The 57671-nt window shown below is 70.2% G+C and carries 40 protein-coding genes (2 of these 40 cut by a window edge); 15 read left to right on the top strand and 25 right to left on the bottom strand.

The window, feature by feature from the left end; genetic code table 11:
- The 3 genes from FMQ63_RS00460 to FMQ63_RS00470 all read right to left on the bottom strand — a co-directional run.
- Positions 1-168, bottom strand: partial view of a sigma 54-interacting transcriptional regulator gene (locus FMQ63_RS00460; RefSeq protein ID WP_011556358.1) — the 5' portion only. The gene continues 1455 nt to the left of window position 1, outside the view; the window shows 168 of its 1623 coding nt (coding positions 1-168); its start codon is at positions 166-168; its stop codon lies beyond the left edge, outside the window.
- A gap of 539 nt (positions 169-707) precedes the next feature.
- A complete protein-coding gene (gene nth / locus FMQ63_RS00465; protein WP_011556357.1) occupies positions 708-1430 on the bottom strand; it encodes an endonuclease III in 723 nt (240 codons plus the stop codon).
- Positions 1431-1559: 129 nt separating this feature from the next.
- The gene (locus tag FMQ63_RS00470; RefSeq protein WP_011556356.1) at positions 1560-2066 is read right to left on the bottom strand and encodes a GNAT family N-acetyltransferase; all 507 of its coding nucleotides are present in this window, start codon (positions 2064-2066) and stop codon (positions 1560-1562) included.
- A 202-nt stretch (positions 2067-2268) separates the two neighbouring features.
- Here FMQ63_RS00470 and FMQ63_RS00475 point away from each other — a divergent pair, with 202 nt between their 5' ends.
- The 3 genes from FMQ63_RS00475 (at position 2269) to FMQ63_RS00485 (ending at position 9145) form a co-directional block, all read left to right on the top strand.
- Positions 2269-7785: a hypothetical protein gene (locus FMQ63_RS00475; RefSeq protein ID WP_216608563.1), complete on the top strand. Its 5517-nt coding sequence runs from the start codon at positions 2269-2271 to the stop codon at positions 7783-7785.
- 41 nt (positions 7786-7826) lie between these two features.
- Positions 7827-8681 carry an NlpC/P60 family protein gene (locus tag FMQ63_RS00480; RefSeq protein ID WP_011556354.1) on the top strand — a complete coding sequence of 285 codons (855 nt, stop codon included), beginning with the start codon at positions 7827-7829 and terminating at the stop codon, positions 8679-8681.
- A 68-nt stretch (positions 8682-8749) separates the two neighbouring features.
- Positions 8750-9145 (top strand): hypothetical protein, encoded by a 396-nt coding sequence (locus FMQ63_RS00485; RefSeq protein ID WP_225909552.1) that lies wholly within the window; start codon positions 8750-8752, stop codon positions 9143-9145.
- 1 nt (position 9146) lies between these two features.
- On the opposite strand, the gene FMQ63_RS00490 is transcribed toward FMQ63_RS00485, so the two are convergent.
- The gene (locus FMQ63_RS00490) at positions 9147-11570 is read right to left on the bottom strand and encodes a protein kinase (RefSeq protein ID WP_026113848.1); all 2424 of its coding nucleotides are present in this window, start codon (positions 11568-11570) and stop codon (positions 9147-9149) included.
- 223 nt (positions 11571-11793) lie between these two features.
- Here FMQ63_RS00490 and FMQ63_RS00495 point away from each other — a divergent pair, with 223 nt between their 5' ends.
- From FMQ63_RS00495 to FMQ63_RS00525, 7 genes are all read left to right on the top strand, one after another.
- Complete coding sequence (locus FMQ63_RS00495) at positions 11794-21342, top strand: flagellar hook-length control protein FliK (protein ID WP_011556351.1); 9549 nt, start codon at positions 11794-11796, stop codon at positions 21340-21342.
- 20 nt (positions 21343-21362) lie between these two features.
- The gene (locus FMQ63_RS00500; RefSeq protein ID WP_011556350.1) at positions 21363-21968 is read left to right on the top strand and encodes a hypothetical protein; all 606 of its coding nucleotides are present in this window, start codon (positions 21363-21365) and stop codon (positions 21966-21968) included.
- Positions 21968-22660 carry a 7-cyano-7-deazaguanine synthase QueC gene (gene queC / locus FMQ63_RS00505; protein ID WP_011556349.1) on the top strand — a complete coding sequence of 231 codons (693 nt, stop codon included), beginning with the start codon at positions 21968-21970 and terminating at the stop codon, positions 22658-22660. The genes FMQ63_RS00500 and queC overlap by 1 nt, the downstream gene beginning before the upstream one ends.
- Positions 22657-23313, top strand: a complete 657-nt coding sequence (ddpX, locus tag FMQ63_RS00510) for a D-alanyl-D-alanine dipeptidase (RefSeq protein ID WP_011556348.1) — start codon at positions 22657-22659, stop codon at positions 23311-23313. The genes queC and ddpX overlap by 4 nt, the downstream gene beginning before the upstream one ends.
- 98 nt (positions 23314-23411) lie before the next feature.
- Entirely contained in the window at positions 23412-24743 is a 1332-nt protein-coding gene (locus tag FMQ63_RS00515) for a von Willebrand factor type A domain-containing protein (protein ID WP_225909551.1), read from the top strand.
- 9 nt (positions 24744-24752) lie between these two features.
- Positions 24753-26576, top strand: coding sequence for a HAMP domain-containing sensor histidine kinase (locus tag FMQ63_RS00520; protein WP_011556346.1), 1824 nt, complete (start codon positions 24753-24755; stop codon positions 26574-26576).
- Positions 26573-27274 carry a response regulator transcription factor gene (locus FMQ63_RS00525; RefSeq protein WP_011556345.1) on the top strand — a complete coding sequence of 234 codons (702 nt, stop codon included), beginning with the start codon at positions 26573-26575 and terminating at the stop codon, positions 27272-27274. Before FMQ63_RS00520 ends, FMQ63_RS00525 begins: the two co-directional genes overlap by 4 nt.
- Positions 27275-27276: 2 nt before the next feature.
- Here the strand turns inward: FMQ63_RS00525 and FMQ63_RS00530 are convergent, their stop codons facing one another.
- Both FMQ63_RS00530 and FMQ63_RS00535 read right to left on the bottom strand, forming a co-directional pair.
- The gene (locus FMQ63_RS00530; RefSeq protein ID WP_020480679.1) at positions 27277-28200 is read right to left on the bottom strand and encodes a HEAT repeat domain-containing protein; all 924 of its coding nucleotides are present in this window, start codon (positions 28198-28200) and stop codon (positions 27277-27279) included.
- Complete coding sequence (locus FMQ63_RS00535) at positions 28197-30059, bottom strand: protein-arginine deiminase family protein (protein ID WP_020478013.1); 1863 nt, start codon at positions 30057-30059, stop codon at positions 28197-28199. Before FMQ63_RS00535 ends, FMQ63_RS00530 begins: the two co-directional genes overlap by 4 nt.
- A gap of 177 nt (positions 30060-30236) precedes the next feature.
- Between FMQ63_RS00535 and FMQ63_RS00540 the strand changes: the two genes are divergently transcribed.
- On the top strand, positions 30237-31823 hold the full coding sequence (locus tag FMQ63_RS00540; RefSeq protein ID WP_225909550.1) for a DUF1800 domain-containing protein: 1587 nt from the start codon (positions 30237-30239) through the stop codon (positions 31821-31823).
- 102 nt (positions 31824-31925) lie between these two features.
- Positions 31926-33500: a serine hydrolase gene (locus FMQ63_RS00545; RefSeq protein ID WP_011556341.1), complete on the top strand. Its 1575-nt coding sequence runs from the start codon at positions 31926-31928 to the stop codon at positions 33498-33500.
- Positions 33501-33506: 6 nt separating this feature from the next.
- Here the strand turns inward: FMQ63_RS00545 and FMQ63_RS00550 are convergent, their stop codons facing one another.
- The 17 genes from FMQ63_RS00550 to FMQ63_RS00630 all read right to left on the bottom strand — a co-directional run bounded on the left by FMQ63_RS00550 (position 33507) and on the right by FMQ63_RS00630 (position 51599).
- On the bottom strand, positions 33507-37469 hold the full coding sequence (locus FMQ63_RS00550) for an IPT/TIG domain-containing protein (protein ID WP_074960090.1): 3963 nt from the start codon (positions 37467-37469) through the stop codon (positions 33507-33509).
- 98 nt (positions 37470-37567) lie between these two features.
- A complete protein-coding gene (locus FMQ63_RS00555) occupies positions 37568-38713 on the bottom strand; it encodes a peptidoglycan-binding protein (protein ID WP_011556339.1) in 1146 nt (381 codons plus the stop codon).
- Positions 38710-39108 (bottom strand): hypothetical protein, encoded by a 399-nt coding sequence (locus FMQ63_RS00560; RefSeq protein WP_011556338.1) that lies wholly within the window; start codon positions 39106-39108, stop codon positions 38710-38712. Before FMQ63_RS00560 ends, FMQ63_RS00555 begins: the two co-directional genes overlap by 4 nt.
- Before the next feature lie 115 nt (positions 39109-39223).
- On the bottom strand, positions 39224-40555 hold the full coding sequence (locus FMQ63_RS00565; RefSeq protein ID WP_011556337.1) for a hypothetical protein: 1332 nt from the start codon (positions 40553-40555) through the stop codon (positions 39224-39226).
- 5 nt (positions 40556-40560) lie between these two features.
- On the bottom strand, positions 40561-41304 hold the full coding sequence (locus FMQ63_RS00570; protein WP_020478016.1) for an outer membrane lipoprotein-sorting protein: 744 nt from the start codon (positions 41302-41304) through the stop codon (positions 40561-40563).
- Between the two features lie 19 nt (positions 41305-41323).
- Positions 41324-42550, bottom strand: a complete 1227-nt coding sequence (locus FMQ63_RS00575) for an ABC transporter permease (protein ID WP_011556335.1) — start codon at positions 42548-42550, stop codon at positions 41324-41326.
- The gene (locus FMQ63_RS00580; protein WP_020478017.1) at positions 42547-43275 is read right to left on the bottom strand and encodes an ABC transporter ATP-binding protein; all 729 of its coding nucleotides are present in this window, start codon (positions 43273-43275) and stop codon (positions 42547-42549) included. The genes FMQ63_RS00575 and FMQ63_RS00580 overlap by 4 nt, the downstream gene beginning before the upstream one ends.
- 17 nt (positions 43276-43292) lie before the next feature.
- Positions 43293-44528 (bottom strand): beta-ketoacyl synthase, encoded by a 1236-nt coding sequence (locus FMQ63_RS00585; protein WP_011556333.1) that lies wholly within the window; start codon positions 44526-44528, stop codon positions 43293-43295.
- A gap of 20 nt (positions 44529-44548) precedes the next feature.
- Positions 44549-45784, bottom strand: coding sequence for a beta-ketoacyl synthase (locus FMQ63_RS00590; RefSeq protein WP_011556332.1), 1236 nt, complete (start codon positions 45782-45784; stop codon positions 44549-44551).
- Between the two features lie 62 nt (positions 45785-45846).
- Entirely contained in the window at positions 45847-46620 is a 774-nt protein-coding gene (locus tag FMQ63_RS00595) for an SDR family NAD(P)-dependent oxidoreductase (protein WP_225909549.1), read from the bottom strand.
- Positions 46617-47366 carry an SDR family oxidoreductase gene (locus FMQ63_RS00600; RefSeq protein ID WP_011556330.1) on the bottom strand — a complete coding sequence of 250 codons (750 nt, stop codon included), beginning with the start codon at positions 47364-47366 and terminating at the stop codon, positions 46617-46619. Before FMQ63_RS00600 ends, FMQ63_RS00595 begins: the two co-directional genes overlap by 4 nt.
- Entirely contained in the window at positions 47353-47787 is a 435-nt protein-coding gene (locus tag FMQ63_RS00605; protein ID WP_020480678.1) for a 3-hydroxyacyl-ACP dehydratase FabZ family protein, read from the bottom strand. Before FMQ63_RS00605 ends, FMQ63_RS00600 begins: the two co-directional genes overlap by 14 nt.
- A 7-nt stretch (positions 47788-47794) precedes the next feature.
- The gene (locus tag FMQ63_RS00610) at positions 47795-48817 is read right to left on the bottom strand and encodes a beta-ketoacyl synthase N-terminal-like domain-containing protein (RefSeq protein ID WP_011556328.1); all 1023 of its coding nucleotides are present in this window, start codon (positions 48815-48817) and stop codon (positions 47795-47797) included.
- Complete coding sequence (locus FMQ63_RS00615; RefSeq protein ID WP_011556327.1) at positions 48814-50025, bottom strand: beta-ketoacyl synthase; 1212 nt, start codon at positions 50023-50025, stop codon at positions 48814-48816. The genes FMQ63_RS00610 and FMQ63_RS00615 overlap by 4 nt, the downstream gene beginning before the upstream one ends.
- Entirely contained in the window at positions 50022-50792 is a 771-nt protein-coding gene (locus tag FMQ63_RS00620; protein WP_011556326.1) for an MBL fold metallo-hydrolase, read from the bottom strand. The genes FMQ63_RS00615 and FMQ63_RS00620 overlap by 4 nt, the downstream gene beginning before the upstream one ends.
- A 20-nt stretch (positions 50793-50812) precedes the next feature.
- Positions 50813-51385, bottom strand: a complete 573-nt coding sequence (gene fabZ / locus FMQ63_RS00625) for a 3-hydroxyacyl-ACP dehydratase FabZ (protein WP_225909548.1) — start codon at positions 51383-51385, stop codon at positions 50813-50815.
- Entirely contained in the window at positions 51288-51599 is a 312-nt protein-coding gene (locus FMQ63_RS00630) for an acyl carrier protein (protein WP_011556324.1), read from the bottom strand. Before FMQ63_RS00630 ends, fabZ begins: the two co-directional genes overlap by 98 nt.
- Positions 51600-51787: 188 nt before the next feature.
- Between FMQ63_RS00630 and FMQ63_RS00635 the strand changes: the two genes are divergently transcribed.
- Entirely contained in the window at positions 51788-52012 is a 225-nt protein-coding gene (locus FMQ63_RS00635; protein WP_020478022.1) for a hypothetical protein, read from the top strand.
- Positions 52009-53244, top strand: a complete 1236-nt coding sequence (locus FMQ63_RS00640) for a DUF1501 domain-containing protein (protein ID WP_011556322.1) — start codon at positions 52009-52011, stop codon at positions 53242-53244. The genes FMQ63_RS00635 and FMQ63_RS00640 overlap by 4 nt, the downstream gene beginning before the upstream one ends.
- A gap of 128 nt (positions 53245-53372) precedes the next feature.
- On the opposite strand, the gene FMQ63_RS00645 is transcribed toward FMQ63_RS00640, so the two are convergent.
- Together FMQ63_RS00645 and FMQ63_RS00650 are read right to left on the bottom strand one after the other, a co-directional pair.
- Positions 53373-53615, bottom strand: a complete 243-nt coding sequence (locus tag FMQ63_RS00645) for a mersacidin/lichenicidin family type 2 lantibiotic (RefSeq protein ID WP_044276571.1) — start codon at positions 53613-53615, stop codon at positions 53373-53375.
- 85 nt (positions 53616-53700) lie between these two features.
- The gene (locus tag FMQ63_RS00650; RefSeq protein ID WP_225909547.1) at positions 53701-56898 is read right to left on the bottom strand and encodes a type 2 lanthipeptide synthetase LanM family protein; all 3198 of its coding nucleotides are present in this window, start codon (positions 56896-56898) and stop codon (positions 53701-53703) included.
- Between the two features lie 208 nt (positions 56899-57106).
- On the opposite strand from FMQ63_RS00650, the gene FMQ63_RS00655 reads away from it, so the two are divergent.
- A protein-coding gene (locus FMQ63_RS00655; protein ID WP_011556319.1) for an alpha/beta hydrolase crosses the window boundary here: on the top strand, positions 57107-57671 show its 5' portion. It continues 245 nt past the right edge of the window; 565 of the gene's 810 nt are visible here — the first part of the coding sequence; it begins with the start codon at positions 57107-57109; the stop codon falls past the right edge of the window.

The following is a 57671-nucleotide window of genomic DNA, read 5'->3' on the forward strand; positions in this document are numbered from 1 at the left end:
CAGCAGCAGCCTCTCCCCGAGGCGGGTGACGGTGGTGTGCGAGCTGAGCGTCAACGCTGGAATCGGGCGCGCGGACGGGCGCTGCCCGTACGGAACCGACTCGGAGGCCGTGGACACGTCCGAGGTCCTCGCGGCCACATGGGGAGGGGGGACGCTGGGACGTGACATCCGTGCGAATTTATCTCAATGCTCAATGAATTGCACCCGCAGGGGCTCAAGTACTGAGGTCGTCCAATACCCTTTCACCCCTTGGTTTACTTAAAGGGTGCGCTGGGACCTGCCCCCTCCCATCGCGGCGGGCACTGCAACCAGGACCAAGCCCTCCTCCTGGCGGGTGAGCGATGGAGGGCTGGACGGGTAGGTGTGCCTATCCCAAATTCGATCGCTGCGTCATGAGCGCGTCGAGGCGAGTAAGCGAGCCGTGCACGAGGCCAGAAGTCTCCAAGCCATCCGGGGTAAATCTTTGTCTATTACGGCCACAACCACCGTCGAGGTGGCGCACTCCAGCGCCTTGGCTGCGGCGCGACACGTGGAACCTGTCAACGCGAGTGAGACAGTGAGTTCGAGATTGGCGGTGTCTTCGGCATGGGGGCACCGCGGGGGAATCGCTCAGGGTGAGCGGCGTAGGCAGCGGCGAGCACCGCAGCGCGGGCCGCTCAGCGGCTGGCCCGCCGGGCGACGCAGCTCGTGGGGCAGGACCGGTAGCGTCAGCGCGCGTCCCTTACGCCGACCTGCCGGCAGAAGCTCAGCACCGGGCACGTGGAGCACTTCGGCCGCGTGCCCGTGCAGACGTGCTTGCCGAAGGGCACCAGCAGCCGGTTGAGCTCCACCCACCAGGCGCGCGGGAGCACGGCCTCCAGCGCCTCCATGGTGGCCTCCGGCGTGCGCGCCTGCACATAGCCCCAGCGGTTCGTCACCCGATGGACGTGGATGTCCACGCTGATGGCTTCGTGCCCGCAGGCGATGCCCAGCGCCAGGTGCGCGCACTTGGGTCCCACGCCCTTGAAGGACTGGAGCACCTGGGCATCACACGGCAGCGCGCCTCCGAATTCATCCCGCGTCCGCGTGGCGATGGCGTGAAGCTGCCACGCCTTCGCTTCATGGAAGGTGACGGGCTGGATGAGGGCGTCGATGTCTTCCGGCGACATGCGCGCCAGGGCCTCCGGCGTGGAGGCGCGCTGGAGCAGGGCGAGCGAGACGGGCAGACTCACCTCGTCGCGTGTGCGGATGGAGAGGATGCAGGCGACGAGCTGCTCGAAGAGCGTGTCATGTCCTCGGGCCGCGAGCGCGAACATCGCCGCGTCCGCGAAGTGGCGCACCGCCTCTCGGATGCGGCCGAGCACCTCGTCGATGTCGAATGGCTTCTTGTCCGGCCGGGGCGGTGGTTCCACGACGCGGCCGGGCTTCGTGGGCGCCTGCCGGCTAGGCATGGCGCGTTCCTCCCGCGGGATGGATGCTCGTCATGTGCTGCCTCCCGCCCCAAACCTGGGGACGCGGGCGCGACGAGGCCCTGGGCCGTACGAAGGGCCGGCGGCAGGGCAGGGGGCCGTCCGTCTTCGTCAGTCGAGCGGCTTTGACAAGTCCCGGGCGTACCAGTGGTCGCAGCCGAAGTGGCCCGTGCTGCCCATGGGCGCGCACAGTGGCTCGAAGCCCATGCGGCGGTAGAGCTTCTGGGCCTGCTGCATTCCGGCCAGCGTCTCCAGGTAGCAGCGCTGGAAGCCCGCTTCACGTGCGAACTCCAGGCAGCGTCGGAGCAGGCGCTCGCCCTGGCCGAGGCCTCGGGCTTCGGGGAGGAAGTACATCTTCCGCAGCTCGCAGACGCCCGCGTCTCCTCCTTCAAGTGGGGCGATTCCACCGCCACCGATGACACGCCCCGCCCGCTCCACGACGAAGTAGACGTGCCGGGGCCGGGCGTAGGCGGCGCTCATCGCTGACACCTCGGGGTCGTGGATGGCGAAGCCAGGGCCGTCCGCGCCGAACTCCGGCATCACCGTCCGGATGATGCCGGCCACCGCGGCGTCATCCCTCGATTCGATGCGTCGCAGCGTCAGCTCTTCCGTGCTCATGCGCGCAACGTTTCACAGCCGGGGCCGAGGTGCCAGCGGCGGAAAGGGGGGCGCCCGCTGCGTTGACGCTCACGCACGGGTTGTGCAACCGGGTGCACAGGTGTCACGGGTGTGATGCAGCGTGTACGCGTTCCCCTTCGTCAGGGGGTGTCTGTACGCGACGGCCTCTTGAGTGGCATGTTCGTTGTATCGAGGGGGATGCATGTACTGCGCTGACTGCCGCGAAGAGCGGCGTGGCAAGGACTCGTGGTGTGCGCTGTGTGGCGCTCGGATGACGGCGCGCTCGCGTGAGGTCATCGAAGCAGAGCTCACGCACGTTCAATTCCTGCTCGATGAGCTGACGCGGTGGGAGTCGTCCGAGGTTCCTCCCAACGTCCGGCGCTTCATCTCGGAGCGGTATGAGCGTCAGGCACGCATCCTCCTCGCGGTTTTGACGGAGCTGCCTCCAGCGGGCTCAGCGGAGGCGGCCACCGTCGTGGCTCCGGCGCATGCGGATGCCGCGACGTCCGTTCCCGCCGCGTTGATGCAGGAGCCTCCCGCGCCGCAGGAGGCGGCTTCGGTACAACCGGAGGTCGAGGTGACTCCGGCCGTGGAGGCTCCGGGACTCACCGAGGAGCCGCGCCGGGCCGAGGCATCGGCTCCATCGGAGCCGGAAGACGTCGCGGCGCCGTCGCACCCGTCCGAGCCGGAGGCCGATGCCGGAGTGGACGCTGCGCCCGAGGCTGTGCAGTCGGATGATTCGCGCCCCGAGGCCCCGCCTGTCTGGCTGCCGCTGCCCGCGAATCCCGCGGAGCCCTATGCGGAGCCGCCGCCGGCGCGAAGCCTCACCGCGCGCCTCGTCGAGGAGACCTCCACCTGGAACCGCGTGTGGAGGCCGTTCCTCTACGAAAGCCTCATGTGGTTCGTCGGGGCCTTCCTCATCCTCTCCAGTGCCCTCTACCTCGTGTTCGAGAGTTGGGTGGGGATGTCGTCCGGCTTCCGCTCGCTCACGGTGTTCGGGCTGACGGCGAGCTGCTCCGCGGGCTTCACCGGTTGGGGCGCATACCTCGCCAGGCGCGAGGCGTTACGCAAGCCTGGGTACATCCTGGGGCTCATCGGTACAGCCGTGGCTCCGCTCGCTGGTATCGCACTGGGGCCCATGGGCTTGGGGGACGTCTTCCAACTGGGAGGCGTCGGCACGGTGTGGCTCATCCCCGCGCTGCTGGCATGGGCGGCAGTTGCGGCCTTCCTGGCGCGCAAGCCGCTGGAGGCCTTCGATTCCACGTCCCGTCCCTTCATCCAACTGGCGCTCGTGGCCAGTACCTTGATGATGGGGTTGGCGCCGCTCGCCGCGGGGCAGGGCGGCCTGGCGCTGTGGCTCAACGTCCTGCCGTGCGCGCTCTTCTTCCTCTTGTCCTCGCGTCCGCCACCAGCGCCGCGTGAGGGCACCGCGCTCGCTTTCGTCCTCGCCGCGCCGCTGTACCTGCTGCTGCTCTATTTCGCGCGCCTGCACGTCGCGCTGGCAGGCGCGGACGTGGCGGTCTCCGTTGGCACCTATGCCCCGTTCGGCGCCTTTCTCCTGGCCACCGCGTTGCGCTTCCGCACGCTGGATGCCGAGCGGGGCGCGGATTCGCTGTCCATTGGCGCGGTGTCACTCCAGGCCACCTGCCTCATCGCCGCGGCACTGGCTCCGGCGCCGGCGCTCTTCGTCACAGCGGCGGTCATCTCGTGGACGTTGCTGTCGCTGTCGCGCGGCGGCGTCGCTCGCATCCGGTGGGTCTACGCGGCCTATGCGAGCACGTACTTCGCCTATGCCTCCTTCTCCCAGCTCATCCCCGGGCCGGTGCGGCGCATCATCAATGCGGTGAAGGCCTGGTTCGGTTACACCACCGAGCCGCTGCCCCTTCAGTTCGGAGCGCTGTCCGCGTTGCCCTTCATCCTCGCGGGCGCGTTGTTCGCCGTGTCGCGGCTGTGGCGAGGTCAGCGTACGGGCAATGCACGGGACCTCGCGCTGGCGGAGGTGCTGCTGCGCGCCACCGCGGTGGCGAGCCCGCTCTTCGTCTTCTTTGGCCTGTCGGGACCGGACGCTCGGCCCTCCTTCTGGAGCGCGCTGGCGCTGGCGGTGCTGTGTCTCGTCCTGGGCCTGCTGGTGGAGCGTTTCTTCCTGACGGTGGTGGGGGCGGGGCTGTCGCTGTTCCTTCCCTTCCAGGCCTACGCCGTCCTGGGGGCGTCCGGCGGCGCGGTCGCGTCGGGGGCGCTGGCCCTCGTGCTCGCCGCGGTGAGCATGCTGTGCACCGCGCGCACACGCGGGTTGCTGGGCGCTGTCGTGGGCGTGGTGGCCACGGTGGGGTTCCTCATGGGCCTGACTGCCGGTGACGGCTTCACGGCCGTGACGGGCATGGCCCTGTGTGGCGCCGCCGCGGTGCTTGTCGCCTGGGTGCTTCAGCGTGCCTCCCTCATGGCGTTGGCGTCCGTGCTGGCGGCGGCCGCGCTTCCGCGCCTGGCGGGAGAGCTCTCGCCCACGGCGGTGGCGCCCACGCTCGCGGCGGTGGCGCTCGGGCTCTCGTTGCTGGGGATGCGGGGTGGGCTGGCGCGGTGGCTGGGCCTGCCGGGCGTCTTCTACGCGATGCTCGCGATTCCCTGGGGCGTGCTGGCCCAGGCGCCGGGGCTGGCCGGCATCATCCTGGTGTCCGCGGGCGCGGTGGCCGTGGCGTCACGGACCTTCCCGGTGGTGCGTCCCCTCGCGGTGCTCATGTCGGCCCTGGCGCTGGTGCACGACATCCCGGGGCTCTATTCGCCATGGGGGGGATGGATGTCACCGGGCCTGTCCGTGGCGCTGTTCTGCTGCTGGGCCCTGGGGGCTTCCGTCGCGGCGGCGCGGTGGGGTCGAGGCATCAGCGCGACGGTCGCCGGGCTCATCGCGCTCGTCTTCCCGCTGACGGCCCTGCTGGGCGCGCGTTCGTCGGAGCAGGCGCCCCTGTTGCTGGGGGCGGCGCTCGCGGCGCTGCTCACCGCGCGCGTACTGCCCGCGGGGCTGAGTGTCGCCGTGGCCGCGCTCTATGCGCTCACCGCGACGTTCAGTTTCGGCGCCGTGCCGTTGTTGTGCCTCGCCGGGGTGTTGAGTCTCCTGGCCGTGCTGGAGGAGGTCCCCGCGGTCTTGCGCGTGGGGGCGGGCGGTCACCGCTTCGCCCTGGCGGCGACGTTGTCCTCCGTCGTGGTGCTGGGCGTCGCGGTGGTGAAGTGGGACGACGCGGGGCTGCCGTTGCTGCTCGTGGGCACCTGTGTGCTGCCCCTGCTCTGGGCGCGAGCCAATCGCCAGCCGTTCTTCGCGTCGCTCGCTGTCCCGTATTCCTTCGTGGGCATCGTGGTGGTGGGGGGCGATGTGCCCTCGTGGGTTCGGGCGCTTCCGCTGCTGAGCCTGGCGCTGGTGCGTGTCGTGGCGCACGTCCCCGCCGCGGCATCGCTGCTGCTGCGCTCGCGTGAGGAGGCGCCTCGCCAGGCGCTGTCATCGTGGATGCAGGGATGGCTCGCCGTGGTGGCCCTGCCCGTGCTCCTCGTCGCGCTCAGGCCGTACCATGTCCCCACATCGCTCTATGTGCTGTTGGCGTCCCTGGCGCTGATGCCCGGACCGCGTCCCGTCTTGCGCGTGTGCGGCTCCGCGCTGGCCCTCCTCTTCTTCCTGGAGGCACGTCCCATCGTCATTGGCCTGCTGCTCGCGCTGGCCATCGCGGAGAGTCATCGGCCCGCTCGCGTGTGGGCGTTCTTCCGGAGCGCGCCGGACACAGCACTGCGGCCCGGCGCCGTCATCACGGCGCTCATCCTCGCGACGCTGCCCACCCTCTATTCGCCCACGCCGTCTCATCTGGCCACGCTGGCGGGCGTGTTGGCGCTGGCCGCGTTCCTGCTGTCTCAGCGGTGGCTGCTGACTCCCGCCATCTGGGCGTTGGCGTTGGCGCCCATGGGCGCGGTCAGAGTGAACGAGCTGTTCGAGCGGGGGCTCGACGCGGGCCTGTCCGTCATCGCCGTGGTGTTGGGCGCGGCCGTGGCGTCCGCCGTGTTCCAGTCCGGACGCCTCCAACGCGCGCTCACCCAGGCCTTCGCGAAGGTGTTGCCTCCGCTGGAAGACACCTGGAGCGAGCCGCTGTGGGTGGGCAGCGCCGGTGCGTTGGGCGCGCTGCTGCTGGAGCGCCTGCTCCTGTCAGGCCCTGGCTCGCTGCCTCTGCCGGTGGCGGTGGGCGCCGCGGTGACGGCGTGTGTGTTGATGGTGGCGAGGGAGCGGTGGATGGCCAACGTGGCCACCGCGTTGCTGGGGGCCTCGCTCGTCGCCGCCGTGGACCCGCTGTGGGTGCCCGCTGTCGTCAGTGGAACAGGGCTGGCGCTATGCCTCATCGGGTCGCTCGTGGACGCTCGCGGTGTGCGCGTGGGCGCCTCGTTGCACCATGGCGGCTGGGTGCTGGCGCTGCTGTCGCTCGCGGGCTTGCGCGAACTGGAGCACGTGGGCACCCCGCTGACGTTCCTCTTCGGCGTGGGCGCGGCGTGGGCTGTGGTGTGGCGGCGTCGCGAGCGCGAGGTGGTGGGGTGGCTGGCCTCGCTCGCCGCCGTGCACGGATGGCTGCTGTACCTGGGCGCGGTGTACTCCAGCGGCCGGGGCGCGGCGTTCATCCTGCCGTACCTCGGAGCGGCCAGCGCGCTGTTGGCGGCCCTCTCGCTCTTCGTGGCCAGCAAGTCGCGGCGCCGGAGCGTGGGGCACGGCTTCGCCGGGGTGGCGCTCTTCGAGGTGATGGCGGGGTTGGCGCTCGTCGACACGTCGCTGGGCGCGCTCCGCGAGGGACTGGTGGCGAGCGTGGCGCTGGGCGTGCTGCTCTTCGCCCTGGTCCGCCGCGCGGCCACGGAGAAGGAAGAGGCGTCCGCCTACATGGCGCAGGTGGTGCTCGCGCTGGGCTATCTCTCCGTCCGCATGCTGGGAATGGGGGCGCACCCGGGCCCCGGCGACAGCCTGGCGGCCCTGGTGGGCGGTGCGCTGTTCACCGGCCTCTACTTCTTCGTGCAGCGCGAGGGTTCCTCCCTGGCGTGTTTCCGACGCCCCGCCTTGTTGGGCGCATATCTCTTCCCGCTGGCGGGGTTGCTCTCCGCTCCATGGAGCGACCCCCTTCACGTGGCGGCGTTGATGGTGGGGTATGCCGCTCACTTCGCCGCGCTGGCCACGCACCCGCGGCATCGGGGCATGGCGTCGCTGACGTCGGTGGTGGCGTTCAACGCGGCGCTGCTGCTTGTGTGGCAGGGGACGGGCGCGGGAGAGGCGCAGTTCTATGTCATCCCCGCGGGGCTCTCCCTGCTCGCGTTGCTGCGCGTGTTCCGCGAGGCCATCGAGGTGGAGACCTATGCCCGGTTGCGTGCGCTGGCCGTCACCGCCATCTACGTTGCGGGTGCCTGGAAGCCGCTCATGTTCAATGATGGCGGTTCGATGCTCCTGTGCGTCACGCTCTGTGTGGTGGGCGTGGCGTGTGGCATCGCGCTGCGCATCCGCTCCTATATGTATCTGGGCACGGCGTTCCTGGTGACGTGCATCGTCGCCAACCTGGTGCGCTTCGGCATGCGGGACCACCGGATTGCCGCGGCCTCACTGTTCGTTCTGGGACTGATGGTCATTGGTTCCATGGTGATGCTCAGTGCGCACCGCGCGGCGCTGCTCCAGAGGTATGCACGGGTGCGAGCCATGCTCGCGACCTGGGAGGGCTGACACCGGGAGTTCTTGGCGGACGGCCTGGGAGGTGGTTTTGAATGCGGCCCCTCATGTCGCTCCGCCTTCCACTCCTTGCCGTCTTCCCCCTCAGCGTGCTCGTGGGGTGTGCCACTGTGAAGCCGCGCCCCTCGGAGCCCGTCGCCACGACGGAGGCGGTGACGGTGGCCGCGCCAGGAGGCCTCGCGGAGCCGGTGCCAGTGCCAGTCACTGCGGTGGAACTGGGGACCACCGAAGTCGCGCCCACGGTGGTGGCGACGCAGTGGGTGAGCGCGGGCGTGCTGGAGGCCACGCTGCGGGCGGCCGAGCAGGTGACGGGGCCCGCCAGCACCACCGGCCGATTTTGGGACGTGGTGCTCGCGCCTACGCAGATGTCGCGCTCCATCGTCCAGCGCTCCCTCCAGCTCGTGGGCATGCGCAGCCTGCGCCGAGTCAGCCGCGGCGTTCCGGATGACTGCTCCGGCTTCGTGCGCCTGGCGTACCGCTCCGCCGGCATCGACCTGGTGGCGCACGGCTTCCGCGCGGGAGAGAACGCCGTCTCCGCCATCTTCCGCCGTGCGGTGGATGTCGGCTCCGTCCACCACCAGCCGCCGCGTCCCGGAGACCTCGTCTTCTTCCGTGAGACGTATGACCGCAACCGCGATGGCCGCCGCAATGACGGCATGACACACATTGGCGTGGTGGAGGCCGTGGATGCGCATGGCACCGTCACCTTCATCCACCGGGGCGGCAAGGGCGTCGCGCGAAGCCGGTTGAACCTGTCCTTCCCGTCGAGGCACCAGTTGGAGCAGGGCGGGCCCGTGGTCAATGACTACATCCGCCCCGCCGCGAAGGGCTCGCGGGCCTATCTCGCCGGTGAGCTGTTCGCGGCGTTCGCGTCGCCTGAAGGGCTGTAACTTTCCAGTGCCTGGCTCATACCCTGCGTGGCTTTGAAGATGTGCCGCGCTGATGCGTCATGGGTGGCATGCGACTCGCCCTTGTCATTGGCTGTCTGATGCTCGCTTCGGGTTGTGTCCTGCACACCCGCTCACCTTCTCCGCATCCACCGCCTCCTCCGCATCGTCCGGTGGCGATGACGTACCGGGAAGCGGTGAACCTGGGCTTCAACCAATGTCGCTCGCGTGGCTATGAGTGCCGCCTGAAGGACGCGGACCGCAAGGGGCGGGACGTGTGGCGGGTGAAGTTCCATGCCTCCACGCGGAGGGCGAAGGGCCACCTGCACCTGGACTTCGATGCGTACTCGCGCAGCCTCCTGCGGGTGGATGACAAGGTGAAGGCCCGCCGACATGACTGGGACGACGATGACCGGCGCGGGCGCGGGCGCGGCAAGAAGAAGGGGCACGCCCGGCGGGATGACTGAGTCAGTCGCTCTTCTGCTTGAGTGACTTGATGGCGGTCGCCGCTGCTTCGTGGCCGCAGTCCTTGCTGCCCAGGAGGCCCTTCGCCTTGGGGAGCGAGGTGACGCGCTCCATCGCGGGGATGGCATCCGCGTCACCCAGGCCCGCGAGACGGTTGGCGGCCTGGGTGCGGATGTCGCAGTCCGGGGAGTTCAGCGCCTCGCTATAGGCGCGAACCAGGTTCACCCCGTCCGCGGCCTTCACAAACTCCAGGTAGCGCAGCGCGCCCCACTGGCGCAGGGAGTACGCCTCCTCGGCCAGGTCCTCGTAGTGGGCGCGCAAGCGGTCCTTCGGGAACCGGGCCAGGGCATTCCCCAGGACGGTGAGAGGCTCCTTGCCGTAGTCCTCCGCCAGGCCGTCGAGGATGAGCGGCTCCACGTCCTCGAGCTCCTCCTCCTTCAGGTGGCTGAGCGCAGTCCGTTCGCTGATGTGGTGCCCCTTGGCATGGTTCGCCGCCACGCGCGCGCGCCTCAGCGAGGGCAGTTCCTTCTCCTCGTCGGTGGCGGCGTCCATCAGCGCCAGGGCTTCGTTCAGCTTCCCATCCTCCAGCAGCGCGAAGGCCCGGGTGCCAGCGTCGTTGCGCTGGCTCAGCCACGCGGCGCCAGCGCCCAGGAGCACCACCGCGCCGGCGACCAGCGCCGCCTCGCGCCTCCGCTGACGCAGCAGCTCCCCCAGTCCGGTGGGCAGCTTCACGGCCTGGAGCTTCGCCAGCAGGGGCGCGAGCGCGTTGCCCCGGCTGCCTTGCGAGGCGAAGCGGTCTCCAAAGGGCGGGCCCTCCGCGGCGCGCTGGCAGCGGTAGAGCTGGAGTTGCTCGTTGCGGCCGGGGAGGGTGATGGCGCCGCAGGGCTCGGCGGTGGCCTCCGCGCGGTTGCGCGCCAGGTTCACCGCTTCAGTGAAGGTGACCTCACCCGCGCTGGCGACATGCTCCACGGCCTCGATGACCTCCATGGGCTCGCCCAGCACGGAGTCCGGCGTGGCGAGCACCTCGCCCGCGTGCAGGCAGACGCGCACGTTGAGGCGGTCCACTTCCGGCACCGTCTGGTTGTGGCGCCACAGCCGGTCCTGCATGGCCATGCCACACAGCACGCCCGCGGTGGGGGAGCGGAACACCACCAGCAACGCGTCCCCACGCTTCTGGACCAGTCGCCCGTCGTGCTCCTTCACCAGGGGCATCAGCAGCTTGTCGTGCGTCTCCAGCATCCGCGCGTTCTCTTCGTGCGTCTGCCGGCTGGTGCGCTCGGTGAAGCCCTGGATGTCGGTGAGCATCACCGTGAGGTTCTGCGGCTTCACCACCGACGCGTTGCCGCCCGTCACTGCGGCCACGCCGCCGGAGGACTTCAGTCCGAAGGACGCCGTCCCCGTGTGCGGGGAGGCCGCCGGCAGGGCGCCCGAGGCCGAGCCGCTGCTGGAGGCCACGCCGAACGCGGCGGTACCACTGCTCGCCTGCGGCGCCGGAGCGACTCCCGCGAAGGCCGCCGTGCCCGTGGGGCCCGAACTGCTCCCCGAGGCACTCCCGGTGCCGAACACCGACGTGCCCGAGGAGGGCGTGGCGCCACTCCCGGGCTGCGGGACGTAGGCAGGGGTGCCCAGGCCGGGCGTGAAGGCGGAGAGGGCGGAGTGCGCCGCGGCCAGCGCGTCGGCCAGTTCGTGCGCGCTCTGGGGACGCTTGCTCGCGTCCTTCTCCAGCAGGCGCATCACCAGCGACAGCAGGCCCACATAGCGCGACAGCGTGGGGGCCGCGCGGTCCAGGGGCAGCGGCGCGGCGGAGGCGTGCTGCGACAGGAAGTTTCGCGGCAGGGGCCCGTCGAAGGGGAGCCGCCCGGACAGCACGCGGTAGGTCAGCACGCCGAACGAGTACAGGTCGCTGCGCGTGTCCACCTTCGCGCCCACGGCCTGCTCCGGCGACAGGTACTCCGGCGTGCCCAGCACCACGCCAATCTGGCTGACGCTGCTGGCGGCGTCTGGCTCGACCAACCGGGCGATGCCGAAGTCCAGGAGCCGGGCCTGCTCGCCCCGGGCGCTCTTGGAGATGAAGACGTTCTCCGGCTTCAGGTCGCGGTGGATGATGCCCTTGTCGTGGATGGCGGCCAGGCCCTCCGCCAACTGCTGGAGCAGGGGCAGCGCGCGGCCCGGGGGCATGGGGCCCGGCGTGAGCACGTCGTACAGGCTCTCACCTTCGACGAACTCCATGACCAGGCAGGCGTGGTCGCCGGATTCGCCGAAGTCGACGATGCGCACCACGGCCGGGTGCTCCACGGCGGAGAGGAGGCGCGCCTCGCGCTTGAAGCGCTCCGCCATGCCGGCCTGGGCGTGGAGGTCATGGTGCAGGACCTTGATGGCCACCTTGCGGCCCAGGGAGACCTGTTCGCCAAGGTAGACCTCACCCATTCCGCCCGAGCCCAGCGGACGGAGAACCCGGAAGCGACCGTCGAGGACAAGGGAGTCAGGGGCCAGCACGCGGGGCGCATCTTGTCCGACTTCGGCCCAGCGCGCAGCCCGTTCCTTCACCCTGGATTCAGGGAGCCATCACGCCTCGTTGCTTGCCCCACAAGCTGGGGTTTGCCAGAAATTTCGAGGGCTTGGAGCCCGTGCTAACGTCCCTGCTCCCGCGATGGCTACCGAAAGCGATTCTCCCAAGCCCGCCACGGCGCTGGATGCGCGCGCCGCCGCCCCCGAATTGCGCCTGCTGGACCGCAGGGCGTTCGTGGGCTTCCCGGCGCTGGAGGTCCTGCCGGGACTGCGCATCTCCGACTTCGCACTCCAGATTCCGGACGTCAGCTTCCCCTTCAACGTCAGCGCCGGCGCCACGCGCTACCAGCGCAAGAAGCTGCACTTCGGCTTCCTCGAGCTGTCCGTCGACGCGGACCTGGTGACGCGCCGGGTGGCGGAGCTGGCCGGGCGTCTGGCCGGCATCGAGGACCTGCGCCTGCACTTCCGGCCCGGCTACCTCGAAGGCCAGGGACGGTTGCCGGCGCCGGAGCACACGCCCTTCACCTTCAAGGTGGCGTTCGACGCGGATGGGGAGCGGCTCGCCGTCTACCTCTACGACGTGCGCCTCTATGGCTTCTCCTCCACGCCGTCCGTGCAGGTGCCGGGGCTCTTGTCCGCGGCCATGGGCGCGCTGGCGCTGGTGCCGGATGTCGAGGTCCGCGGGGCCACGGGATTCTCCACGCGCGTGCTGCCCGCGCTGTGCCAACTGGCGGCGGTCAGCCGCGGCTACAAGATGCCGACGCTGGACACCGCGCGCCTGTCGGCTGCGGAGGTCTCCAGCACGGGCCTGCGCCTGCGCTTCTCCGCGGGAGGACTGCCGCCGCCGTCGCCCCCGGACGAGGAGCTGCTGCTCGCACTGGAAGGCGCGCGCGCCTTCGCGGACGCCGAAGGCCTCATCGCGCAGGGCCGGCTGGCCGACGCGCGTCAGGCGTATCTCCAGGCCGGTGACGCGCAGGACGCGCACCCCTTCGCCGCCGAGCGGCTGCTGTCGCTGATGGTGGCGGACCCGCAGGCGCATGACCTGGCGCTGGACGTGGCGGCGACGCTGCAACGCCGCAGGGACCGCAGCCCCGCTTCGCTCTGGGGCGAGGCCGTGGTGCGCGAGCGCCGGGGCGAAGGTGCCCGCGCCGCCGAGCGCTACCTGGCGCTGTGCGCGCTCGCGCGCCGGACCTCGGAGGAGGCCGCGGCCTTCTTCGCCGCCGAGGCCGCCGCCCGCTGCTCGCGCGACACCGCGCCCCAGGTGGCGGTGAAGGCGCTGCACGAACTGCTGGGGCTCAAGCCCGACCACCTGCCTTCGCTCAAGGCGCTGGCGCGTGCGTCCGACCAGGCCCGCGACAGGGCGGGCGCGGTGCGTGCCTATCGCCGGTTGGCGGCGCTCGCTCGCGACCCGGCCGAGGCCGCCGATGCGCACGTGCACCTGGCCCGGCTGTGCGCGCAGACGGAAGACGACATCGCCGGCGCGCGCCTGCACTGCGAGGCCGCGCTGCGGCTGGCGCCGGACCATCCGGACGCGCTGCTGCTGTTGGGCGAGCTGTGCCATCGCGGTGGTGAGCACCTGCGCGCGCTGAAGGCCCTGGACCGTCTGCGTGAGGTGGCCATGGGCCGCCACGAACTGGACCGGGTGGGCCATGCCGACCTGATGGCCGGCCGCGTGTGGGACGAAGGCCTGAAGCAGCCGGAGAACGCGCTGCTGCGCTTCCGGGAGGCGGTGTCGCTGCTGCCCGGTGAGCCGGAGCCGCTGTTCGCCGCCGCCCGTGTGGCGGAAGGGCTGGGCCGGTTGCAGGAGGCGCTCGCGGGCTACCAGCAGGCGCTGGAGCTGGCGGGGCCGGCGCCGCGCTCGGAAGGGGTGCGGCACGCCGCGCACGCCAGCCACCACGCCCTGGCGCGGCTGTACCGCACGCGGCTGGGTGACCCTGCGCGCGCGCGGGAGCACCTGGAGTCCGCGCTGGCGTTGGATCCGCGCGACGCGGTGGCGCTGGAGGAGCTGATTCCGTACTTCCGCGCCACCGGCCGCTCGCAGGAGCTGGCGGAGGCGTTGGAGAAGGCCGCGGCGCTCCAGGACGCGCCCGGCAAGCGCGCGGCGGCCTGGGCCGAGGCGGGCGAGCTGTACCGGGGCAAGCTGCAACAGCCGGAGAAGGCGGAGCGGCTGCTCCTGCTGGCGCTGGAGGCGGATGGCGACCACCGGCCCGCGCTGGAGTCGTTGCTGGCGCTGGCCGAGGCCCGGCGTGACGGCGCGCTGCTGACGCGGTGCCTGTCTTCGCTGGCGCGGCTCGCCACGGACCTGAAGGAGCGCGCGCAGAAGTACCGCCGGCTCGCGGTGGCCGCGCGCGACCTCGCCTTCGATTTGGACCTGGCCGTCCACGCGCTCCAGGAAGTGCTGCGCGCCGAGCCGGATGACCTGCCCGCGCTGGGCGAGCTGTGCGCGTTGCAGCGCAAGCGCGCCGACATGGCGGGGCTCGCCGACGCGCTGGAGGTGCGCGCGCGGGTGGCCGAGGCGCAGGGCGACAAGCGGCTGGCCGCGGCGGCGCTGCGTGAGCTGGCCGGAGTGCTGGAGGCCCGGCTGGGCCGCGTGGGTGACGCGCTGGTGGCGCTGGAGAAGGCCGCGCGGCTGGCGCCGGACGCCGCGGTGCTGCTGGACCTGGCGGACCTGTCGCTGCGCTGCGAGCGCCCCGAGCATGCGCGGCGCGCACTGGAGAGCTTGCTGTCCACGCTGCCTCGCACGGCGGCGCCGGAGAAGCTGGCGGACGTGCGTTCCCGGTTGGGTCGCGCGTGCGAGATGCTGGGGGACCGCGAAGGCGCCATCGCCGCCTACGCGCAGGCCTTCCCGCTGCGCCGGCTGGATGATGCCCTGGCCGCGCGCCTGGAAGCGCTCTACACGGAGGCCGGGGAGTCGCAGGCGCTGGCCGAGCTGTGGGCCAACCGCGCCCAGGCGCTGATGGGCGCCGACCGCGCCGAGGAGGCCGCGCCGCTGTTCCTCCAGAGCGCTCGTACGCTGCTCGAGCGAGGCGAGAACGCCGCGGCGCTGATGCGTCTGACGGCCGCGCTGGAGGCGAACCCCGAGGGCCCGCTGGCCGCCGAGGTGTTGGAGTCGCTGGCCGAGTTGGAGCTGGAGCGAGGCGAGAAGCTGGAGGCCGCGCGCCTGTACGCGCGCCGCGCCGCGCTGATGCCCGAGGCCCGCGCTGGCGCGAAGCTGCTGTTCCGCGCCTCGCTGCTCGCCGCGGGGACCAGCCGCGAGGAGGCCTTCCTCGCGGACGCCCTGGAGCGTGACGCGAGCTACGCGCCCGCGCGCCAGCGCCGGGGCGAGCTGCGTCTGCCCACGGATGCCCGCGCCGCTTTGGAGGACTTCGAGGCCGTGCTGGCGCTGCCGCCCGCGGACGGCGATGCGCCTCGCGAGAGTGAGCGCGTAGCCCTGACGCGCAAGGCCGCCACCGCGGCGGTGCGCGCGAGCCGCACGGATGCCGCCCGCCGCCTGCTGGCCGAGTACAGCGCCCGCGCGCCGGAAGATCTGGACGCCCGGGTGGAGCTGGCGTCGCTGCACCGCAAGGCGGGTGCGCGCGAGGCCCTGGCGGACCTGCTGGTGGAGCTGTGGCCGCGCCTGTCCGGCGAGCCGCGCCGCGCCGCCCGCCGCGAGCTGGCCGAGCTGTCGCTGGGCCTGGGGCGCGCCACCTCCGCGGTGGACGCGCTGCGCAGCCTGCGCCTGGAGGAGCCGCAAGACACCTGGGCGGCGCAGTCGCTGCTGGACCTGCTGCCTCCACCCGGCACCGGCACGCCGGAAGAGGAGACGGAGCGGCTGGAGTTGCTGAGCACGCTCGTGGCCGCCGCCTCGGGCGAGGCGCGCGCGGAGCTGCTGGCCCGGCGCGCCGTGCTTCACCGCGCCGCGGGCCGGGTGGCCGCCGCGCGCGATGACTTCTCGGAGGCCGCGAAGGGTTCTCGTCGCCCCGCCTCGTTGCTGCTCGCGCTGACGGAGCTGGCGCGCGAGTCGGGCGATGAGGCCGCGGAGCTGGACGTGTGGCGCCGCGCCGTATCCGCCGACGCCAACCTCGCCGCCCGCGCTCGCGAGCGGCTGCTGGCCCTGTCCGCCACGCTGGTCGAGAAGGACGAGCGCGCCCTCGCGCGCGAGGCCCTGGGCGCGGCCATTGGACTGGAGCTGTCCGCGGCGGAGCGGTGTGACGCCTTCTTCTCCCTCGCCGAGCTGGCGCGCCGTGATGGCCAGCCGGAGGACGAGGCCGCCGCGCTCGCCGAGGCGGCCCTCCAGGGACCCGCGCCTCGCCGCGTGGAGGCACTGCTGGCGCGCGCCGCGCTGCTGGAATCCAGCGGCCGCATGGCGGACGCGGGGCAGAGCCTGGAGGCCGCGCTCGCGCTGGCCCCGAGGCACGCGCAGGCCACCGCCGCGCTCCAGCGCGTGCTGCGGACCCGGGAGGACTGGGCCGCGCTGGCCGAGCTGCTCTCCACCGAGGCACCCCATGTGGCGCCCGCCGAGGCGGCCGCGATGTACGCAGAGCTGGCCAGCCTCTACCTGGACCGGCTGTCGCAGCCGGTGCCCGCCGAGGCCGCGCTGCGGCAGGCGCTGCGCCTGTCCCCGTCTGACGCCGCCGTTCGCCGTCGCCTCGTCTCGCTGGTGGCGGAGCGTGGGGAGTTGCGTGAGGCCGCGGCGCTGCTGGAGACCGCGGCGGAGAGCGCCACCGCGCACGACGCGGCGCTGCTGCTGCGTGAGGGCGCGGGTTACGCACGCGGCGCGCACGACCTGGACAAGGCGCTGAAGCTGGCGCGCAAGGCCCACGCGCTGGTCCCCGCGCAGGGGCCGGAGCTGGCATCGCTGGCGGAGTTGCTCTACCTGCGCGGCGCGGTCATCGAGGCGCTGCCGCTGCAAGACGCACTCGCCGCCGCCGCGGATTTCCGAAGCGCGCCGGAGGCCGCGGAGTCCACGTGGCTGCGCCTGGCGGAGCTGGCCGAGCAGACCGGAGAGACGAAGCGCGCGGTGGCGGCGTACCGGAAGCTGCTCGTGGAGCGGCCCCTGTGCGAGGCCGCCGTCATGCGTCTGGCCGCGCTGCTGGAGAAGGATGACCCGCGCGGCGCCTTCGACGTGCGCGTCACCCACGCGCACGCATTGGCTCCGTCCGAGGACACCGTGCAGCGGCTCGTCGAGCTGTCGGCGCGGGCCCGCGAGGTGCTCGCGGACGCGGGTGTGGCGGCCTCGCTGCTGGCGCGCGCCGCGTCGCTGGCGTCGGAGCCGCTGCCGCTGCGTCGCCGGTTGGCGGCGCTGCACCGGGAGACCGGCCGCACCGTGGAGTTGCTCGCGGAGCTGCGCCAGGTGGCCACCCTCAGCCTCGAGGCAGGGGACCCGGACGCGGCGCTCGAGGCCTATCAGGAAGAGGCCCGGCTCGCGGTCGACCTGGGCCGCGCGGACGACGCGCTGCGGGCGCTGGCGGATGCGCGCGACTTGTTGGAGGCGCGGGGGCAGCAGTCCGAGGCCGCGGCGTGCGAGCGCTACCGGGCGAAGCTGCTGCGCGACGTGAAGCTGGACCCCGCCGGCGCCGAGGTCGCGCTGGAGCGCGCCTTTGCCCTGGCCGTGGACCTGGGCACCGCGAAGCTGGGCGCGGCGCTGGCCGAGCGTCGCGACGACGCGGAGGCCGAGGCGCGTTGGCTGGAGCGCGCGCTGCCGCTGCTGGATGACGCGGGCGAGGCCGCGGCCGTGTTGCTGCGGCTGGCGCGGCTGAACCTGGGCGTGCTGTCAGACGTGGCGAAGGCCGAGGAGTTGCTGCGCTCGGCGCTGCGCAAGGACCGGGCGCTGACGGAGGCCGAGGGCCTGCTGGAGAAGCTCCTGGAGAGCGACGGCCGGCTGGCGGAGCTGGCGGCCTGGTACGAGGAGTGCGCGGAAGGCGAGCCCGACGCGGCCCGTCGCGCGGAGCTGTTCCTGCGCGCCGCCGTGCTGTACCGCGACCGGGCAGGGCGCCCGGAGTCCGCCGCCGCGGCCTTCATCGCGGCGCGTGGCGCGCGCCCGGACGACCTGGAACTCACCGCGCAGGCGGCGGAGCTGCTACACGAGGTGAAGCGCCACGCGGACGCCGCGGAGTTCGACGCGGTGCTGCTGGAGGCGGACCCGTTCCGCGAGCCCGTCTTCGCTCGGCACCTCGCCTTTCTGGATGAGGCCGAGGACCACCAGGCGCTCGCCGAGCTGATGCTGCGCAGGGCGCAGCGCCAGGAAGCCGCAGGCGCCGCGGAGAGCTATCTGTCCGCCGCCCGTGCCTTCCGCGCGGCCGGTGCCCGCGAGCGGGCGCTGCTGTGCGAGGACCAGGCCTTCGAGCTGAGCCCCGCGAGCGCGGAGGCCTTCGAGCGCGTGCGTGAGCGCGCGGCCGGTGACGTGCGCCGGCTGGCGGACCTGCTGTCCCAGCGCGCCGCGGCCCTGTCCACGTCGGAGGCCCTGCCGCTGCTGCGCGAGCGCGCCGCTCGACTGCTGGACGCGGGCGAGGCGCTGCTGGCCGCGGAGGCCTTCGACGAATACCTCTCCCTGGCGGGGGATGACGTGGACGCCCTGTCCGCGCGCGCCGAGCTGGCCGCGAAGGGTGGAGGCCCCGTCGCCGCGCGCCCCTACGACCGCCGCTTGCTGGACGTGGGCGGGGACGCGCTGCCGGTGCCGGTGCGCACGCGGACCTGGCTGCGGTTGGGCCATGCCTCGCTCGGCGCGGGCGCGTTCCACGACGCGGCGGATGCCTTCGAGTCCGTGGTGGCGCTGGAGCCGGAAGGCGAGCGCGGCCGCGAGGCGCTGTCGCTCCTGGCCGAGGTGCACTCGCGCACGGGCAACGCGCCGGGCCTCTACCGGGCGTCGCTCCAACTGGCGCGCCATGCGGAGGACGCCGCCACCGCCGAGGTGCTCTACCGCCGCGCGGCGGACCTCTTCGACGACCCGAAGGACGCCATCGACGCGCTGTTGCCGCTGGCGCGCCTGCGTCCCGCGGATGCGTCCGTCATCGACCGGGCCGTGGCGGGGCTGCACGCCCTGGGACGTCATGGCGACCTGCTGGACGTGTACGCCTCGGGCGCGGAGGCGGCGGGTGGCCGTCGCGCCGCGGAGCTGCTGTTGGCCGCCGCGTCGGTGGCCTCCAGCTCGCTGGCGGATGAAGACGCGGCCTGGACGCTGACCCAGCGCGCCGCGGAGGCCGCGCCGGAGGACCTCACCGCGCTCCAGGCACTGGTGACGGGCCTGCGTCAGCGGGGCGACTCCACGCGGCTGCTGGAGGCGCTGGAGCAGTGGGTGCCGCGCGTCGAGGACGCCGACGAGGCCGCGGTGCTGCGGCTGGAGCTGGCCGAGCTCGCGCGTGACGCGGGCCGCGTGGATGTGGCGCGCGAGGCACTGGAGGAAGTGGCCGCGCGTGGCGCCTCGGGCGCGGGTTACGCGGACGCGCTGGAAGCCCTCGAGCCGCTGCTGAAGGACGCCCCCGCCCGCCGCGCCGAGGTGCAGGTGGCGCGCGCGGAGTTGGCCTCCGGCCGCGAGCGGCAGGTGCTGCTCATGGCGGCCGCGCGGGGCTTCGAGTCCGCGGGACAGCTTCCGGAGGCCCTGAAGGCGGCGAAGGACGCCGCCTCGGTGGAGCCGGACGTCGACGCCGCCCTGCGAGTGGCCCACCTGTACCGCGCGTCGGGCGAGGCGCCTCGCGCGGCGCGGGCGCTGCTTCAGGCCGCGCGGCTGGCGGCGCCGGAGGAGCGCCCCCCGCTGCTGCTGGAGGCCGCGGGCCTCTGGGAGAAGGCGGGAGAGCACGGTGAGGCGCTGGAGGTGTTCGAGCGCATCGCCACCGAGGCATCGGACATGCTCGCGCCCTCGGAGCTGGCCGAGCGCTTCGGCCGGCTGGGGGCCTTCGCTCGCGCGCTGGAAGTGGGCTTCGCGCCCGCCATGGCCTCGGGCGACCTGACCGACGCGCTGGCCATGGCCGCGCAGGCGGGCGACACGGCGCGCACGCGAGAGGCGCTGTGGGCCCTGGCCGCGCTGGCGGACGCGGACCCCGCGCATGCCTCGGCCCTGGCGGATGGCCTGCGCGCGGAAGGCGACGCGGAAGGGTTGCTGGAGCTCGCGGGCCTGTCCGCCGCGCGTGACGCCGCGTTCGCGGTGGCGCTGCGCGATGAGGTGCTCCGCTCGGCGGCGGCCTCGGTGCTGCCTCGCCTGCGCGCGCTGGAAGAGCTGGCGCCCGAGCCGGGCTTCGCGGCCCGTCTGACGCTGTTGCTGCCCACCCTGGAGAAGCTCCCGGAGGCGCTGGCGGAGGCGGTGCTGACGCAAGTGCATGCGCAGCCGGGCACGGTGCGCGTGGAAGCGCTGGCCATGGCGGCGGACGGCTGGCCCTCGCGACGCAAGTCGCTCTTGCGCGAGCGTTACGCACTGGAGCTGGAGCTGGGCCGCTACGAGGCCTGCGTGCGCACGCTGTCTCAGGTGGCCGGCGAAGAGTCGGACGCGGTGGCGCGCGCCGTCCTGCACCTGGAGCGCGGAGAGCTGCTGCTCAGCCCGCTGGAGCAACTGCCCGAGGCGCGCGAGGCCTTCGAACAGGCCCTGAAGGACGACCCCGCGCAGCTCCATTCCCTGCGGCACCTGTTGTCGCTGGTGGACCTGGGCGAGGAGCCCGCTGTCTTCGTGTCGCTGGTGGAGCGGCTGGAGCAGGCCGCGGGCGTGGAGTCCGGCAACACCTACCGCGAGCGGCTGGCGGACGCCTACGAGGCCCTGGGCATGGTGGCGGACGCGGCCGCGCAGCTCGAGCGGCTGCCGGAGACGGACGAACGGCTGGCCCGCCGCGCGAGGTTGGCGGAGGAGCGCGGCCTCACCGGCGAGGCCCTGCGCCTGCGCGAGCGGCTCACCGACGAACCCGCGGTGCTGGAGGCCATTCTCCGCGGCTACCTGGACGCGCAGTTGGTGTCGCCCGGAGCCCGGCTCGCCGCGCGCCTCTTCGAGGCCGGCGAGCTGTCCCCTGAAGTCACCCGCATGGCCGCCGAGCACCTCTCCACGGTGCCCGAGGGTGTGTCCCTGGCCGTCCGCATCTGGCCGCACCTGCTCCGGGAGCACCCGTTGGACGTGGATGGGTGGACGCTCTACGCGGAGGCCCTGCGGGCGCTGGGCCGGACGGAAGACTCGCAGCGCGCGGACGGCGTGGGCGCGGCCCTGTCCTCCAGCGACGCGGCGGCGCCTCAGGCCCCCGTGTCCACGCTGCCGGTGCCTTCGGGCTTCGAGCACCGGGTACCCGCCGGCGCGGTGCCGGTGACGGCCGAGCGCCTGCCCCGGCTCGCCGCGGCGCTTCGTCCCGTCCTGGCCTCGCTGGGCGCGGGCTCGCTGCAACTCGTGGTGGACCCGGTGGGCGGGGTGGAGGCGTACCTGGCCAGCGGCGACGTGCTGGTACTGGGCGCGGGCGCGCTGTCCTGCTTCGGCGCCTCCGAGCTGAGTTACCTGTGCGCGCTGGCGCTGGCGCTGGGTGAAGACGGCGTCAAGCTGGCCCGGCCCGGTCCGGTGCCGGCCATGGAAGCGGCGGCGGTGGCGGCCTTCCGCGCCGTGCCGGCCTCGCTGGCGGCGGGGCGCGTCCTGGCGCGGCTGGACGCGGAGGTGCGCGGAGGGGACCCGGCGCAGGTGGATGTAGGCGCCGTGCTTGCCCGCGGCGACACCTTCCGGGCGCTGGCCCTTTGCGTGCTGGACGGCGTCTAGCCGTGTAGCGTGACGCCGCCATGCACGTGAAGCGCCTTGCCCTCGCCGCCCTGCCCGTCACGGCCGTCGCCGTGGCGATGGCCTGCTATTCCGAACCGGTGTACCCGGGTGACCAGGTGCTCGGTTCGTTCCGCTTCGAGGCCCGGCTGGATGCCGCGCGCACCACGTGCGACGCCTCGGTGCCGGACTTCGCGCAACTCAACGACGCCGGTGTGTTCCTCTTCGAGGGCACCTTCTCGCGCGACACGGACGCGGGCACGGGCTTCTTCACCGTGCAGGGCTACTCGCGTGACGCGGGCTATGAAGGGCAGGTGGCCACGTCCACGCTGAAGGCCGTCGCGCCCCGTGCGTCTTGTGGCACGGGCTGTGAGGACTCCTCCATCGAGGAGACGCTGCGGGTGACGCTCTTCAGCGACAGCCAGGCGCGCACCCTCAGCCGCGACTGCCGCCAGTTCGACGGCGGCATCCCCGACGGCTCGGTGCCGGGCCCCACGGAGAACGGTTACGACGTGTCGCTGGCGTGCGGCTCCCTCACGGACATCTTCTTGCCGGGGACCCGCAACTGCAATTGCCAGCCGACCACCTGCACCACGGTGTACACCGTGCAGGGAGAGCGGAGGGATTGATGGTGAAGCGCGCGGTGGTGTTGATTTCGGGCGGTCTGGATTCGACGACGTGTCTGGCCATGGCCAAGGCGAAGGGGTTCGAGCCCGTCTGTCTGGCGGTGGCCTACGGACAGCGGCACGCCGTGGAGCTGGAGCAGGCGAGGAAGGTCGCCGCCGCCATGGGCGTGACGGACTTCCGGGTGGTGTCCATCGACCTGCGGCAGGTGGGCGGCTCCGCGCTGACGGCGGACATCGAGGTGCCCAAGGACCGGCCTTCGGATGAGATGAGCCACGGCATCCCCGTGACGTACGTGCCGGCGCGCAACGCGCTGTTCCTCTCGCTGGCGCTGGGGCTGGCGGAGGTGGTGGGCAGCACGGACATCTACATCGGCGTCAACGCGGTGGACTACAGCGGCTATCCGGACTGCCGTCCGGAGTTCATCCGCTCCTTTGAATCAATGGCCAACCTGGCCACCAAGGCGGGCGTGGAGGGTGCGCACTTCACCGTGCACGCGCCGCTGTCCGGCCTGACGAAGGCGGACATCATCCGTGAAGGCGTGAAGCTGGGCGTGGACTACGGCTTGACGCACTCCTGCTACGACCCGGACGCCCAGGGCCGCGCCTGCGGGCGCTGTGACAGCTGCGTGCTGCGCAAGAAGGGCTTCGAGGAAGCCGGCGTGCCGGACCCCACGCGCTACACGGAGTCCGCGTGACACCGCGCCTCGGCTGGGGCGTGGTGGTGGCGCTGGGCCTGTCATCCGGGCCCGCGCTGGCCAACGACGCGGGAACGCCGAAGGCCACTGCGACGCCGAAGGCCGCGGCCACCCTGGTAGACGCCACCACGGTGGTGCCGGACCTGGTCGTGGACCTGCGCTACGCGACGGCGGACAACTTCTTGAAGCGGAAGGTGTACCCGGACACGGCGCGCTGCCTGCTGCTGCCCGAGTCGGCCGAGCGCCTGAAGAAGGCCGCGGACGTGCTGCGCGCCCGGGGCTACCGGCTGAAGGTGTACGACTGCTACCGGCCGCGCGCGGTGCAGTACCAGATGTGGGAAATCATGCCGGTGCCCGGCTATGTCGCCAACCCGCGCACCGGCTCCAACCACAACCGGGGTGGGGCGGTGGACCTCACGCTGACGACGCTGGAGGGCCAGGCGGTGGAGATGCCCACCCCCTTCGACACCTTCACACGCGCCGCGCACCATGGGTACGAGGGCGGCACCGAGGCGTCGCGCAAGCACCGCGAAATCCTGCGCGAGGCCATGGAAGGCGTGGGCTTCAAGCGCAACCGCATGGAGTGGTGGCACTACGACCTGCCGGACGCGAAGAAGCGCCCCGTGCTGGACGTGCCCTTCTCCCCGCCATGACATGATGAAACCATGATGAACGGAGGGCCCGCCTGCGGCACGCTGCAGGCACCTCCCCAGGGTGGTCACGGCGTGCGTGGCCCGGGATGGCACCCACGATGAAGCCCACCCCCTGCAATGTCTTCTGTGTCGTCCTCCTGCTGCTGTCCGCGCCTGCGCTGGCGGCCGGAGGCCTCTCCGGCACCGTCGTGCGTGCCAGCGACAAGAGCCCCATCCCGGAGGTGCGCGTCACCGCGACCTCACCCGCGCTGACAGAGCCTCGCTCCACGGTGACGGACGCGCAGGGCGGCTTCCGCTTTCCCCAACTGGCGGATGGCGTCTACTCACTCCGCTTCGAGAAGGAGTCCTTCCAGGCGCTCAGCCGGACGGACATCACGGTGAAGGCCGGGCATGAGCCCCGCGTGGACGTGGCGCTCTCCGCGGCGTCGCAGACGCGCCCCTCCGTGCTGCCCCCCGCGCCGGTGGACGATGACCGGGAGCGGGCACCCGCCTGGACGTTGCAGCACCTGCCCGTGCTCGTGCCGGATGGGGCGTGGCAGACCGTCTATCGCGCGTCGCTGGGGAAGCCGGGCTCCGGCGTCGAGACGCGGGGCTTTGGGGTGAACCCCACCATCGACACGGAGGAGTCGCGCACCTCGGAGTTCCCCGTGGCAGTGGACACCAGCGCCTACGGGGTGGCGCGCGACTACCTGTCTCGCGACGTCTTCCCCGCGGAAGGCGCGGTGCGGACGGAGGCCTTCATCAACAGCTTCGACTCCGGGGACGAAGGCGAGCCGTACGGCCCCTTCTTGCTCTACGTCGAGGGTTTCCCTTCGCCCAGCCGCAAGGGCTATCACGTGGTGCGAATCACCGTGAAGGCCCGCGAGCCGGTGCGCGAGGTCGGCGTCCAGGTGGAGTTCAACCGGAAGGCCGTCGCCCGCTACCGGCTGCTGGGCTACGAGTACCTGTCTCCGAACCCGGAGCCGCTCGACCCAGGCGACGAGACGGAGCTGTTTCCACTGGCCGCCGGCCAATCCGTCACCGCCATCCACGAGGTGAAGGTGCTCGGGCCCTCCATCGCCTTCGGAATGCTCCGGGTGCGCTACGAGCAGGGCAACTCGAGCAACTGGCGCCGCGTGCAGATGATGATGCCCTCCAGCACGTTGCGCTCCGACTATGCCCGCGCCGCCCCATTCACGCGCCTGGCCTACGTGGCCTCCGCGTTCGCGGAGAAGCTGCGAGGCTCCTTCTGGACGCGTGCCTTGGACTGGCCCCGGCTGCTGACGCTGTGGGAAGGCATCGGCGAGCCGCTGCGAACCCGCAAGGACGTGGCGCAGCTGGGGGCGCTCATCCGCAAGGCCCAGTCGCTGGACACGCGCAAGGAGCGCTTCGAGCGCCTGATGCCCGGCGGAAGCTCGGACTTCGACGACGTGCCCTCCCTGGGAAACTGAGCCGCTCCGATGCTCCGCCGGTTGCTGCCCACCCTCATCGCGCTCCTGCTGGGCTTCGCCGGGCTGGCCTGGGGCCTGGGCTCGCTCCAGCGCATCTTCGCCACCGAACGGGATGACGCGCAGGCCTCGCTCGATTCCCGCCGGGAGGCACTGGAGCAGTACGCGCGTGCCTCCCTGGCGCAATCCCTGAGAGACCGCCTGGAAGCGGCGCGCCCCGCGCTGGAGGCCGCCGCGCTGGATCCGCTGGCCCCCGCGACGGGCCTCTACCTGAGAGAGCGGGGCACGCAGTTGCTGCCCCGGCTGGCCCTCCACGACACCGGCGAAGACACGCCCGCGAAAGGGCGCTACGCGGGCCTGCGCGCCGGCACGGAGCGGGCGGACGAGGCGGAGGACCCGTGGGCGGAGCGGCTCGCGCTGATTCGCGAGGTGGACCGGGCGCTGTCACGCGGCGACCGCCGTGCATCCACCGTGGCACTGATGGCGCTGCTCCAACACCGCGCGCAGTACGTGCTGGCCTCCACGCGCGACGTGCCGGGCTTCCTGGTGGTGTTGGAGTCGCTGGCGGAGCGGGGTGACCCCGTTCCCCAGTTGATGCACGCGCTGGTGCGTGACGGCCTGGCGGACGGGCGCAGCGGCCGCCTGGATGGATTGCAGCGGCTGCTCCTGCTGCGCCGCGCACGTTTCACGAAGGAGGACTTCGACTTCCTGCGCGAGCGCATCGTGGCGCTCTCCACGAAGGCAGGCGTGCCGGTGGCCGACTTCGAGGCCCGCGCCGCCGAGCTCGCGTCCGAACCGCTGCCATTGCCCAGGACGCTTCCGGGGCCCGCGCTGGTGCGAGCGGGGTGGTACCTGGAGCCGCGCGGCGGCAATCACGTGAGGGGCGTGGCGGTGGACTCGGGCGCGCTGCTCCAGTCGCTGACACGGGAGATGCGCGAGCGCGGGTTGCTGGAGGCGGACGGACAGGTGCGGCTGCTCGCGGACGCGGAGATGTTGCCGCTGGCCGACCTGCCGCTGTCGGTGGATACGCCGGAGTGGGCGCGGGCCCAAGGGGCGCTGGAGCGGCGCTACCGGCTGAAGACGGGCATGGTGGCCGCGTGCGCGGTGCTGGCGCTGGGCATCGCCGCGCTGGCCTTCGTGGCCCAGCACCGCAAGTTGCGCTTCCTGGAACTGAAGAGCGACTTCGTGGCGACCGTGTCACACGAGCTGCGCACGCCACTGGCCTCCATCCGGCTGTTGGCGGAGACGCTGGAGTGGCGGCTGGCGGAGGGCACGGACGCGCGCGACTACCCGGCGCGCATCGTCCGGGAAGCGGACGGTCTGGGCTTCCTGGTGGAGAACCTGCTGTCCTTCAACCGCATCGACAAGGGGCGCTGGGTGCCAAAGCTGGCGCCGGTGCGCCTGGACGAGCTGGTGGCGCAGCTGCGCAAGGACCTGGAGTTCTGGTCCAAGGTCCCCGTGGAGCTGGAGGCGGACGTGGGGGAGTTCTCCTTGCGCGCGGACGGACAGCTCCTGCGCCTGCTGCTCTCAAACCTGGCGCGCAACGCCTGTGCCTACAACACCCGCAGCCCGGTGCGCCTGCGCATCGAGGCGCTGTCAGATGGCCGCGTGCGCTTCTCCGACAACGGCGTGGGCATCCCCCAGACGCAGTGGGAGCGCGCCTTCGAGGAGTTCGTGCGCCTGCCTGGCCAGGGACATGATGCACCCGGCAGTGGCCTGGGACTGGCCCTGTGCCGCCGCATCATGCGCGTGCACGGCGGCACCCTGCGCGTGGCGGCCTCCAGCCCGGAAGGCACCACCTTCGAGCTTCGCTTTCCTCATACGGTGACGACATGACCTCATCCGTTCCGGCGCTCCTCCTGGTGGAGGACGACACCAACCTGCGGCTCGCGCTGCGCGACAACCTGGAGAACCAGGGCGGCTACGCGGTGGAGGAAGCCACCTGTGTGCGGGAGGCGCGCGAGCACCTGGGCCGGCGCGACTTCCAGCTCATCCTGCTGGACGTCATGTTGCCGGACGGTGACGGCTACACGCTGTGCCGCGCGCTGCGCGAAGAAGGCGTGGCGACGCCCGTCCTGATGCTCACCGCGCGCACCCTGGAGGATGACGTGGTGCGGGGCTTCGAGTCAGGCGCGCAGGACTACCTGGGCAAGCCCTACCGGCTGCGCGAGCTGCTGGCGCGCGTGGGCGCGTTGGTGCGCCGCTCCGGCGCGGCGCCGGTGAAGGGGCTGCGCTTCGCGGGCTACCGGATGGACCTGGACCGCCGGAAGGTGGAGTCGCCGGCGGGCGCCCCGGTGGAGCTGACGCGGACGGAGTTCGACCTGCTCGCCTTCCTGGTGCGCGAGCGCGAGCGCGTGCTGCGCCGCGACGAAATCCTGGACGCAGTGTGGGGCCGGGACGTCGTCGTGGACCCGCACACCGTGGACAACTTCGTCTCCAGCCTGAAGAAGAAGCTGGGCTGGAACAGCACGTCCCGCTTCGCCATCCAGACGGTGCGCGGCGTGGGGTACCGGATGGAAATCGAAGCGGCCTGACGTCAGCGCAGCGGGTTGTGGCGCAGCCGTTCAGCCAGGGCGTCCAGCGCCGCCTGTTGGGCGGGCGGGGCGCTCAGCCGGGCCGCGTCGATGAGCGTGGGCGTCTGGGGCGCATCCACGCGCAGCAGGGCGTTGGAGACGGCGCGCCGCACGTCACCGTCCGTGTCCACGTACGCCCGCACCAGCGCCTCGGCCGCCACGAGACGGATGGCGCCTTCCTCCGAGCGCGCCTTCACGCCGGACGTCTTCCATGCCCACGCGGACCCGGCATCCCCCAGGGCCTTGGCCAACCGTCGCATGACTTCGCGTTCCGGCCGGGCGTCCAGTGCATCCGCCAACGCCCGTGTCGCCACGAGCCGCCGGCACAGGCCCAGGGCCTCCATCGCGGCCTCGCCCCGGGCGTCCTTCTGCTTCGACGCGGCGATGAGCGTGTTCGCCGCGTCCAATGTCTCCAGCCGCGCCAGCGCTCCCGCGACCGCGCGAAGGACCTGAGGTTGGGTGTCCGGACTTTCGAGAAGGCTTTTCCACAAGGGGGCCAGGCGGAGGTCGCGCAGCGCCCCCGTGGCCTCCACCAAGCCCACCTTGAAGGCCAGCCGCGCGGACTCACGCGAGGGGAGCCGCGGTGTCTCCTGGGGTGGGAAGGCGAGCCGCTCCACCATGGGCCACAGCGCCTCCGGCCCCAGCGCACGAAGCCCCGGTGACACCGCGGCCAGGGTGCCCCGCTTCTTCGCGTCCAGCGCGTCCACCTGGGCGGCGGCCGTGTCGAACCGGATGAACGTCGCTGGATTCTCCTGGCGGGCCCGGGAGATGTTCGTCTTCAAGCCGGCCCTCCAGTCATCACCCGGGCGGGGCGTCTGCGTCCCACCCGCGCTCAGGGAGACCAGCATCAAGGCGGCGCTGATGCCGCGAAGCAGTGCGCGTCTCATCGTCCACCCTCCCACCACTTCACGTCGGGCACCTGCCGAGCGCTCTGGGTGGCGCAGTGGACCTGGCCCTGGGCGATGTGGAACGGCGCCCACGCATCCACCCAGTGCACGTGGATGCCATGGGCCCCGAGCGCCTCCTCGAACCGCGTCTTGAACGGGTCCTCCCCATCGAGGAGCGGTCCATGCGGGTCTGGCGCGATGACCTGCGTGGGCGTCAACGACAGCAGGTTCAGCGTGGCGGGCTGGTACGCCGTCACGCCGTCTGACGCGTTCTGGAAGAGGAAGGGCACGCGGATGATGTCAGCGTCCGTGAGGCCCGTCTCCTCGCGGAGGATGGAGAGTTGCGTGTCGATTTCCAGTGCCGCCACGGCGCTGGCGTCCATCAGTCCGGGGTTGTCGAGCACCTCGGCGATGCTCGCCTCCGCGGGTATGGAGTACGCCCAGGACAGGCCGGCGAAGAGCTTCGCGTCTCCGTGCCCCCGGGCCTGCGCGTCCTGGAGTATCCGCCGCGCGAGCGCCGGGTCGGCCACCAGGGCAATCCAGCCCCGAGGCGTGGGGGCGGGCAGGAAGGTGAACGTCTCATCCACGTGGTCCACGAACAGCCACGAGGTGTCCACGTAGATGGGAGGCTGCACGGCCTGCGCCTCCAGCATCTGCGTGAAGCTGGGGTCGGGCTGATAGTCCGGCCGCGAGTCCGGCCCCCGGCCCCGGAACAGCCGGCCCAGGGGATACGTGACACCGTCCTTCTCGTAAGGCGGGATGACCTCCGTATTGCCGAAGGAGTTCAGCGTCTGGGAGGCCATGGACATGCCCTGCTGGTACTGCTGGATGGCGGCAGTGTCGGGGCCGCGAAGCCAGAACGCGATGCGGCCGGCCGCGCGCAGGGGCGCGTTCGCGTCGGTGTTGTAGACGTGCGGCGCGCGGTAGTTGACCTTCATGACGTGCTGGCGGCCCTCCGGCGCAGGCATCGACATGTACGCGGGCTCGAAGTAGTCCTGCGCCCACAAATCATCCACCGCGAACTCGGAGTAGACCATCCGCTCTCCTGAGTCCGCGAGCACGCCGCCCAGCGCCTGCCGGAACTGGTTGGCTTCGATGCTGGCGGCGGGCTTGGAGACGAAGACGTTCCAGGCGGGCGTCATGTGGTGGAAGAGCACCACGGGCGCCACGCGCATGCGGACGGTGTCGGTGAACACCGGGTCGTGCGGATTGTTTCGGCCGATGGTGAGCACCACGTCCGCGAAGCCATCCCATTCCTCGGGGTCGCGAACGATGTCGCGCCCCTCGATGGCGAGCACCACGCCGCGCCGTATCTCAGCGGTCGACAGGAACACCGTGTCGGGAAATCCGCCCGAGATGAAGTTGCCCCGCACGCGCTTGAACAGGCGCACCTTCTTGCCAGCGGCCCCGGACACGATGACGGAGCCCACCGTGCCCGCGGGCGCCTCGGGCCAGGGCACCGTGCGCAGCCGGGCCAGGTCCTCTAGGTCCGACTCGCCATTCACCACCGCGTCCATGGCGTCATGGCACTGCGCCAGCGCGTCGTCGCTGATGCGATGGGGGTCCATGGAGAAGGGGCAGGCGTGCTCGTCGTCGTCCAGGTTGGCCAGGAAGATGGCGCCGCGCTCCGCCGTCCAGGTGTCCTCGTCCTCGTCCTCCGCGGGGTTGTCGAGCTCGACGATGCCATTGCGATTCACATCCGCGCGCAGGTCGACCACCGGATGGAAGGGCCCCTCGAGTGGATCCTCGCTTCCGGGGCGTCCCCCTTCGTCATCGGCCACGGGCCCGCAGGCGCTGGCCAACAGGCATGCCAGCAACAGCGGCAGGAGACGTGCTCGGGCATGCGGGGACGGCGGCATGGCGTTCTCCGGGGGCGCCGACGGGCAGCCCCAATCCCGGTGGAACGACATCGTGCGCCCTACGGCAAGTCGCGATGCAGTGGCCCGGGAGTCCTTTGCGCCAGGAAAGCGTCATTTGACTTCGAGCCCACAACTCACCGCGTAACTTCAGGTACCGTGTGGGGTTCCTCCATCGTCATGCGACTTCTGTCAGTCGGATTCCTGGTGGCCTTCGTGCTCTCATGTGCGAGCCGGCCGCACCCCACGGCCGTGGTGGCGTCCGAGCCTGTGTCGGCCGGACCCGCCTTCGACGAGGCACGTGCGGTCCACGTCCTGCGGCGCATGGCCTTCGGACCTTCGCGACAGGCGCTGGCGGACCTGCGGCGCCAGGGCGTGGAGGAATGGATGGCGTCGCAGCTCTCCCGTCCCGGTGCGCCGCTGCCAGCCGGTCTGGAGGCGAAGCTCCAATCGCTGCCCACGTTGACGATGTCCATGGCGGAGCTGGTGCGGGAGTACCCGCCGAAGCGCCAGCGGGAGGAAGCCTTGAAGGACGGGCGTGAGCCACAGCGCCCCGCGCTCATCGGCCTGGAGCAATCCGCGGCGAAGCTGCTGCGGGCGGTGGAGAGTCCCAACCAGCTCGAAGAGGTGCTGGTGGACTTCTGGTTCAACCACTTCAACGTGTCCTCGGACAAAGGCGCGGTGCGGTGGATGGTGACGGCCTACGAGCGCGATGCCATCCGCCCGCATGTCTTCGGCAACTTCCGGGAGCTGCTGGGCGCCACGGCCCGCCATCCGGCGATGCTCTTCTACCTGGACAACTGGCGCAGCGTCCGTGACGGGATGCCGGAGCGCGTGTCACGCGAGCCCGAAGCGCCGAAGCCCGGCCTCAACGAGAACTACGCGCGCGAACTGCTGGAGTTGCACACGTTGGGCGTGGAGGGGGGCTACACGCAGCAGGACGTGCGCGAGGTGGCCCGCTGTTTCACGGGCTGGAGCATCCGCAAGCCGCGCCAGGAGCCTGCGTTCTACTTCCGTCGCCGGGCGCATGACCCGGACGACAAGTGGGTGCTGGGGCAGCGCATCCCCGGTCAGCGGAGCGTGGCGGATGGGGAGCAGGTGTTGGACCTGCTGGCGCGACACCCCTCCACCGCGCGCCATGTCGCGAGCAAGCTGGCGCGGCGCTTCGTCTCGGACACGCCGCCGCCGGCGCTGGTGGAGCGGGTGGCGAAGGTGTTCCTCGACTCGGGCGGGGACCTGCCCACCGTGTACCGCGCGCTCTTCCTGTCGCCGGAGTTCTGGGCCCCGGAGGCGCGTGCCGCGAAGGTGAAGACGCCCTTCGAGTTCGTGGTGTCCTCGCTGCGGGCCACCGAAGCGGAGGTGACGGTGCGCCCCCGGCTGGTGAAGTCCCTGGCGAAGATGGGCGAGCCGCTCTTCCGGGCCCCAGCGCCCACGGGCTTTCCGGAAGGGGCAGCTCCGTGGGTGAACAGCGGCTCCCTGGTGGCCCGGCTCAACTTCAGCCTGGAGCTGGTGTCCGGGCGGATGCCGGGGACGAAGGTGGCGTTGAAGGCGTTGGCCACGCCAACCGAGCCCACCGAGCGCGCCTGGGTGGACTCGCTGGGCCAGGCGCTGCTGGGCGCGCCTCCGTCGGAGGAGACGCGAGCGACCATCCTCGACGCGCTGTCGAAGCGCGCCGAGGCCGCCAGCGCCGTGGGAGAGACACGCCCCGTGGACGTCTCGCTCATCGCCGGGTTGTTGCTGGGCTCGCCGGAGTTCCAGAAGCAGTAGCCTCGCGCACACGCAGCGTGCCGTGGCCGCCTGGTCCGGAACGACCCAGAAATCGTCCGCGCGGGCACAATCAACTGCGAACTCCTTCGTAGCGCTCACGCCATGTCCCCATTGCGTCCTGCCCGTATCGTCGCGACGGCGTTGTCCAGCTTCGCCGCCCTCGTGCTGCTCACCGCCGCCGCCCCGCGACGTCCCACTACGGAGTGGCTCGCGCGGCCCTCTGAGGCCGCACGCATCGCGCGGGTGGAGGCGGGGCTCGCTCCCATCGTGCTTCCAGGCGAGGCCCCCCGGCACCTGACGCTCCAGCAATGGATGGAGCTGTACTCGGTGCCTGGGCTGAGCATCGCCGTCTTCGACAAGGGCGCGCTCGTCTGGGCGAAGACCTATGGCGTGAAGCAGTCCGGCGGCAGCGAGCCCGTCGCCATCGACACGCTCTTCCAGGCGGCCTCCATCAGCAAGCCCGTCACGGCGCTCGCGGCCATGCGCCACGCGGAGAAGCGCAAGTGGTCGCTCGACGCGGACATCAACGACACGCTCATCTCCTGGAAGGTGCCGGAGAACGACTTCACGAAGGAGCAGAAGGTCACCCTCCGCCGGTTGCTCGCGCACAACGCGGGCACGACGGTGCACGGCTTCGCGGGTTACGCGGAGGGAGCGGCCGTGCCGACGACGCAGCAGATTCTGGACGGCGCCGCTCCGGCGAACAGCGGCGCCGTGAGGGTCGACACCGTGCCGGGGACGCGGACGCGCTACAGCGGTGGTGGCACGGTCGTCGTCCAGCAGATGCTCGTCGACCAGCTCCAGCAGCCCTTCCCGCGCATCATGAAGGATGCGGTCTTCGCCCCGTTGGGCCTCAAGGACAGCACCTTCGAGCAGCCGCTCCCCAAGGCGCTGGAAGCCCGCGCCGCCGTGGGGACTCGTTCAGGTGGCACGAGCGTGGAGGGACGGTGGCACACCTACCCGGAGATGGCCCCCGCGGGGCTGTGGACCACGCCTTCCGACCTGGCGCGCATCGCCCTGGAGGTCTCCAAGGCCCGGAACGGCAAGTCCCGGCGGATTGTCTCCCCGGCGATGGCGAGGCAGATGCTCACCGCTCAGTCCTCGAACTTCGGCATTGGCTTCGCGCGCGAGGAGGGCAAGGCCTGGTTCGGGCACGGCGGCGCCAACGCGGGCTACCGCGCCTTCCTCATGGCCCTGGCGGATTCAGGGAGCGGAATCGCCGTGATGACGAACTCGGACGACGGCTCGCGCCTCTTTGACAGGCTGCTCGCCAGCGCGGTGGCGGAGTATGGCTGGAAGGGCATGGAGGAGGCCCGGCCGGACAGCCCCTCCACGACGGTGGACCTGCTGGTCAGGCTCCAGGGCGTGGACTCCGCCCTGGCCTGGTTCAAGGACCGCAAGCAGGGGCAGGCGACTGACGCCCAGTTGTCCCCGGGAATCCTCAACGAGATTGGCTATGGGTTCTTGCGCCAGAAGAAGCTCGCGGACGCCGTGAAGGTGTTCGAGGCCAACGCGGCGTTCTATCCCGAGGATGCCAACGCCCACGACAGCCTCGGGGAGGCCTACGCCGAGGCGGGCCGCAAGGATGACGCCGTCATGCGCTACAAGAAATCGCTGGAACTCGACCCCAAGAACGCCAACGCGGTGAAGATGCTGGAGAAGCTGGGCGGCCGGTGAGTTGTCTCAATACCAGGTGTAGTTGGGGACCTCCATCAGGCCGGGCCTGACGCGTGGAAGCCCGAAGTTGGGTTGGGTGGTGTGCCCGAGTGGAAGGACGACGTAGTGATTGATGATGGCGGCTTGCCTCACGAGATTCGTGCCCAATACCCCCGCCAGGTTGGTGCAGGCCTCGGCCTCGATGTTGTTCACGGTGAGCGGGGTGGCTGTGTCGTAGTGGCCGAGGAGCCGCTGGAGCGTGTTCTGGGCAAGCGCGGGGTTGTCGATGAACGCGGAGATCTCCCCGTCGTATTGCATGCTGCGATACGACCAGTTGGCGGAGCCCACGATGAGCCAACGGTTGTCGATGATCGCCACCTTCGAGTGCGTGTAGATACGCGCCCTGGCGGTGACGTTCATGCACGTGTAGATATGGAGCGCGCAATCCACGCGCGAGATGTCTTCGAGCTTGACCACGGTGTCGATGCCCCCACCTCCATTTCTCCGGAACGTGAGGGTGTCGGCCTCCAACCAGCTCGAGGCCGTCGGGTTGTTCGCCTGGTACGTGTCCACCACGGTCCACGTGACACAGTCGACCCGGTCGATGTGCTGCTCGACGCCGTTCACCATGTAGTAGACGCGGCTGCAGTAGTGGGTCCCATTCGGTCTGCGGAGTCGCAGGACAATCTGGAGCCACGAGCGACGCGTCATATAGCCGGGGGCACCGCCACCCGTGGGCATCATGACGATGACGCGCAACTCCTGGCCGGCCTGTCGGCGGACTTCGTGGCGCGTGTAGATGGCTCGAACAATCTCTGGATCCGCGAAGTGGTAGTTCTCCAGGTAGATGTACTGATCCGCCGCCGCGATGCGCGCCAGGAGCAGGTCGCGCAGCTTGCGATAGCGCGTCTTTCCCTCTGAGCGCGTCAAGGCGATGCTCACGTTGATGTTGGCGGCCTGGGGGGCCTGAAGCGTCCGGTTCTCCTGAATCTGAATGGCTTCCCGTCGAACCGTCTGACTCGCGTTGAATGCGAATCCTCGCGCCAGGATGTCTCCGCCTCCTCCAAAGCTGTTCCAGATCCACCGCTCCTCGATTTGGGAGGTTCGCCGCCACCGGCGCATCCACTCGGCTTCAACGTCATCCGTCGCGGGGCCGCGAAGACGGATGGCGGCGTCGTGCCAGGTCTGATTGTTCGAATGATCGTTGGGCGCGAAGTAGGAGGGAGAAAGGTTGATGCCTCCGAGGAGCACCGTTCGCTGCCCCGCGACGGAGAAGATGGCAATCTTCTGGTGGTTCGAGGCCCCGATTTCCCCTTCGTAGGTCTCCAGGAAGACGCGGACGCGTCCCACCCCCGGGCCCGCGGCGGCCGCGGCGCGGTCGATTTCCGCCACGGCCTGCGCGAAAGCCTCATTCACTTCGGCGACGCCCTTGCCCTCGCTCACCCGTTCCACCTTCGCCGGGCGCCAGACGATGATGTCGAAGTCGTGCCCCGCGCGGATGACCCGGTCGATATAGGAGAGGAGGGTGTGATTGGGCACCCGGAAGTGGGCCCGGTCGCCCATGGTAACTGACGCTTCAATCATCCAGAACGCGAGGCGAACGTACGTGAGCGCATGTCGCGGCGCCTGTCGCACGGCTTCGAGGTTGAGGCGGAACTCCTCGAAGTACTCCTCTCCGTCCATGAGGAAGACGACGTCGTTGTCTCCCGTCTCAGTGGGGACATCCACGTAGGTGAACGCATTCGCCAAGGGCAGGCTGAGCGGTTCGCCCGGGTTCTGGACCTGGACGTCACACGCCCCGGCGACGTGCGCGGGTACGCGCGCCCGGAGAAGACCCGCGTTGACCACGGCGACATCCGTGCAGTCCACTCCGCCAATGCGCACCTGGATTCCGTCCAGGAACCGGGCCCCGGTGATGTCGACCGCCCTGCCACCTTCGAGCGCTCCTTGCGCGGGGGTAATGGCGGCGAGCGTGGGCAGTTGACGGTAGGTGAAGCCGTTGACGAGCGTCCCGCTGGGCACGCCGTGGACGGTCACCATCACATTGACCGTGCCATGGAGCTGGGCCGCGGTCGTCGCGGTGAGCGTCGTCGGCGACAGCACCCGGACGTGGGTCGCGTTGACGCCGTTGAGGGTGACGGTCGCGCCGTCGACGAAGCCGGTCCCCGTGAGCGTGATGGAGGTCCCTCCCGCGGCGGGGCCGGCCGGCGGAGCCACGCTCGCGATGGTGGGCGCGGCGCGAAACGCGAACCCGTGGGTGACCTGCTCCGCGCCACCCACCGCCCGCGTCACCACCACGTCAACCGGGCCCGCGATTCCCGCGGCGGTTGTCGCGTGGAGCTCCTGCGCGGATTGGAATGCGACGGCGGCCGCGGGCGTCCCTCCGAACGCAACCGTGGTGGTGTCCGCGAAGGCGTCCCCGCGTATCACCACCACGGTGTTGCCAGCGACGGGGCCTTCGGCGGGGAGAATGCTCGTCACGGTGGCGTAGGTGAACCCGTTGGCGAGCGTCATCGCCGGTGTGTTGGGGTTCGTCACCACGACATCGACGAGGCCCGCGCCATGCGCCGCCGTCCTCGCGCGAAGCTCGGTGTCGGACACGCGATTGACGTGGGTCGCGGCCGTCCCCCCGATGCTCACCGTCGCGCCCATGGCGAACCCGTGGCCACGAATCACCACATCCGTTCCTCCCGCGGGCAGTCCTCGTGCGGGCGCAATGGAGAGGACCTGGGTGTAGGTGAACGCGCCCACGAGCGTGGTGGGGGCGCCGTCCGCGTTCTGGACCTCGATGTCGACGGTGCCCGCGGCGTGGGCCGGGGTGGTTGCGGTCAGCGTCGTCGGAGAGACGATGGTGACCTGGGTCGCGGGGCGGCCGCCCATCAGGACCCGCGCGCCCTCCGCGAAGTCCGTCCCCGTCACCGTCACGGCCGTCCCTCCGGCCGTTGTCCCCCGGGGTGGTTCGACGCGGGTGATGGCAGGCGCCGCGATGTAGGTGAAGGCCCCGACGAGCGTGCTCGCGGCCTCTCCCCCATTCTGGACGACGATGTCGACGGCGCCCGCGGCGTGCGCCGGTGTCCTCGCGGTGAGGGAGTCTGGGGGATGGATGGTGGGGACCACGTTCGTGCCCCCGATCGACACCGTGGCTCCGGCGGCGATGCGCGCGCCCCGGATGGTGACGTCGGTACCCCCAACGGAGGGACCTCGGGCCGGTTGGATGCTCGTGACCTCGGCGCCAATGAAGGTGAGCCCCTGGGGCAGCGTGCCGGCGACGCCGTCACCGTTGGTGACCACCACGTTGGCGGCCCCCACGGCGTGCGCTGGCGTTTGCGCGACCAACTCCGTACTGGAGCGGAAAACGACGTGCGGTGAGGGCGTACCGCCGAAGGAGACCGTCGCCGCCGCGTCGAAGAACTTGCCACGGAGGACGATGTCCTCGCCGCCTCCTGGCCGCGCGCTGTTCGGCGTCGCGCCTGTCACCAGGGGCGTGCAGTATCTGAAAGCGGCCCGCGTCCCCGCGGCGCGGCCGTGGTTCCAGAAGTCGGCGGCGGCAACGCCACTCCCCGCGGCGTGGGCTGGCGTCCGCGCCCGGAGTTCGGTCGCGGACGCCACGACGACGTTGGTCGCGAGGACGCCGCCGAACTCCACCTCCATCTGGGCGTGGAATCCCTTGCCGGTGATGACAACGTCAGTCCCCCCGGACGAAGGCCCCTCCGCTGGCGTGATGCTGCTCACGACACAGCGATAGTGGAAGCCGACGAAAGTGGCCGGTGCCCCATGGACGTTCCGGACCTGGACGACCGCAGTGCCTGGGAGCGCCCGGGCGGGCACGATGACCGTGATTTGGGTGGCGGAGACGAACACCATGTTCGTTCCGGGAGTCCCCCCGAAGGTGACGGTCGAGCCCGCCGTGAACAGGGTTCCGGTAATCGTTACCCGTTCACCTCCATCAACTGTGACGTTGTTGGGAGTGATGCCTGTCACGGTCGGCATGCGGGATGTCTCCTCGTCTGCGGGCGATTGTTCATAGGCCGGGCCGCGGAGGCGCCCCATGGGCTGCCTCCGCGCTGCTCAGTCAACGTGGGGCGCACTCAGGCCAGGTACTCAGCGCGGAGCCGTGTCCTCGTGGCGTCGTCGAGCTCACAGGTCACCGGCAAGTCATGGTCGCGCTGGAAGTCGCGGAGCGCTCGTCGCGTCCACGGGCCCATGACGCCATCCTCTTCGCCACAGCTATAGCCCAGGTGGCACAGCCGCGCCTGGGCGCCAGCGAGGGTGTCCAGCGGCGCGAGTCTGGCGACTTGGAACGCGTAGGCTTCTCGCTTGGAGCCGGAGCCGAAGGTGACCTTCAGGGTATGGACCGACGCCGATGCGGGCTCGACGAGGAATCCTTCGCTGTTCGTCGCTCCAGCGCGCTCCTCGGTCCTGACGTCGCTCTCCAGCGAAACCACGTAGGGCAGCTTCACGCGAGGCTGGCCCTCCGCGTCGAGAAACCGGACGCGAAGCGTCTCCGTGAACCCCTTCCCACGGAGGAGGTAGGCGTTGCCAGCGTCGACGCCCTCCGTCCCACGGCGGGGCGCGGGAATCACGACGGAGTCCCCGGGATTGAGGATGTTCTTGTCCCCACGGAGTTCCTTCAGCGCCGCGTTCTCCTCCGCGTTCCAGAGTGTCTCCGGCAGATGTCCGTGCCGGTAGGCAAGGGTCGAGATGCACTCGCCGGCTTGCACGACGTGGGTGATGGCTTCCCTCGTGTCAGGCCCACTCGGGGCCTGCCATGCGGCATTCGTGTCGCAGCGGTCCCGCTCGGGGGGAAGCTTCTCGGACGACTCCAGCTCCCAGGCTTCGTGGTCGAGCTCACGCGGGTGGAGCTGGTACTTCCCCATCGCGAGGCCGCGGAAGCGCGCGAGTCCATCAGCGTCCGTCTTCGCGATGAGCACCTCGGACTCGCTCTTCTCGAGCACGAGGGTGACGTTCTCCAACGGGGCGTCGTCGGAGCCGATGACGCGGACTTCTATCGTGTGGGCTCCGCGCAGGGGACACGGAACGGTGAGGTTGCCGGGGGCCACGTTCGCCGGGCTCTGGCTCGCGACCTGCTCGGCGGCGGCGAGTCTCGCGTGCTTGTCATCCTCCGCCTCGGGCGCCGCGGGCTCAGGCGGTGGCCGGCGACCCGAGCCGGCGAAGTACAACGCCGCGGGGTCTTGAACGGGAGGGGCATCTGATTCCCAGAAAGGCTCGCTCATGCGGCACCGCCCAGCGCAGCTCGCGCCTTGCGGTTGTTCGATTCAGTCTTGAGGTCACGCAGGCACCGGCGCGACACCCGGCTCAGCCGCTCCGAGGGCAATGCAATCTCCGCGTCATGCAGGTACTCGCCAACCCAGGGGCGCGATGGTTCCTGGTCGAAGTGCCAGCCGAACGATGCGCAGAGGTTCAGGAAGCGGATGGTGTCTTGCGTGCTCGTGAGGCCGTAGCCGCGTGCCCGGGTCAGGCTCTCTTCGATGTGGATGCGCAGTTCACCATCGCCGAGGCCATCGACTTCCCTCGGGAAGTGTGACCGCAGGTGGGTGACCATCTCGCTGGTGAACTGCGTCTCTCTCGCGCTCCCCAGCGCCGTCAGTTGTTCGCCCCTGACAATCATTTCCCCAGCGTATCGGAACGAATGAGAAAATTCACGTCGAGTATGAGTTCTATTGCGGCCCGAGCTCCCGAGTGCCTTCCTGCTTTGGCGCAGCGCGATGGCGCTGTCTTCGCGCCTACAGGACGTAGCCCCTGGCTCCCACGAGAATTGACTGGCTCAGCAGGGAGTGGAACTCGGTCCGGGGGCCTCCGTGGTGAATGACGCCCAGCGCGAAGAGCGCTACGCGGCTCCAGACATTCCACTCCGCATAGGCGGAGGCCTGTCCGCTGCCATCCACCAGGTTGAGTGAATAGCGGAGCTGCCAGGTCGGCCCGGTGTCGGTGGGGTTGTTCTGCACCTGCATGAACAGGTAGTGCCGCCCCAGCAGCGGCAGTCCGTTGTTGAGCGCCGCTCCCAGCGTCTGGCCCGCGAGCGCGGCATCCGGAGAGGGGAGGGTCAGGACCGAGGATGCACGGGTGGCGATGTCGAAGTACCGCGCGCCATCCGCCCACCGGTAGCCTTCATTGTTGCTCAGGTACTCCAGGTAGACGGTGTGGCCGGAGTCCAGCGTGTAGCCACCGCCAGCGAGGGCGGAGTAGATGAGCCGGTGGTCCCGGGCATGGCGCGGCAGGAAGGCGCCTCCCACGGCGTTCGGGAGCCGCTCGGGGTAGAGCGCGGAGGTCCCCTGCCGCAGGCCACCTTCCGCGTAGAGGAGCAGCGCCTCGCCGACGGTCGTCTGTCCGAATGCACCAAAGTGCGGGCGTTCGTGGGCCCAGCGCTTGGAGGCGTTCAGTCCCACGACGGAGGCCTCGGCCGTGTAGTCCACCTTCAGCAACGACAGGGCCTTGAACCCGTCCTCCTTCTCCCATTGCCAGTCTCCGCGCCCGTCGCCGAACTGGTGCAGCAGCGACAGGGACAGGGCCTGCGTGGGGGACCAGGTGGCCTGGGCCACGTCCACACCCCGTAGCTCGCGCATGGGGTTGTTCCGGCCGTTCTCGAAGTAGATGGGATTGCTGGGCGAACGGAAGTTGGAGGGCCCCCACATGAGCACGTCCCTCCCCAGGGACACCGCGAGCGACTGCACCGGGTAGAGCGTCACCAATCCCTGGTTCACCCAGGCGTCGAGCCGCGTCTCCGGTCCCGTCTCTCCGAAGCGCCGCCACTCGAAGCGGGCCCGGGGCTTCAGGCTCACCTCGAAGGTGTCCGTGGCGAGCTTCAAATCAAGCCGGCCCTCCACCTCCGTCTGCCCTGCTGGAAGACGGGCGATGCGGTTGCCAGGATTGAGCAGGCTGTTCTCACGGAGCCCTCGCTCACTGTCCAGCGCCAGCACCTGGAGGCCGGCGGAGCCCTGCTCCAGCAGCTCCTGGAACGCCTGGGCCTTCGCGTTCGTACCCAGCCCTCCCGTCAACAGGCCCACGAACAACGGTAGGCCTGCTGGCGAGAAGACAGCGATTCGCTTGGAGCGCATGCGGCTCAGTTCCCAAGCCGGTTGACGTCGAACGTCCCGCGCGCCAGCTCCGTCACCTGCACGTCGGCGTACTCCAGCGTCGTCCTGGCGGGCGTGAGCGCGTCCTGGATGGTCATCTTGCTCACGAAGGGGAACGTCTTGCCTTCGTGGGTGAGCTGGTTGCCGTACTCGAAGGTGGCGGACTTCAGCAGCTTGCCGGAGAGGGAGAAGAACTCCGCCTTGACGCCGACCTGCCGCTCCTTGGAGACCCAGTAGGTGATGCGGTCATAGGTGCAGAACGTGTTGATGGCCTTCAACTCCAGCACGTAGCTGGCCTCGCCGTTGACGTCCTCTTCGCGCAGCAGCTTGCCCTGGTAGTCGACGGCGTAGTTCGTCGATGCGATGTCGCCTTGAGACGCCTGACCGGAGAGCTTCTGCCTCGGTGAGATGGGGATGGGCTTGCGGAGGCCGGGACGGCTCATCCACATGTTCCGGTCCACCTGGAGCAGCTTGGAGCCCTTGAAGCGCACGGGCTCTCGTGTCTCCGCGAGGCTGGCGGTGGCATTGGCCTTCAGGGTGAGCAGCCGCTCGGGCTCCTTGTCCACGCCGCTTTCGGGAGTGATGCGGACCGTCCAGCGGATGCCAGGAAGCCCGCCACCCCGCGAGCGGTCCGAGGCCTTGAGAATCTCCGCCGCGTCTGGCTCCGCCGCCCGCGCCGTGCCGGTGTGCAAGAGCAGCAGCCCCAGGATGAGCGCCAGGATGTGTTTCATGGTGATGTCTCTCTTTCCGTCAGACATGGCCCAGCGAGTCGGTGATGCACTTGCGCGCGGCGGTACGCGCCGGGAAGAAGGCCGCGGCGATGCCCAGCAGCGAGAGCATGACGAACGTCCTCGCCATCCGGGGCACGTCGAGGTCGACCATGAGGCTGACCACGTTGGAGGAGTTGGGCGGGGTGTAGGTGATGCCCGCGCTGTTGACGGCCAGCCGCACCAGCAACGTGAAGAGCAACCCTCCGGCGCATCCCAGCACCACGAGCATGAAGGCCTCGGTGGTGAAGAGCCGCAGGATGCCCGAGCGGCGAAGACCCATGGAGCGCAGCGTTCCAATCTCCCGCGTCCGCTCCACCACCGTCATGCTCATGGAGTTCACGATGCTCATGACCACCACGATGAAGACGTTGCTGAAGATGAAGGCGAAAATCATGTCGAACAGGCGCTTCACCTGTGAGTAGAAGCTCGACAGTTCCAGCCACGTCTTGAGCTCCACGTCGAAGCCCGCTTGCTTGAGCTGCGCGGTGAGCTCCGTCCGCGCCTGCTCGGTGAAGGCCTTGTCATCCAGCAGCACGATGAGCCGCTCGGCGCCGTCGAAGTCATACAGGGACTTCGCCAGGTCGAAGGGCAGGTACAGGAACTTGTCGTTGGTGCCGACGTTGCCCGTGTTGAAGTCGTCCACGATGTCCACGTCTAGCGCATTGGCCTGACCTGTCACCGTGCTCACCAGCAGCGCGGCCGAATCGCCGGGCTTCAGGTTGAGAATCCTGCCCAGGTCCTCCGCCGTCGCCACCCCGATGGGGTTGTCCGCCTTCAAGTCACCTGACAGCTTGCGCTGGAAGTCACCCTGGAGCTTCTTGACGTCCTCGGGGACCATGCCCTCGCCCACGAAGACGGTGGACGCGGTGCCGTTGGACACCATTCCGCTGAGGGACATGCGCGGCGTCACCAACCGCGTGTGAGGGTACTTCCGGAGGATGGGCATCACCCGGTCCAGCTCCTCCTTGGAGAACATGTATTGCGCAGGATGGAGGCGGCCTTCGGTGCGCAGGCCTTGCTTCATCACCGTCAGGTGCCCCAGCAGCTCCCCATGGATGGCCTGCTTGGCCAGCCCGCTGTACACATACTTGATGTATCCCGCGAAGAGGCTGATGGAGGCGAAGCCGAAGCCCACGGAGAGGAGGGTGACGAGGCTGCGCCGGTGATTCTTCAGGATGTTGCGGAAGCCAATGGAGAAGTAGTTCATCGCACAGCCTCGTCCGCCTGGAGCAAGCCGTCCTTGAGCAGGAGTTTCCGGTCGACCAGGTCCATGAGCCGCGGGTCATGGGTGGTGAAGATGAAGGTGACGCGCTTGGAGCGGTTGAGCTCACGCATGAGCTTGACCACCATGTAGCTGTTCTCCGAGTCCAGGTTGGCCGTGGGCTCATCCGCCACGACGATGGACGGCGACGTGACGAGCGCGCGGGCAATCGCCACGCGCTGGCGCTGACCGCCACTCATCTTGTCCGGGCGCGCGCTGGCTTGATTCTCCAGGCCCACGTCCTTGAGGGCCTGACTGGCGCGCTCGCGTACCTCGGCGGCGCCCACGCCTTGAATCTGCAGCGGCACCATGACGTTCTCCAGGGCGCTGAGCACGGGGATGAGGTTGAAGCTCTGGAAGACGAAGCCGACCTTGCGGCTGCGCAAGTCGGAGAGCGCGTTGTCCGTCAGCTTCGCGATGGGCGTGCCTTCCAGCGACACCTCACCCGAGGTGGGCGCGTCCACCAGCCCCAGGATGTTCATCAGGCTGGACTTGCCGCTGCCCGAGGGGCCCCAGATGGCGACGAACTCTCCCCGGTGGATGCGCAGGGAGACGCCTTTCAAGGCTTCGACCCGTGTTTCTCCCAGGACGTAGTCGCGCCGGATGTCATTCAGGGACAGGAGCACGTCCTCGTTCGCCGTGCTCGCCGCCGTCCCTTCCAAGTTGGCCATGTCTGTGTTCCTCGATGCTAGAGCGCCCGGACCAACGCCGCGCCGGCGTTGCCCCCGAACGAATAGGAGTGCGCCAGGGCCGTCCGGACGGGCCGGTGTGGCCGCGGCTGGCGTACCAGATTGAGCTCGAACTCCGGCTGCTCGATGCCGGCCTGGACAGGCAACCCGCCTCCCCGAACCGCGCCGACACAGGCGAGCAGGTTGAACATGTCGCTGGCGGACTCGGCCTCGCCCATGAGCCCCTTCACGCTGCTGAGGGGAACGGTGCTCGCCGCGGCGCCCATCACCGTCTTCAGCGCGGCCACTTCCGCCCGGTCCAACGATTGCGTGGAGTTGCTGGCCGCGGCGATGTAGTCCACGGCCTCGGGCGAGGCTTCCGCGTCGCGAAGCGCCTGACTCATCGCGGAGGCCAGTCCCCGGCCCTCTGGGTGGTGGATGCCGAAGGCGTGCCCGTCGTGCGCCACGCCCAGGCCCGCGATTTCCGCCAGCGGGGTGGCGCCTCTTGCCCGCGCGGAGGCGAGCGTCTCCAACACCACCACCGCCGCCCCCTCTCCCATGATGTAGCCATCTCGCCGGGTGTCGAAGGGACGGCTCACGTTGGCATCACTTAGCACGCCAATGTCATCCATGTCGAAGTGCGTGGCCGTGGTGAACAGGTCGAACGTCCCCGCGATGAGAGCGTCCGCCCGCCCACTGCGCAGCGCCTGCGCAGCCAGCGCGAGCACCTGGAAGCCGCAGGCGTTCCCCGCGCTGATGGCGTAATTGGTGCCGCGCCAGCCCCAGCGGATGCTCAGCGCGCTGGCCACCGCGTTCGTCACGGTCTCCTGGAACAGCAGCGGTTGGACGAAGCGCGGCTCGCTGGTGATGATGCGATGCCAGATGTCCTGGCTGACCTCCGCCATGGCCCGGTAGGTGCCCAGGAACACGCCCACCCGCTCCGGGTTCCAGGTGGAGGGCCCATGCCCCGCCATCTGGAGCGCCTCCTCCGTGGCGAGCATCGTGTACTGCGTCCCTCGAGGCGCACGCCGCAGGTTGTTGGAGCCCGTCAGCGCGGACAGGCTCCCTCGAGGAACGCGCGCCCCGTGTTTGCAACCGCATCCGGACACATCGAAGTCGTCGATGGGGCGGATGGCGCTGCGTCCCTCGGCGAGCGCGTCCAGCAAGGGCGGGACGCCCGCCCCGTAGGGGGACACCGCGCCCATGCCGGTGATGACCACTCGCATCTCGTCTGTCATTCGCGTACCGCCAGCCATGCGTTTCCCCTTGTGTTCCATCAGCCCTCCCAGCGGCGGAAGACCATCGCGGCGTTGTTGCCGCCAAAGCCAAACGCGTTGGAGAGCACCGCTTCCAGCTTCGTGGGTCGGCTGTGATGGGGCACGTAGTCCAGGTCGCACTCGGGGTCTGGCGTATCCAGGTGCAGCGTGGGCGGCAGGAAGCCGTCGTTCAGCGCCACCACCGCCGCAGCCGCCTCCATGGCGCCGCTGGACCCGAGGCTGTGGCCGACCATCGCCTTGATGGAGCTGACGGGGACTCGGGTCTGCTCGCCAAAGACATGCTTGATGGCGCGTGTCTCGATGACGTCATTGGCCGGCGTGCCCGTGCCGTGCGCTTTGATGTAGCCAATCTGCTCGGGTTTCATGCCCGCGCTCGCCAGCGCCGCCTGCATGGCCCGCGCGGGGCCGCGTCCCGTCTCGTCGGGCCGGGTCATGTGGTAGGCGTCCGTGGAGCCTCCGTAGCCCGCGAGCTCCGCCAGGATGTTCGCTCCGCGGCGCTTCGCGTGCGCCTCGCTCTCCAGCACCCACAGCGAGGCGGACTCGCCCAGTAGCGTCCCATCGCGGTCCTTGCTGAAGGGCCGCAGCTTGTCGCTCGCCAGGGAGCGCAGGACGCCGAAGCCGGCCTGGGGCATCTCACTGAGGGGATCGACTCCGCCCGCGAACATCACCTCCGACCGCCCGGAGCGAATCACATCCATCGCCACGCCCAGGGCATGAAGGCCCGCGCTGCACGCGGTGGACATGACCAGGCTGAGTCCCCCCAACTGGTACTGGCTGGCGACGTGGTCACTCATGGCGCAGATGAAGCTGTCGAGCACCAGGGCTCGCCAGGGCTCCTTCGGGCCTGCGCGCCCGCGCCGGTAGGGGTAGTGCAGCGCGGCGTAGCCTTCCTTCCTGGCGGGCATTCCTCCCAGGTTGGTTCCGAGCACCACGCCAATGCGCGAGCGGTCCTCGACATCCAGGTCCATCCCGGACGCCGCCAGTCCCTGCGCCGCCGCCACGCGAATCATCTGGGCGCCGCGACTGAGGTAGGGCAGCTCATCGGGGCTGAAGTGCGCGGAGAAGTCGATGTTCTTCAGCTCGCCAGCGGACTGACAGCGGTGCTTGCTGGCGTCGAAATGGGTGACGGGCGCGATGCCATCTCTCCCCGAGCGAAGCCCTTCGGAGAACTCCGCCAGGTTGTTGCCAATGGGCGTGAGAACGCCAATGCCGGTAACGACGACTTTGTTGCTCATCCTGTTCCTCTCAACCCGTGTTGCGCGATTCCTTGAAAAGACAGATGTCCGCGAGCGGCGCGCTACAGCACCAGCCCGCCATTCACGCGCAGCACGTCGCCGACCACGTAGGCGCTCTCAGGAGACGCCAGGAAGAGCGTGGCGTTGGCGACGTCCTCCACGGTTCCCAGCCGGCGGATGGGGGTGGCCTGGATGAAGCCCTCGCGCACCCCGGGACGGTTCATCAGCCCCGCGACCATCTCCGTCTCCACGAAGCCAGGCGCCACGCAGTTCACCCGGATGCCATGTGGCCCCAGCTCTCCCGCCAGCGCCTGCGTCAGCCCAATCAAGGCCCCTTTGGTGGCGGCGTAGGGCACCTGTCCCGCGCGTCCCCGGATTCCGGCGGAGGAGGACATGTTGATGATGGCGCCACGGCCTTGCTGCATCATGGTCGGGATGACCGCCTGACAGCAGGCGAGCGCACCGTAGAGATTGACGTCCACCGTCTCCCGCCACGCTGCGGCCTGGAGCATCATCAAGTGCCCATCCCGGCTGATGCCGGCGTTGTTCACCAGCACATCGATGCGGCCGAAGTGGGAGAGCGCCGCCTCTCGGAGCTGTCCTGGTACGTCGGGGCTGGCGACCGAGCCGGGGACCAGCACGCAGCGGCGCCCCTGTGCCTCGACCTCGGCGGCGGCCTGACGCGCGGCCTCCGCGTTGCTCCCGTAGTTGAGGACGATGTCCGCGCCCTCAGCGGCGAACGCGAGGGCTATGGCCTTACCAATGCCACGCGAGCCGCCCGTGATGATGACCGTCTGCTGTTGGAACCGCTGACGTGTTGTCTGGGACTCACTCACCACAGACCTCCGGTGGCGGACAGGCGCTGACCCGTCGTGAGGTTCGCCGCGCTCGAACCGAGGAAGAGCACGGCCTCGGCAACCTCCTCCGCGCTCCCGAGCCGCCCCAGGGGACCCAACTCGCCATCGAGCCGCTCGCGCTGCGCTGGGGTGAGGTGTGCGGTCTCCTCCTCAAGGAGTTGGACCGCCAGCGTGTTCACGGAGATGCCTTGCCGGGCCACCTCGTTCGCCAGCGCGCGTGTCATCGCGGTGATGCCTTCGGCGGCCACGCGGCTCGCACCTCCGGAAGCGGCATCCAGCAGGTTGACGATGCGCCCCGAGCGCTTGCGCATCATCGGGCGGATGACCTCCTTGCAGAACCACGCCGTCCCACTCAACTGGCGGTCGAGCACGGCCTTCCACTGTTCGGCGGACAGGTCGCTGAGTCGACCTGTCGCGCGGCTCAATGACGCGTTGATGAGCAGGTCGATGCGGCCCAATTCCGTGGCGACGCGGCGGACCACCGCGCCCACCGCCTGTGCGTCAGAAGACTCGCAGGCCAGGGCCAGCTCCGCGCTCAGCTCCCTGGCGAGTGCCGTTGCCTCTGCCTCGTGCTCCGGCAGGAACACGAGGGCCAGACGCGCGCCCGCTTTCCCATGGCGCCGTGCAATGGCATTGGCGATGGGCTGTCCCGCTCCGGTGACTAGCACCACCTGCTGGTGGAGAAAACCGTCCAGGAACGGTGTGTTTGTTTCAGGGTGACTCATGTGACTTCGAACCTCTCTGGGAAAGCACCATGACGCCGCTGGCAGCCGGGACAGCGTCGGCCCAGGCCTTGACCTCGACGCGCACCGTGGTCCGCCATCGCTTGAGAATGTTGGCTTCCATCCGCAGGACGCTGCCGGCCGGGATGGGTGTGTGAAATGTCATTGTCTCGATGCCGCCGAGGTACCAGACAGACGGTGTGACTTCGTCGGGCTCGCGCAGGAGCATGATGGCGACCTGTCCCAGGGCATCCACCAGCAGGCAGGAGGGCAGGGCGGGGGGCGCGTCTCCGAAACGCTCGAACATCATCTCGTTGCCGGAGACCTGCTTGAACGTCCTGCCAAAGCCCGGTGAGAGCGTCTCCACCGTGTCGACCAGCAGCATGGGGAACCGGTGCGGTGTCCCGCCGTAGATGCGGGCCATGGGGTGCTCAGTCATGAGCACCCCCGCGCAGCACCACGGCCAGGGCGCTGCCCTCACCCCCCAGGGCGGTGACCAGCGCGCATCCCTTGTCGAGGGCCCGCGTGGCCAGCACGACGGCCAGCATGCCCGCCGTGCTGAACGTCTCTCCAAGCACGTCCTTGGGACAGCTCACGGGCACCTTCGCCGCGTGCGCCCCGAGGGCTTCGTGCAGCCCACGCTGCTCCCACCCGTCGAAGTCTCCTCGGCCGCTCGCACAGGAGAAGACGGCGCTCAGTTGCTCGGGCTCGATTCGGGCCAGGTGCATCGCGTCCCGCACCGCGCGGGCCAGCGTGTGCGCCTGGTTCGTGAGCGAGCCTCCCCGGTGCCCGGTGCCCAGGACTTCCGCGTGGCGGTGTGCGCCGCGCGTCAGGGCGTGCGTGTGCTCCTCCAGGACCAGGGCGCACGCCGCTTCACTCACCCGCATTCCCTCAGGCAGGGCGATGCCAGCCAGGAGCATGGGGCTCAGGGTGTCCGCGCCCACCACCACCATCCGCTCCGCCTGCCCTTCCTCGATTTGCTGGCAGCCGAAGCGAAGCGCCTCCAGTCCCGCGGCGTGGCCCGAGCACAGGGTCGCGGTGGGACCGCGAAGGTCGTGCACCATGGAGATGTAGCCCGTCGCCGCGTTGGTGACGGTGTTCTGGAACACCACCGGGTTTCCGTAGCGGCCGCCCCGCTCCAGGATGGCTTCCAGGTACTCCGCGTTCGTGGGCAGGCAGCCGTAGCTGGAGCCGAACGCGATGCCTGTCTGGAGGGGATTGCCGGGCCCGGCATCCTCGATGGCCAGCGTGGTCGCGGTGAGCGCGATGCGCCCGAGCCGGTCCATGTGCCGCAACTGGGCGGACTGCTTCGCGAACGCCGCGTCGGGAATGCGCTCCGCCAGGGAGGACGGTGGGCCCGCATCGCCTTGGGAGAAGCGCTCCCAAAGGGCCGTAGGTCCCGTGGCCTGGGGACACACCGCGCCGAGCCCGCTGATGACGATGCGCCGGCTCATCGTGCCGCCCTCCCTGTCTCAGGAAAGCGCCGGGTAACGAGAGCGACGTTCGCCCCGCCGAACGCGGACTTGGTGCTCATCAGCGTGTCGATGCGTTGGGCGCGGCCCTCGCCACGCACCACGTCGACGTCGCACTTCGGGTCCAGTTCCTCGCAGTTGAGGGTCGGCGGGAGGAAGTCACGAGCCATGCCCAGCACGGAGCCGATGAGCTCCAGCGCGCCGGAGGCCCCCAGCGTGTGGCCGAAGTAGGGCTTGAGGGAGTTGACCGGCAGCGCCGCGGCTCGCGCACCGAAAACACCTCGCAGGGCCTGGCACTCCGCGGGGTCATTGGCCGGCGTCCCGGTTCCGTGGAGGTTGACGAAGTCGATCTGCTCCGTCGTCAGTCCCGCCTGTCGCAAGGCGAGCGTCATCGCCTGTTGGAGCCCCCGGCCCTCGGGGTGCGGGCTGGTGGGGTGATGGGCATCGCCCGCCGTTCCCCAGCCGCACAGCTCCGCATGGATTCGAGCGCCCCGCTGGCGGGCGTGGTTCAGCTCCTCGAGCACGAGGATGCCCGCGCCCTCGCCGAGTACCATCCCATTGCGCCGATGGTCGAAGGGGCGGCACACCGTGGGCGTCATGGCGCGCAGGACGGAGAAGCCACTGAAGCTGAGCAGGGTCAGTGCATCCGCTCCTCCCGCCAGCATCACGGAGGCCCGTCCCTGACGGATTTCGTCCAGTGCTCGGCCCATGGCGAGGCTGCTGGACACGCAGGCCATGGTGACGGTGGACAGGATGCCGCCCAGGCCGAACCGGTCCGCGACGTTCCGCGCGATGGAGGAGAAGGGAACCTCCCCGAAGTGTCTCCGGCGAGCGTCCTCATCACCTCCGGAGCGAATGACCTGTTCGAGGGACAAGGCGGGCCCACGGCTCGTGCCCAGCATGACCCCCGCCACCTCCCGCCAGTTCCCCTGGGCTTCGAGCCCACTGTCGCGGAGGGCCTGCTCCGCGGCGTGAAGTGCCAGCTTTGACACGCGGTCCAAACCGTTGTCGGGCGTCTCGCCCGGCAGGTCCACCACGCCCGCGGAGTACGTCCGGCCTTCGATGTCGAACGGGGCAGCCCGCCGGATGCCGCTGCGGCGGTTCAACAGGGCCTGGGCGAGCTTGTCGGCGGACAGCGCATTGGCGGCCGTCACGCCAAGGCCCGTGATGACGACGCGATGGGGGCTCATGAGAGCTTCTCCAGTGGCTCGGACGGCGCCGTGTCCACCAGACAGTCGTGGCCCGGGATGATGTGGCGGTATTCGCGGAGGAGCTTGCGGCGGGTGTGGCTGTAGAGCTCGGTGTCCTGCGCGAGCTGGAGCTCCCGCTCGGCGTTCTCCACCAAGGTCTTCCGTGTGAAGAGCGCATCCCCCGCGATGAGGATTTTTCGCGGCGTGCTCTCATCGTCCGTGCGGGCGCGGTGCGCGACGACGGAGATATGACCATGGGTATGGCCTGGCGTGGGCAGCACCTCGACCTCCTCCGTCAGCCAGTGGCTGCCGTCGACAGGGACGAAGCGCGAGTCACGTTCGAGCACGCGGTTGTAGAACCCGATGTTCCGAGTCACCTCGCGCACGATGGACCGGACATAGAACTCCTTCACCGTCTGGTAATGCTCGCGCAGCAGCTCCGAGGTCGCGGCTTTCCCTGGGGTGTGGTCCTGGTGATACGCCTCGATGAAGTGCGCGTTTTCGACGAAGTCCTTGGCGCCCACGACGTATTGCGCGTTGCGGAACAGCAAGTGATTGCCGCAGTGGTCGTAGTGGAGGTGCGTGGCGACGACCACATCCACGTCATCCGGTGTCAGGCCGCGTTCCTTGAGTGCCAGCACCAGGCGTCCCGCGTCGTCGCACAGACCGCTGTCCACCAGGATGTTTCGCTGTTGGGATTGCACGAGGGTGACAGTGGAGCGCAGCCGTGGAAAGCCGCTCCCCTGGAGCAACACATTCAAGAACATGGTGATGTGTTTCCTTGGGGCTAGGCGCCCAGCATCAATTCGCCGTCGGCGACCAGCTCTTCACCCACCCGTGCTTCGACCTTCACATGGTGGATGGTGCCAAGGCTCTTGAGGTGAGTGGCCCGGACACGGAGCTGGTCTCCCGGAACGACAGGGCGGCGGAAGCGCATCCGGTGGATGTTGGCCATCACGCCCGGCCGCGCTGGCTTCTGTGTCGCCGGCTCCACGGGCGCGAGGTCCGGGCGGCTCCTCGTGCGGAGCATGACGCCCGCCACCTGGGCCATGGATTCGACGATCAGCACGCCGGGCATGATGGGGTGCTCGGGAAAGTGCCCCTGGAAGAAGGGCTCGTTCGCCGTGACGCACTTGATTCCTTCGGCGAACACGCCGGGTTCCAAGCTGTCAATCCGGTCAACCATGAGCATCGGATAGCGATGCGGCAGGAGTCGGAGGAGCTCCTGGATGCCGAGCCCCGCGGGCGTTGCTGCCTGCTGGCTAGGCACAGGCGGCCTTCTTCCCGCCTTCCGCGATGAGCCGGTTGACCAGCGCCGCGAGCGTGTCGATGGAGTGGAACTCCTTGGCGACGCTGTCATCCGCGATGACGACGCCCCACTTCTCCTCGATGCCGACCACGATTTCCAACGCCTCGACGCTGTCGAGTCCCAGGCCTCCCGCCTCACCTTCCTGCGAGTCACCGCCGAACAGCGGCGCCCCGTCCGGAATGCTCGCGGGGTCGATGTCCAGCCGCAGGCGGTCGACGATCATGGCCTTGAGGCCGCTCTTCACTTCCGTGTTGTCGAGGTGCATCCGCTTCTCCTGATGTTGAGAAACCAACGTATCGGAGCCCTCTGACATCGCCGGACAGGTTGGAAACATGGGCTGACGTGTTTGGTTTCTCGGGAGTCAGGATTGGCTCGGCGGCTGCGTGGGGGGCCCGCTGAGTCCTCTGCTTCGCGGTTCAAACGCAAGACGTCGTGCTAGTCACGCCTTCCGACATGACCCCGTTCACCGAGCCGTCCCGTCTCTTCGCGCCGGCTTGTTCGCTGGCGCTGCTGTTCCTGCTCACCGCTTGTGGTGAGGATGCGCCGATCTGGAACCTCACCCTGCGCGCCCGTCATGGCGAAGCATGGAAGGAGTTCACGGAGTCCCCCGGCTTGCATTTCATCACTGAAGAAGGTGTCTGGAGACGGGCCACAACTTCGGAGCTCCAGACGCCATGACCGCACCGCTGACTCGCCGCCATCTGTTGCGCGCCCTGGGAGCGACGGGCGCGGGGCTTGTTTGTGCTCCAGGGTTCCTGGGACGGGCGCTCGCCGCGAGTCCTGTGTCAGCCGCTCGCCGCACGCTGGTGACAGTCTTCCTGCGCGGAGGCGTGGACGGGCTCTCGCTGGTGCCGCCCATCGAGGATGCGGCGTACCACCGGGCGCGCCCTTCGCTGGCACTGCGGGCAAGCGGGCCGGATGCCGCGCTGAAGCTGTCAGGGCCGTTCGGTTTGCATCCGAGGCTCGATGCGCTGATGCCGCTGTGGCACGACGGCCGGCTGGCGGTGCTGCATGGCGTGGGATTGCCGGAGCCGGTCCGCTCCCACTTCGACGCGCAGGACTTCGTGGAGTCTGGAACGCCAGGGCGCAAGTCGACGCCGGATGGCTGGCTCAACCGCGCGCTGGACGAAGAGGCGGGCGCCGCGCTGCGCGCCGTGGCGTTGCAGCCCACGCTGCCCCGAGCGTTGTTCGGAGACGCGGGGGCGGTGGCCATGGGGCGGCTGGAGGAGTTCCGGTTGCGAGGCGGACGCCGGGGGGAGGAAGCCACCCGGGGCTTCAGTGCGCTCTATGCGGGCGCCGTGGACGAGGCGCTGCGGACGACAGGGCAGGGCGCATTCGAGGCGATGTCCCTGCTGGACGAGGACCGGCTGGCGAAGCTGCCTTCTCACGCGGCGGTGGCGTATCCGAAGGGGCCGCTCGGGCAGCGGCTGCGGGACATCGCGCGGCTCATCCATGGAGAAGTGGGGCTGGAGGTGGCGGCAACGGAGTCGGGCGGCTGGGACACACATGCCGCTCAGGGCTCCGCGACGGGCGCGTTCGCCAACCGCTGCCAGGAGTTGGGGAGCGCACTGTCTGCCTTCGCCGCGGACCTGGGACCTCGGCTGGAGCAGGTGACGGTGGTGGTGTTGACGGAGTTCGGCCGCACCGTGCGGGAGAACGGCAGTCGCGGAACGGACCACGGTGTGGGCAGCGCGATGCTGGTGCTGGGCGGCGGCGTGAAGGGCGGCAAGGTGTACGGACGCTTCGATTCGCTGGAGCCGGACCACTTGCAGGACGGGCGCGATGTGCCTGCATGGACGGACATCCGCGCGCCGTTGGCGGAAGTCCTGCTCGCCTGTCGGCCGGGTGTGGAGTTGGCGAGGGTGTTCCCTGGCTTCACGCCGCCTCCGTCACTGGGCCTGTTCGGATAGGCGCTGCGCTCAGCTTCTCGGTGGGGCAGACAGGGGAGCGGCATTCCTCCGCCGCTCCCCCGAACGGTCCACGTCCGTATTCACGTCGAGTCGCCACGGTCCTTCCGCGTCAGCTCACGTCCCTCTGCTCAGCGGCAGCAGGCAATGCGCCCGCAGTTCGTATAGAGACAGGTGAGTTCGTTGGGCGTGGGCGTGGCGGGGCAGGTGGCCTCGGCATCGCCGCCGGTGATGAACGCCAGCGTCGCATCCTCCAGCTCCATGACGGACGCGGGGCTGGCCGGAAGCGCGGCGCGCTCCGCGTCGGAGAGGCTGTCGTAGTAGTCGGCGTTACGCCAGGCGCGGAGGATGTGGTTCTTGTCGCTGTGGCTCATGGTGCTGCTCCTCTTGGGTTGTTGGGGGACTGCCAACGGACCGCCAACCCTCGCGGTGCCGGAGTTCGTCGGGAACGAAGCCGCTTCACGAGACGGGAGGGGCCACGGAGAGCAGGTCCGCCACCCGCTCCGGCGCCGCGAGCCGCAACAGGCCGTGGGCGATGCCCGCGAGCCCCACCATCAACCCTGGCGTCTCGATGCTGTCGGGCAGGCCATGTAGATAGCCGTGCGACTCGATGCCCTGGAGGATGCCGCCCGCGAGCTGATAGGTGCGCCGCAGCAGCGTGTCATCGTGCAGTGCGCGCGCGGCCTCCAGCAGGAAGAGCACGTTGCCCAGGTCGCCATGACACAGGCCATGGTTGTAGCCGAGGCCTCCCGCGAGCGTTGCGCGGACCGCCGCGGCGATTTCCTCACGCACCTGGTGGTCATCGAGCACCGGCAGCCCGGAGATGCGCGCCAACCCGATGCCGGGTGCGCCATTGCACCAGCCACACATGAAGGCGGGTCCATCACCGCCGTGTACCCCGGCGTCGGCGCGGAGGTCGGGCCAGTCGCCGGCCTCGGGCGAGAACCGGCCACGTTCATACGCCAGCGCCTCCAGGGCCGTGGTGTGGAAGCGGGACTCTCCCGTGGCGGAGGCCAGCTGCAGCAGCGCCAGCGCGATGCCCGCCCCTCCATGTGCCAGTCCGCACAGCGCCTGTCCGCCGGTCGCGGGTGAGAGCCAGCCCATGCCATGGGATTGGGGTGTGGCTGTCTGGAGCAGCTTCTCCCCACAGACTCGCGCGAGCCGTGACGCTCGCTCGGAAGGATGCCGCCCCACGAGCGTCAGCAGGCCGAGCAGGGCGCCCGCGCAGCCACTGCCCAGGTCCAGGTGCTCGTCCTGCTCCACGCGGGGAGCCATGGCGTCCACGAAGGACTCGGCGGTCTCGAACAGCGCGCGCTCCCCCCACAGGGCTCCCAGGTGGGTCAGGGCGTAGAGGATGCCGCCCCAGCCATTGAGGATGCCCACGCCACGGACCTGCATTGGCGCGGCCTCCAGGCGCCAGGTCAGGTGGCGCAATGCGCCTCGGGCCGCCTGCGTGAAGCGTGCTTCGCCCGTCAAGGCACCGAGCTGCGCCAGCACCAGCGCGATGCCTGAGAGCCCCTGGTAGAAGTCCACTCCCACCTGGACGAGCCGCCACTCCTTCGTGTCGGACATCTCGAGCGACAGCCAGTGGGAATGGCCCGCGCCGGTGAACGACAGGGCAACCAATCGCTCTCCCACGCGTCGTGCAGCCGCCAGCAGAGCGTCTGGGTGCGCGGGTGCGGGCGGCTCGCGGAACGGATAGCGAGGGCGGTCGCCAGGGCTTGCCGCCAACCGGACCCGGCCGAGCGCGCTTCGCAGCAAGCCGAGCTGCCGCTCGTGGTCATCCGGCGACAGCCCCGTCAAGCGCCGCCGCGCCCGCTCCAGGCCGGAGTCGTCGAAGAAGTCGGGCAGGTGGCGGCCCGCGCCTGACCACAGGTCCTTCGAGCCGGGCAGGGCGGTGAAACGGGGGATGTCGCCGCGCTGCAATTCCTCATGCTCGAAAGGGATGAGGGCCGCCAGGTATGGGCGCTCCTTCACGGCCAGCCAGAGGTGGTCGAAGAAGCGCTGCCGGTCCAGCGCGTCCCCCATTGCATGGGGATGCATGCTCTCGTGCAGCAGGGCGTCGTAGCTGGCTGTGCCGCGAAAGAGCACACGCACGGGCGCGTGCTCAAAAGCCGCGAGCGGCCCTCCAGGGGCGAGCAGCGCATCCCGGTGCTCGGCGAGCAGCCGGTACAGGGCTGAGAACCCCTGCGCGAGCGCGTCCGCTTGCGCCGTCACGGAGACGTCCTGTCCTTCCATGCGAGGACGGTTCGCCGCGCCAGGAATCTCCATCCGCCGCCGCTCGAAGCGGAGCTGGTCCGTGCCATGCGCCGTCGCGACCAGGTAGCCCAGTGGTGTGAGCTGGCCCTCGCCGGCGCCCAGGGCGCTGAAGTCCACCTCCGTTCCGTCTTTCGCGCGCCAGGCGGGTTGCGGCAACAGCCCGCTCTTGAGCACCGTACCGTTCAGCACCGCACCGGGTTGCTTCTCCACGTCCCGGATGGAGGCGGCGAGCGTGTGGGGATGGAAGAGCGTCTCCAGGTCCACCAGGACGGGGTGCTCGCCCACCGCGATGAGGTTCTCGTAATGGATGTCGGTGACGTCCAGCGCGTAGAGCAGTGCGACGAGGGCGCCTTGCCGCAGATGGAAGCGCCGCACTTCCTCGGCCGACTGGCAGGGCGCGGCCTCCACGTACTCCATCCACCCGTAGCCGTCCGAGGAGAGGACCTCCACCGTGCGCAACGGAGGCGTGAGGCCGCGTGCGTTCAGCCAGGAGAGGAGTTGCTGGAAGACGGCCTCCGCCGTGAGCGGGCGCGGCTTGTACACGAGCCGCAGTCCCGAGGCGAAGCGGAGCAGGAAGACGGTGCGTCCACCTCGGTGCGGGTCTGACAGACCGCCTTGGGCCTCCACCAGCAGGCCGGGAGGAACGCCGCCGTGGAAGCGGTGCCACAGCGCCGCGGCGTCCCGGGCCAGTCGCTGCATCAGCTCCACGCCCGTGGCTTCCCACGCGGTGACGTACTCCACGGCTTGCCGCGCGAGCACCGGGTAGCGGGCGAGGATGTCGAGCGCCACGTCGCGTCGCCGGAGGTGCTGGGCGAAGTCCAGGAAGCGCGCTTCGGGCGTGTCTCCCTGGAGTCGTCCTTCGAGCTGAGCGATGCGCAGCTCCACCGCGAGCGTCCGTCCCAGCAAGGGCATCAACATCCGAGGGAGCGGCGCGAGCAACATGCGGGCCGTGTGCTCTGGCTCGAACGGCGCTTCGGGCGTGTCACGCAGGCAGGTGTCCAGGGCGGAGACGAGCCGCGCGTGTGCCGCGTGGACGAGTGGCTCGACCAGGCCGAGCAGGGCCGCGCCCGGTGGCGTGGGCTCCGGCCAGGAGAAGGGCGGCGATATCTCCGACGCGTAAGCCTGCTCGATGACGCGTTGCCACGGCGGAGGCGCGCCCATGCGTGCATGCAGCGCCTCCGCTGGTTCTCCCAGGAGGGTGTGCAGCTCCGCTTCCGTCAGCCCCGAGGCACGCAGGCGCTCGGCCCAGAGCGAATCCCGCGTGAGGGGTTCTTGTTTGCGCCAGCGCTCCAGCCTGCGCCGCGCGCGTGCCTCATCCACCGCGTCCGGAGTGCCGCGCATCCGGAGCGATGGCAGCCGCTCTTCCAGGGCATGGCCCAGCACCCAATGAGACGTCACGCCTTCTCCAATCCAGGCAGCGGCCTGGGGTGTCCGAGTCGTCCTGCGGCGTGTCTGTGAGAGGGCTTCCAATCGCTATCGTTGCATTGCCGCCGGTTCGGATGCCAGGGGGCCTGGACGGGCGGGGTGGGGATGACAGGCTCTGCCCACCATGGACGTGACGCCACTCGCCGTCGCGCTGCGTTGCGAACTGCGGCACACTGGGCCAATGCTTCGGCTGCGCCGCATGCTCATCCTCATCCTGGCCACCTTCGGATCGCTCTACCTCGTGTTGTGTGTGGTGGTGTTCGCGCTGCAACGCTCCTTGCTCTACCCGGCTCCCAAGGGCACGCCGCCGCTGGCGGAAAGTGACGGCTTCAGCCGCCTCCCGTTGGAGGGCGGCCTGTACGTGGATCTGTTCCACCTGCCGGCGCCTCCGGGCGCGCCCACGGTGGTGCACTTCCACGGCAACGGGGAGGAGGTGCTGACGCAGATGGGCCTGGGCAGCTTGATGCAAGCGCGGGGGTTGGGCTTCCTCACCGTCGAGTACCCGGGCTATGGCGCGTCACCGGGGCATCCCACGGAGGAAGGCATCTACGCCGCGGCGGAAGCGGCGCTCGCCTGGCTGCGCGCGAAGGGTGTGAGCGCCGAGCAGACGGTGCTCAGTGGCCGCAGCCTGGGGACGGGCGTCGCGGTGGAGATGGCGCGGCGCGGGCACGGTTCGCGGGTCATGCTCGTGAGTCCGTACACGTCCATCCCGGACATCGGGGCCACGGCCTTTCCCTTTCTGCCCG

The organism is Myxococcus sp. CA005 (genome assembly GCF_006518205.1).
In the GTDB taxonomy this organism is placed as follows: domain Bacteria; phylum Myxococcota; class Myxococcia; order Myxococcales; family Myxococcaceae; genus Myxococcus; species Myxococcus xanthus.

Coding starts and splice junctions, on each gene's coding strand:
- nth (WP_011556357.1), bottom strand. CDS start 1,430: ATGCCTAGCCGGCAGGCGCCCACGAAGCCCGGCCGCGTCGTGGAACCA.
- FMQ63_RS00470 (WP_011556356.1), bottom strand. CDS start 2,066: ATGAGCACGGAAGAGCTGACGCTGCGACGCATCGAATCGAGGGATGAC.
- FMQ63_RS00475 (WP_216608563.1), top strand. CDS start 2,269: ATGTACTGCGCTGACTGCCGCGAAGAGCGGCGTGGCAAGGACTCGTGG.
- FMQ63_RS00480 (WP_011556354.1), top strand. CDS start 7,827: ATGCGGCCCCTCATGTCGCTCCGCCTTCCACTCCTTGCCGTCTTCCCC.
- FMQ63_RS00485 (WP_225909552.1), top strand. CDS start 8,750: ATGCGACTCGCCCTTGTCATTGGCTGTCTGATGCTCGCTTCGGGTTGT.
- FMQ63_RS00490 (WP_026113848.1), bottom strand. CDS start 11,570: ATGGGTGAGGTCTACCTTGGCGAACAGGTCTCCCTGGGCCGCAAGGTG.
- FMQ63_RS00495 (WP_011556351.1), top strand. CDS start 11,794: ATGGCTACCGAAAGCGATTCTCCCAAGCCCGCCACGGCGCTGGATGCG.
- FMQ63_RS00500 (WP_011556350.1), top strand. CDS start 21,363: ATGCACGTGAAGCGCCTTGCCCTCGCCGCCCTGCCCGTCACGGCCGTC.
- queC (WP_011556349.1), top strand. CDS start 21,968: ATGGTGAAGCGCGCGGTGGTGTTGATTTCGGGCGGTCTGGATTCGACG.
- FMQ63_RS00515 (WP_225909551.1), top strand. CDS start 23,412: ATGAAGCCCACCCCCTGCAATGTCTTCTGTGTCGTCCTCCTGCTGCTG.
- FMQ63_RS00520 (WP_011556346.1), top strand. CDS start 24,753: ATGCTCCGCCGGTTGCTGCCCACCCTCATCGCGCTCCTGCTGGGCTTC.
- FMQ63_RS00525 (WP_011556345.1), top strand. CDS start 26,573: ATGACCTCATCCGTTCCGGCGCTCCTCCTGGTGGAGGACGACACCAAC.
- FMQ63_RS00530 (WP_020480679.1), bottom strand. CDS start 28,200: ATGAGACGCGCACTGCTTCGCGGCATCAGCGCCGCCTTGATGCTGGTC.
- FMQ63_RS00535 (WP_020478013.1), bottom strand. CDS start 30,059: ATGCCGCCGTCCCCGCATGCCCGAGCACGTCTCCTGCCGCTGTTGCTG.
- FMQ63_RS00540 (WP_225909550.1), top strand. CDS start 30,237: ATGCGACTTCTGTCAGTCGGATTCCTGGTGGCCTTCGTGCTCTCATGT.
- FMQ63_RS00545 (WP_011556341.1), top strand. CDS start 31,926: ATGTCCCCATTGCGTCCTGCCCGTATCGTCGCGACGGCGTTGTCCAGC.
- FMQ63_RS00550 (WP_074960090.1), bottom strand. CDS start 37,469: ATGCCGACCGTGACAGGCATCACTCCCAACAACGTCACAGTTGATGGA.
- FMQ63_RS00555 (WP_011556339.1), bottom strand. CDS start 38,713: ATGAGCGAGCCTTTCTGGGAATCAGATGCCCCTCCCGTTCAAGACCCC.
- FMQ63_RS00560 (WP_011556338.1), bottom strand. CDS start 39,108: ATGATTGTCAGGGGCGAACAACTGACGGCGCTGGGGAGCGCGAGAGAG.
- FMQ63_RS00565 (WP_011556337.1), bottom strand. CDS start 40,555: ATGCGCTCCAAGCGAATCGCTGTCTTCTCGCCAGCAGGCCTACCGTTG.
- FMQ63_RS00570 (WP_020478016.1), bottom strand. CDS start 41,304: ATGAAACACATCCTGGCGCTCATCCTGGGGCTGCTGCTCTTGCACACC.
- FMQ63_RS00575 (WP_011556335.1), bottom strand. CDS start 42,550: ATGAACTACTTCTCCATTGGCTTCCGCAACATCCTGAAGAATCACCGG.
- FMQ63_RS00580 (WP_020478017.1), bottom strand. CDS start 43,275: ATGGCCAACTTGGAAGGGACGGCGGCGAGCACGGCGAACGAGGACGTG.
- FMQ63_RS00585 (WP_011556333.1), bottom strand. CDS start 44,528: ATGGCTGGCGGTACGCGAATGACAGACGAGATGCGAGTGGTCATCACC.
- FMQ63_RS00590 (WP_011556332.1), bottom strand. CDS start 45,784: ATGAGCAACAAAGTCGTCGTTACCGGCATTGGCGTTCTCACGCCCATT.
- FMQ63_RS00600 (WP_011556330.1), bottom strand. CDS start 47,366: ATGAGTCACCCTGAAACAAACACACCGTTCCTGGACGGTTTTCTCCAC.
- FMQ63_RS00605 (WP_020480678.1), bottom strand. CDS start 47,787: ATGGCCCGCATCTACGGCGGGACACCGCACCGGTTCCCCATGCTGCTG.
- FMQ63_RS00610 (WP_011556328.1), bottom strand. CDS start 48,817: ATGAGCCGGCGCATCGTCATCAGCGGGCTCGGCGCGGTGTGTCCCCAG.
- FMQ63_RS00615 (WP_011556327.1), bottom strand. CDS start 50,025: ATGAGCCCCCATCGCGTCGTCATCACGGGCCTTGGCGTGACGGCCGCC.
- FMQ63_RS00620 (WP_011556326.1), bottom strand. CDS start 50,792: ATGTTCTTGAATGTGTTGCTCCAGGGGAGCGGCTTTCCACGGCTGCGC.
- fabZ (WP_225909548.1), bottom strand. CDS start 51,385: ATGACAGCGTCGCCAAGGAGTTCCACTCCATCGACACGCTCGCGGCGC.
- FMQ63_RS00630 (WP_011556324.1), bottom strand. CDS start 51,599: ATGCACCTCGACAACACGGAAGTGAAGAGCGGCCTCAAGGCCATGATC.
- FMQ63_RS00635 (WP_020478022.1), top strand. CDS start 51,788: ATGACCCCGTTCACCGAGCCGTCCCGTCTCTTCGCGCCGGCTTGTTCG.
- FMQ63_RS00640 (WP_011556322.1), top strand. CDS start 52,009: ATGACCGCACCGCTGACTCGCCGCCATCTGTTGCGCGCCCTGGGAGCG.
- FMQ63_RS00645 (WP_044276571.1), bottom strand. CDS start 53,615: ATGAGCCACAGCGACAAGAACCACATCCTCCGCGCCTGGCGTAACGCC.